Source organism: Dyadobacter alkalitolerans DSM 23607 (assembly GCF_000428845.1).
In the GTDB taxonomy this organism is placed as follows: domain Bacteria; phylum Bacteroidota; class Bacteroidia; order Cytophagales; family Spirosomataceae; genus Dyadobacter; species Dyadobacter alkalitolerans.
Genome location: NZ_AUAS01000002.1, coordinates 288,357 through 346,027, shown reverse-complemented (window position 1 = coordinate 346,027; position 57,671 = coordinate 288,357). Strand labels below are relative to the sequence as shown.

Sequence of the window (57,671 nt, the reverse complement as noted above, 5' to 3'; positions counted from 1 at the left end):
ACAGCGCCCAGATGATTTTGAGCGGCAGGCCGCCATAATCCCCAAAATGCAGTGGCTGGGAAATGAACAGTGCATTTACAAACCAAGGCATATCGCGCAGGTCCGTCAGCACTCCCTTTTTAGCATCAATCAAAGCTGGCTTAATGATGCGCTTCGTCAATGGTGTATTTCCTTTTACAAAAACTGCATAGTGGTGTTTGCTCGAAAATGGAGTTCCGGGGTAGGCGATCAGGGATGGTTCCATGCCGGGGGCTGCTTGTTTGGTCAATGTAACTGCCTGATCTACTGGGCTTAACTTTCCTGACAAAGGCGATGCATTGATGTAGGGCGCTGTCATTTCTGCAAGCTGACCCTGCTGCCAAAGCCCCAGCACAATCTCCGACGCCGTGTTAATAACGCCCGTAAAGCCTACAACAACTCCCCATACAATGGTCACCACGCCAAGTAAATTATGCAGGTCAAGCCATTTGAGCCGGGTAGAGCGCGCCGTCCGGATCATACCGAAATCAAACCGTTTCATGATCGGGCCGTATAGCATAATGCCGGAGACAATGGCTGCTATAAATAACAACCCCATTACGCCGAGGAATAATTTGCCGCCGATTCCCATAAACATATCCACGTGCAGCTGGAACATGATGTACATGAAACCTTCCTGGTAATTGGGTGTTTCCAAAACCTCAGCCGTATGGTCATCCACGATCACCGTTGTGTAATTATCCGGTGCCGCGTTAATGGAATCTGAGAGGCTGAATGCGGTTGTGTTTGGCTCATGTTCATCCCAGTAGACGTAACGGATCACCTTTTTCGGATAGGTGGCCAATGCCGTTTCTGCCAGTTTGTCCAGGCTGGCCTTGGGCGTTCCTGCGGGCACTTGTTTTGCCATGTGCGGTTTGCCTTCCAGCTCTTCGATTTCTTCATGAAAGATCAGCGGAAGGCCGGTAAGGCAAAGCATAAGCAAAAATGCCGTGCATATCAGGCTCGTCCATTTGTGTATCTGGAACCAGGTCTGGATTTTTTTGACAGAGCTCATATTGTTGAATGCTGTTTTGGTTGATTAATTATTCACTCAGTTTCGCAAAACCTTGAATGGATCCGTCATGTGCAACTTTGAACACAGAGGTTGCTTTGTTGCCGTCTACAACATAATATCCATCTTCATTCACGGTGGTTACGCTGGTGGTGCCGCTGGTTGTTACCGTGCCGTTCCTGACCCATAAGTAAACTTTACCGTCAATTTCAGTGATGGCTTGCTCATTGGCATATGCATAATCATGCAGCGGCATTCCTTCTATTTTGGTGATTTGTTTTGAAGTCATATCGTAAGTATAGTATTCAAAAATACTTGCAGTAAGGTTGGAGTAGTCCGTTTTTAGCGGCACTGTAGCCATTTCAAAATATAATTTTCCACCTTTTACCAATGCTGTTGCAATGGAGTTTCCTGCTTTCAGCGCTTTTGTAGAAAACACCCAGGTTTTGTCAAAATCAGTTTCTCCTTTTTTGATACGGATAATGGAAGGGTTTGAAAACGCAGAGTTACCTAATCCCGTGCTGTACAGATATAGCGCACCGTCATCGCCGATTGACCACATCTTATTTCCCGACGATCCCCAGCCAATGCTTTTCAAACCATCATATTTGATCGTTTTCTCATATTTGTCTCTCGCCAGGTCCACCACCGCAAATTCAACCGCATTGAAAACGTCATCGCCATAACCGGCACCCTTCTTGGTGCCATAAGTGATCCCGACGAATAGTTTCCCTTCTTTGGCAGCAATGGTATGCTGGCCTACAACCTGATATTCAACGCCGTCTTTCTTTACGACTGATAAATCCACTTCACCCGTCCGCAACATGGTCGTCGGATTGAACTTCTGTAATTTGAGCGTCCCGCGTGTGACGTCCAGATAATAGCCAGTGGTCTCATTTACAACCAGATATTGAGTAGAGCCAGCAATGAAGCCCTCATCTTTGAGACTGCCGTCAGAATTAACGGTATATTTCTGCAAACCTTCATCACCGGCAGCATTCGAGCGGTTGAAAAGCCAGTTTTTGAAAGTGCGGAAGCCAAATGCACTCGCAACCTGCAACGTTTTAGGATTGTTGTTTTGAATGCTTCCCGACGGAAGTCCTTCCAGCGGTGTGATAAAACCGGACTCAAAGCGAGATGTGGTGGTCATTAATATAAACTTGTCTTTTTCTTCCGGGTTCGGACTGTCTACGTCGTCATCGGACGAGCATCCGATAAATGTGGAGGCAGCGAAAAAGTAGAACAGATACTTCAATAAAGGGATTTTCATAACATTGGATTTGAGAATAAACTAAGATTTATTTGAGGGTATAATTAAGTTTCAAGTGCAAGCTGCGTCCGGCATTCTGAATGCGGAAGTTGTCATATATACGCGCATTCAGGAAGTTTTTGGCCTGAAAACCAATAGAAAAGCGCTCTCCGCCGGGATGGTAAGTGAAACCTGCTGAGTGTAAGCCCTGGTTAGGGATAATGTTGGGCGCATCGAACTTCGCTTTGCCCCATAACCCCAGGAAACCGTCGGGTTCGAGGTTTTTGGGGACGTAATTCAGGTAATATTCCCGCACGAATGTGAAGAAATAATACAGGTGGATTTTCCCGTTATTCCCAATGTGGTTAAGCGTGCTATTCAGGCCGAGATTAGCAAAGAAATAGGGCGTATTGCGCAGTCTGGCCTTTTCCGTCTGCCGGTTTTGTGTGTCGAAAAGGCGGAAATCCTGGTAAGTGAAATTGCCGTTCGCCCGCAGCCAGCGATTCAGGGACACCGTCATGTCAGCTTCCAGGCCAAGTCCTTTTACATTTTCAACATTTTGATTTTGGGTAAACAAAAAATCGACCGGCACTTTCAGGATCAGGTCCTTTGTAATGCGGTAAAAAGTGTTGACTTCTAAACTGAAAGCGTTCCTTTTTTCCGTTCGGAAGCCCAGATTGAAATTGGTGCTTTTTTCAGGTGTCAAGAGGAAATTAGAGCGATGGAAGTTTCCGTCCCCAAACATTTCATCCTGCTCAGGCAAGCGTGTAGCCGCCTCCGCCGAAAGCCGCAAAAAAGTATTGCCTGTCAATACAAACTTCACTGCCTCCGCAATGCCGAAGCTATTTTCCGAAGTGGACCTGTGTTCGCCAAGCGCGGTTCCGTACATGTCAACATTGATGGTTGACGTATTGTAATGAAAGAACTTCGCAATCAGGTTGTTGGTAAGCTTCCCGTTCAAGAAAACGGATTGAACTCCCGCCGCGCCGATAATTTTGTAGTATTTGGCGGGGAGGGATAAAATATCCTGGCCGGTCTGAGGCAATGTTAACCCCATAGGATCGGTTCCGGTGCGACCAATGTTCGTAGAAACAACATTCAATTCCGCAAGATGATTTTCCGCAGCCTGATAGCTCAGATGGGTCCGTGAAGTGAAATAGGAAAACTTTATGTCGGACAAACTTCCTTGCATGGAAATTTCGCCCAGGCGGGAAGGACTGGGAATAAACCCTCCATACCAGTCGTAAGTGCCTCTTGCTGTGTCGACTTGCGCAGTATGAATGTTGCTGGCTGTGAGGAACTGGTCAATCCCGAGCCGGCCAAACTTTTTGCGATAGCGAAGTGTGGGAATTACCGAATGCTGCCTGCTGACAGAGGCGCCAAATGGCTGCGACATGGTTGAGCCATATTGATTCTGCCTGTTAATGTGAAACCACGTCACACCCACGCGAAGCTCATCAACCCAGAGCAGATTGGTCAATCCTGCATAACCTTCTGTATAGTAGTTCGTGAACTGATTGTGGAATAACCGCACTGTGGCTGGCGTACGTGCTGCTGTTTCCTGGTCTGTAACAGTCACATCCACTTTATAATTGTTGTCCGAGCGGTTCAGAAATGCATCAGCGCCCACAAAGAAATGGCGGGTTGTGTCGCTGTATAATGCGTTTAATGATGCCCGGTGGGTGTTGAACGAAGCAATTTCATAAGATGCTTCCGCATAACGGTAAAGTGACTTCTTAGTAACCATATTCACCGCCCCGCCCAACGCGTCCGCGCCTAACGCAGTCGGTAGTACGCCTTTATACACTTCCACGCGTTCGAGCATATTCACCGGCACGAGCGAAATGTTATATCCCGCGCCCAGATAATCAAGCGGAATGCCGTCGCGGAAATTTTTAATGGCGCGGTCCTGAAAGCCATTCATCATAAGTCCTGAATTAGAGCCCAGCCCACCCGTCTGCCGAATGCGGATCCCTGCCGAGCGGTTCATGAGTTCAACCAATGATGAAGGTTGCTGCTGAACCGCTTTCGTATTGATCACCTCAGCCTTGATCGGTTGCAGTTTTGCTTGCTGGGTTTCGGATTGCCCCATCACCTGCACCTCCGAAAGCTGGGTTTGGTCGTCTAGCAATGTGAAAGTAAGACTGCCTTTTCTGATGTCTTTTCGGGCAATAGTGCGCGTCAGCTTTTTGAAACCAATGTGTTGTATGTCAATTGTATAAGACTCCATAGCAGGCACTGTAATCCGGAATGTGCCAAGGCTGTCGGTTAGCGTTCCTTTGACCGTGTTCATCACAGTTATAGAGGCGCCGGGTAAAGGTTCTCCCTCGCTGTCCTTCACAAATCCGGAAATAATAGTGGTTTCCTGACCAGCCGCTGACAACCGCATAAAAAGCAGCATTATAAATAAAAGTGGAAGGACGGGGAGAGATTTTGTCAACTGTGTATAAATTTGTTAATTAAGACTGGTTAAAAATAAGTGCAAAGCTACGGGTGGGTTGACTCGGGCGGTTAACGCTACATGCACTTTTAATGACGCTAAAAGCAGGAGTTTCGAATGAAAATTTTTTTAGAAAATGATATTACACACGCATCGGAAAGCGATTTTCCCTATCTGCGAATGCATTTTGAAAGGTGCGGCTCACATTCCCTGCTATTTTACCCAGGATCACACAGAAAGGCGAATCTTCTAAAACAGTCTGGTCCGGACAGCATTGAGATTGAGCTTTCGCTCGATTTCCTGAAACGCGTTCTTCATAATGATCTTGAAATCCTGCGTGATTTTGGCAAAAACATTGAAAAAAATTTGCCTGCGATCATGGGCAACCGGAGCTTTCCCATGACGAGCGCTATGAAGCAAATCCTGGCTCAAATCGACGAATGCGGCCTCTCGGGCACATTAAAAAGATTATTTATTGAAGCAAAAGTTGTTGAGCTGCTCACATTGCAGATCAGTCAGATCAATGCGTTGCCGGTGGGAAAGAAGGTCTTAAAGAAAATGGACATTGAGAAGCTGAATGACGTAAGGGCGCTGTTGCTTGCAGATATTCACAATCCTCATTCCATTGAAGAGCTTTCCAAAACCGCAGGCATTAACCGCACCAAATTGCAGGAAGGTTTTAAAGAATTATTTGGGACGACCATTTTTGGGTTTATCACAGATATCCGTCTTGAAGAAGCCCGGCAAAGGATCCAGGATAGAAGCAATGCAGCTTCCATTGCTGAAATAGCCGCATTGGCAGGATATAAAAATCCGCAACATTTTACAGCCGCATTTAAGCGAAAATTCGGTTTTTTGCCCAAAGACTTAAAAGGATAGCAGGCCGGGTGCAGAAAACGAATTCAGACTTACCTTTACAGGCCAGCTATTCAAAGAACATTAGCCTAAATCCATTTTGTAATGACATTAAAAACGCTCAAACCCATTTTCTGGCCTGCATGGATTGTCCTGCTTGCATCCAACTACATGCTCGCCCAGACCAAACCGGTTTATACAAAATACGTAAACACATTCATCGGCACCGCCCCGCTGACAGACCCGAAAATCCTGGGTTACGAGTTGCCGCAGGGCTGGCGATCCTGGGCCGGGCTTACATTTGCCGGAAGCTCGCTGCCGAACGCAATGGTGCAACTCAGCCCAATGACAGAATATGGCTCGGGAGCGGGCTATGAATATGAGGACTCGCTGATCCTCGCTTTCACGCATACAAATAAGGGACATTGGAATCTTTGCAACATTCCTGTTTTGCCATTGTCAAACCCCGGAGAGAAGTTCGGTTCGAGGTTTAGTCACCAGAAAGAAAGCGCTGCACCAGGGTTTTATCAGGTGTATCTCGATGATTATGAGGTTAATGTGAAGCTGACCTCCACATTAAGGGCAGGTTTTCATCAATATGAATTCAAAAATAATAAGGGAAGGCAAATTCTCTTTGACCTCGCCAAAGCGAATAACAAGATCTCAAATTGGAACATTGAAAAGGCTGGTAACAATGCTGTACAGGGTTACCAGCAGACGGGTGAAAAAATCTTCTTTTATGCCCGCCTGAACACGGACATTGAAAAGCTGGAAGAAAAAGAAGAAGGCGCTCAAACAGGTTATGCAATCGTTCACTTGGCCGATGGTAAGGCGCCTGTGGAAATGAAGATCGGCATTTCGTTTGTAAGCGTGGAGAATGCAAAGGAGAATCTTGAAAAAGAAATTGGCGCTAAAACCTTTGACCAGATCCGCGCCGAGGCGACCGGAAAATGGGAAACGCTGCTGTCTTCTATCCAGGTGAAAGGCGGAAACGAGAAGCAGAAACAAATGCTGTATTCCTGTTTGTACCGCTCATTCCTCTGGCCTGCATTGCGCAGTGATGTAAACGGCGAGTTTACAGACGCGAAAAATCAAGTGGCGAAAACCGGCTTCGATTATTATACAGAACCTTCATTATGGGACACTTACCGGAATAAAGATGTGCTTTTAGGGCTCATTTCACCGAAAGTGACGCTGGACGTGATCAAGTCTATGAAAGACGTTGGGGATAAAAAAGGTTTTATTCCAACATTTTTCCACGGAGACCATGGCGCATCGTCCATCGCCGGGGCATACCTGCGCGGCATCACCGATTTCGATATCAAAGGCACCTATGAAATCCTGCTGAAAAACGCCAACACCGAAGGCGGCGCGCGTCCCTACATCAAGGAATACAAGGCGCTCGGTTTCATCCCAGATCCTGACATTGCCAATCCTGAGGTGGAAACAAAAGCCGCAGCCGGTGTTTCCAAAACACTTGAATATGCTTACGACGACTATTCCGTTGCGCAAATCGCGAAAAGCCTCGGCGACACAGCCAATTACAGGACGCTCATGGCTAGGTCGAAGAATTACAAAAATATGTTCGATCCATCCACCAGGTTTATGCGCGGAAAACTCGCCAACGGTGAATGGATCAAGCCTTTCGATCCGCAATATCCTTATTATGAATACATGTACCGGGAGGCAAATGCATGGCAGGTTTCGTTCTTCGCGCCGCACGATATGCCTGGGCTGATCGCGCTATATGGTGGACCTGAGGGATTTGAGTCTAAGTTGGATTCGCTGTTTACCGTGCCCTGGAACCCGAAGCATATTGCCCGGAATATAGAAACAATGGTGGGCCAGTATTGCCATGGCAACCAGCCGGATCATGAAGCGCCGTTTTCATATCACTTTATCGGCAAACCCGAAAAGTCACAAAAGCAGCTCGATAACATTCTTAACAATTTGTATGGAATAGGGGAGAACGGACTGGCGCTTTGCGGGATGGACGATGCGGGCGAAATGTCGGCCTGGTATGTTTTTACGGCTCTGGGATTATACCCATTCTCGGCAACCGATCCTGAATATCTGGTAACCGCACCGCTTTTCGACGAGGTAAAATGGCGGACAAGCAATGGGAAGATCATTACCATTAAAAAGCCGGGCAGCGGCCGGGCAATCTCGGCTATTAAGGTTAACGGAAAGGAAAATAAAGGCTATTTTATTCCGCACGAATTATTCAACAATGGGGGAGAAGTTGAAATCCTGACTAAATAGTATGATTAATAAAGCAAAAAGACCATGCTGCTTTAAAGCAACATGGTCTCTTCTCCTGCCGGCGCACCATTCGACTGGGCTTCGATTTCATCGATCATAAAAGCCATCTGCTTCCGGTGCTGCTTCAATGGTGACGTATTAAGGTCTGAATTTTCTGCCAATTCCAGAAGAACATCGTACTCGGCTATGATTTTCTGATGCAGGGCAATGATTTCGGCCAGCGCCAGATCAAAGTTACCATGCCGGTTGTCGATCGTGATCGGTTTGCTGTCTGAATCCAGGATACAAGCATCCCGCATGTGGCATTTGAGCGCATCGTAGAAGTTGGCCATTTCCTTTTTGAACAAGGAACACACCATATAATCCTGGCTTAGCAACTTTCTTAGCGAAAACGGAATTTCCTGGCCCATGGTCACAGTCAACATTTTCTGCTGCGTTTTGTAAAGACGCCAGATTTTGATCACCTGCTTAACAATCGCTTTCACGTTTTCCATAATGAATGAATGTTTTGCAGAAGTCTACAATAATTGTTCCAAAATCTTTGATTCTGAATACATTATTGTGAGGGCAAAATAAATTCAATTCCCTTCCACATGTTTCTTGAAATTATTGAGGATCGCCTGCCAGCCGTCCCGCTGCATTTCTGCCGGATTGGTTTGTTCGGCGTCAAAAATCTCAGTAACTGTGGTGCTATCGCCATGATCTGTGAACGTTACCTGCACCGTTCTGCCATCTTCCATACCATATTCGATCACACTTTGCGGAACAACATTTGAATAAACCCCACCAAAGTCGAAGCTGAAACTGCCGTCTTTTGCAGCCATCGTCGTCTTAAATTTGCCGCCGGTGCGGACGTCATTTTCCGCCGACGGCGCATGCCAGTCGTCCGATGCAAAGCACCATTGCGTAATGTGTTCCGGTGCATTAAACTGTTCCCAAACTTTCGCAACAGGCGCATTAACAGTTGTTTCGACGGTAATTTTTTGAGCTGCGGTTTCCATAATCGTTTTCGTTTTTTGGTGAATTAGTATGTCGCAAAGTTGAAAGAAATCCCGGAAACAAGCAGGTGCCGATTATGACAAATATGCGGGTGCGTTGCGTCAATTGGCATAGTGTTTTAAAAAGTCAGGACCGGGTGCCGGAGATTTTCCTGTCAGCCTTGAAGAGCTTTTTGATCTCGGTTCGATGCTTCCCTTTTTTCAGCTCATCCGCCAGGGAAATAACAAGTTCTTCTTCAAAATTGTGATGCTGATAAAGATAAAACCGACCATTTTTTAAGTCAGCAATTTGCGAATAGATCGTTGCATTGTCAATCGCGCGTTGCGCAGTCTTAGACAAGATTTCTTTAAACAACGGAACCGAAACCAAGTTTTTCCCTAGCAACATTTCGGCCGTATTGTAACGTTGGCAGGGCTCCTGGTTGGCTGTTCCATACTGTAAACTGAAATTGGTAACGGCCTGGTAATTCCTGCGCTGGTCCGATTTGCGGATGATGTAATTAGCGTGAATCAGGGCATAATCGCCGCTTGCATCTGCCACCAAAATCTGTGCGCGCTCCTGCCAAACCAGATTAAACCGCTTCACCAGAAGGATCACTTCGTCCACTGTGGCACATTCTGCCAGTGCTTTATTGACAAAGTATCCTTCAAAATCGGGCTTAGCAACATCACGCTTGATCGGGATTTTCTGCATAAGCGCGGCTGCATCCCAAAATAATCCTTTGTCATTCATGCCGCCTTCCGGGAGCTTTTCCTTTACACCCCAGGTTACAAACCCGTTCGTTTGCTTTTTGCCAGGGTAAAACCATAAAAATGTTTTCAGGGAAGGGCTGGAATCTTCATTATTACCGACCAATGTGTTTCTGCCATCGGATGCTGTAAACACGGTGCAGGCTAATATTGGTGTACAGAGGAAAAAGGTAAGGGCTAACAGCCCGAGTAATTTGGAATTATACATATGTTATGAGTTTTTGTTTACCAAAAGTGTCATGGTACGCAGGATATAGTAGAAAGAAATCTGTGAATGCTGCTTTTTCAACCGCATATCAACAATGGATTAAAAGGATGCTTTCTTTAAAAGTCCGTGTTCACTCTTGTATAGGCCGGAATGCGGGACTATTAAGGCTGTTGGCGGATTAAGTTGGTGTGCGAAACTAAATAATGGCTTTATTTGCCCTATGCCGCTATTCAAAACCAGCCAACTTCTTCGGATACACATTCTCTTCTGGACTTTGTTCATCTTTTTTGGCGTAATTTTCAATGTTGCACTACATAATAAGATGCAGCTTAACTGGTCGCTTTTCCTGGCAGATCTAACCGATCCTTTCACGCCGGTAGGTTACGGGCGCACCATTCTGATGTGCTATTTCAGTCTCTGGGTCTTTGACCGTCTTTTCCAGCAGCGTCAATATGGCCTGGCAGTGTTGGCACTCATGTTGCTTGTTGCAATGGATGTACTGGTCCGCTACATCGTCGAGCAGCTCTTTCTCGGACCTGTTTTTGATATCTGGCAATATCCAAAAGGCATCAGGATCTGGGATTATTTTGGAGAAAATGTATTTTTCAGTGCGCTGGGGATTTTTTTGTGTTTTTTGCTTAAAACCATCAATGATTATTTCCGCCACGAAGCCATGCGGCATGAGAAACTGGTTATGGAGCTTGCTTATCTGAAATCGCAGCTTAACCCGCATTTTCTTTTCAACACGATGAACAATCTTTATGGCTTGTCGCTCTCCGAACCAGAACGGACACCGGATGTTATTTTGCGGCTAGGTGAGATGATGCGTTATATGCTATATGAATCGAATGAAACCTTTGTCCCGGTCAATCGCGAGATCGAATATCTGAATGGCTTTGTCGAACTCGAAAAATTGCGTTATCCCGGGGAAATATTCGTTCACTTTACGTTGGAAGGGAATGTAAACGGGATTGTGATAGCGCCGTTGCTCTTTATCGCCTTTGTAGAAAACGCTTTCAAGCACGGCCAGTTACGAGACCCGGCATTTCCGGTGCATATCAGCCTGTCAATATCAGGCCCAACGTTACGTTTCGAAATAAGCAATCAGATCACATTTCAGAATCGTGATACAGCTGGCGGAATCGGATTGAAAAATGTAGAAAGGAGATTGACGTTGCTTTATCCCGGCAATCATATGCTCCGCGTATGGCAGGAAGCAGATCAATTTCATACTTTGCTGGAAATCAATGTAAACGCGGTAAAGGCAGATTAAATTTAACCCGGATCAACGCTCAAAACAGTGAACGGACAGGTAATAAGAGCCATAGCGATTGATGACGAACCCATGGCATTGCGGGTGATCGAAAGCCATGCTCAGAAGATGGGGCAGCTGGATCTTATCATGACCACAACAAATGCTGTCGAAGGGCTCATTTTCGCACAGAACCATGATATTGACCTCATTTTCCTGGACATTCAAATGCCCGATTTAACCGGGATCCAGTTCTTAAAACAATTGGCGGGCCAATCAAAAGTGGTTTTAACAACGGCTTACACACAGTACGCATTGGAAGGATACGACTATGACGTGATCGATTATCTGCTGAAACCCATTTCATTTGACCGTTTCTTGCGCTCGGTTCAGAAAATGCAAAGATTATTTTTGACAAATGAAACAACCGATGCTTCCAACATTGCATTGGGGAATTCCACGAAAACTGATTTTGGAGTAATTTTCATAAAAACCGAACATAAGCTTGTCAAAGTTGATCATCAGGATCTGCTTTACTTGCAGGGTGGCAAGGATTACACGACCGTTTTTACGCGTTCCGAAAAGCTGCTCACGCTAACGACATTAGCGAAGTTTGAAGAAAGCTTACCCGATGCGTATTTTATGCGTGTGCACAAATCCTACCTCGTGGCCCTCACCAAGATTCAGTTTATTGAACGCCAGCGGATTTTTATTGATCATGCAGTCATTCCAATAGGAGATTCTTATAAAGATCATGTACTGAAAAGGATTGGAGCCTAGCGTTACCACTCAAAACCCTCACATTTTCCACCGTTCATTATCGGACACGGTTCGTTCTTTTCCGGACGGAAAAAGGATTTGAAATATAAATAAGGCCCTCTATGCGCTATAAGAAGCGTTTTCAGTTATTGGCACGTATTTGTACTCTTCCTTCGCTGGCTGCACCCGCACAACACGCTCGAAGAAGTGGAAGGAGATCTCGACGAGCTTTACGCTTACTGGGTCCGTCGCAGCGGAAAAACGCAGGCCATACTGCGCTATGTCCTGAATGTATTTTCCGTCCTGCCGCCATTTGTTCACCGGCGCCAAAGTAAAACCAACTATGAACAACCATTTTTCCTGAACCCTGCCATGTTAAAAAATTACTTTAAAATCGCCTGGCGCAACATTATCCGCCAAAAAGCTTACTCCATCCTGAACATTGCCGGACTTTCCATCGGAATGGCATGCAGCATTCTCATCCTGCTTTGGGTTCAAAATGAGCTTAGCTATGATCGTTTTCATGCACACGCCAGCCGTCTCGTCAGGCTTACCTGCGCGGCAGGAGATTTCAAAGCGGCGGTTAGTCCTGCCGGCATGGCGGGAGGGTTGCGGGCGCAAATGCCACAGATTGAAACTGCCGTAAGGGTCAGCAAGCCGGTTACCAACCTGATGGAAGCAGGTGACAAGAAGTTTCAGGAAAAGCGTGTCTTTTTCGCGGATTCAAATTTCCTGCAAGTATTTTCTTTCCCCTTGTTAAAAGGAAATGCCGCAACTGCATTGAAAGACCCGGGTGCGCTGCTGATCACGGAGGAGATGGCTAAAAAATATTACGGAAGCGGGGAGGCCTTGGGTCAGATCATCCGCATCAACAATAAGGAAAATTTTACCATTGCAGGCATTCTGGCCAATGCACCTGCCAATTCACATCTTCAATTCGACTTCATTATCCCAATGGCAACCCTGGCCAAAACCGACTGGGATTTGCAGAACGACGTCTGGGGAAACTTCAACTTTTATACCTATTTTAAGCTGACTGAAAACACCGATATTACGCCTTCCGGTTTGCAAAAATTAGGTGCACAGATCAGCAAGATCCATTTTGCACACGGTAAGGACAGCGGCCAAACATTGAAAGTTGATTTCCAGTTGCAGCCATTACAAGATATCCATCTACATTCCAATCTGCAGATTGACTTACCCGGACATGGTAATGTGCAGTATGTCAATATATTTTTCGTTGTCGCCATATTTATTCTGGCTGTTGCCTGCATCAACTTCATGAATCTGGCAACGGCACGTTCCGAACGCCGGTCGAAGGAAGTTGGATTGCGAAAGGTCGTAGGCGCAGGTCGTTATCAGCTGATTATCCAGTTTTTGGGAGAGTCTCTGATTTTCTCGTTTCTCTCTCTTTTCATCGCCATCGGCATTGTTTTCATTATTCTGCCTATTTTCCAAAATCTTACCGGAACGGAATTGGCCATTCATTTTACGGATGGGAAATTGTTGTTGAGCCTGGCGGGTATCGCGATTCTTACCGGTCTGATTGCCGGAAGTTATCCTGCGCTTTTCCTGTCGGGATTTGCTCCTGTAAAAGTACTGAAAGGGAAAATGAGGGTCGCCGGGGGGAATTTGCTGTTCAGGAACGGGCTTGTCGTGACGCAGTTCGTAGTGGCCATTGTGCTGCTGGTCGGCACGGCTGTGGTTTACAAACAATTGAATTTTATCAAAAACCGTAATCTTGGTTTTGACAAATCAAGTCTCCTTTACATGCCGATGACAGGCGACGTCTGGGCAAAGCAACAAGCATTAAAAACCACATTAGCCCAGAATCCGATGACAGAAAATTTTTCAATTATTTCGGACCTCCCGACGGCGCTTATTTCGGGCTCGACAGATGTTGTGTGGGACGGGCAGACTTCGAACAACCAGATCGTCATTCCATCCTTGAATGTTGATGAAAATTTTACATCGGTTTTTAAAACCAAAATCCTGGCAGGACGTAGTTTTTCCAGCGAATTCAAAAGTGACAGTGCCAATTATGTGATCAATGAAAAAGCCATGCAAATCATGGGCATGAACATTCAGAACGCTGTCGGGAAGAACCTTACGATGTCAGATGAGAAGGGAACGATTATAGGGGTTGTGAAAGATTTTCATTTCAAATCGCTTCAATACGCGATGGAACCGCTGATACTGCGGCTGAATAAATGGGGAGGCGTGGTTGTGGTCCGTACAAAGCCGGGCAGCGCGGAAGCTGCCATCAGCGAGCTGGGAAAGATCAGTCAGCAACTCAATCCGGCATATCCCTTCACATATGGTTTTCTGGATAAAGACCTCGACAACCTGTATCAGAGCGAGAAGCAAATGGGCAGCATTTTCAATCTTTTTGCCGGACTGGCCATTTTTATCTCTTGTCTTGGACTTTACGGCTTATCTGCATTCATGGCCGAACAGCGGAAAAAAGAGATCGGCGTACGAAAAGTGCTTGGAGCAACTGTAACCGGCGTAGTGGCATTGCTCTCACAGGATTTTCTTAAATTAATACTTATTGCCATCGTTGTGGCGTCTCCCATTGCCTGGTATGCAATGGACAGCTGGTTGCAGGATTTTGCTTATCAAACTACCATGGATTGGTGGGTGTTTGTACTAGCCGGGTTAATCGCCGCCTCCATTGCCTTACTGACCGTCAGTTTCCAGAGCATTAAGGCAGCATTGATGAACCCGGTCAAAAGTTTGCGGAGTGAATAAAATGGTGCTGTAATATTTTTTAGGGATAAAAGTTTTGGATCGATAACCGGTGCGGTTTCTACGGGTATGATAATTGTTAACCCCACCGCAGAAAACCGGTCATCAACTCAAAACTAAAAGATCATGAAGAAAGATTATCCATTTTTAAAAGCATTCAGGCTCGGGACAGTCCTTACGATGATGCTCGCATCGCTGGTTGTCAGCTGCAAAGACGGTGATAGCTTATGGGATTCGATCATCCCGGAAACAGACGAAGAACCGACGTCTACACAGATTGAAGGTTACGTATTTTATCCCGCTGTACAAGGAGCGACCGATGCGAACATTGCCCAGCTTCGCGTTCCCGCAGGGTTTAAGGTCAACAAATTCGCTGACGGCGTTGGCAAACCGAGAATATTAGTTGCTGATGCGAATGGGCACATTTATGCATCCGATCGCGAAGCGGGGATTGTGATGTTACTGACAGATGCCAACAATGACGGCGTTTCGGACGATGTAAAAACAGTGGCTACCATCAAGCAGGCACACGGACTTTCATTGCACAAAGGCAAAATGTACATTGTAGCAGTTAACGAAGTATATGTTGCGGATGTGAATGGCGACGGAACGCTGGGAGTTCCCAAAATCCTGATTGACGATCTGCCCGACGGAGGCCAGCACCCCAACCGGACGATTGCGTTTGGTCCGGATAACAAAATGTACATTTCAGTCGGCAGCACCTGTAACTCCTGTCCTGAACCGAATCCCGAAAACGCAACCATGCTAAGGGCGGAAGAAGATGGGTCGAACAGGAAAATATTTGCAAAAGGACTTCGCAATACAATCGGATATGCCTGGCATCCCGAAACCAACGCGCTTTGGGGAATGGACCATGGCATCGACTGGCTTGGAGATGATGAGCAGAAGGAAGAGGTGAACCAGATTGCGCAGGGAGCGGATTACGGCTGGCCGTACATTTACGGCGAAGGCAAATACAACCCCGGCGATCGTCCGAAGGGGGATACGACTTACAAGCAGTATCTTCAAAAAACCACGCTTCCCGCACTGACTTATCAGGCACATTCAGCGCCGATGGCCATGGCCTTTTATTCAGGTGCTATGTTCCCGGGTGAGTATAAAAATGATGCATTTGTTGCCATGCGCGGCTCCTGGAACAGAAGTGAGCCGGTGGGGTATAAGATCGTAAGGATGCATTTTGAAAATGGAAAACCGGTAAGATTTGACGACTTCGTGACAGGCTTTATCGTGAACAAGAACAAAGCGCATTTCGGTCGTTTGGTGGGAGTTACGGTTCATAAAGATGGCTCGCTACTGTTTTCAGATGATACCAATGGCGTGATATACCGGGTTTCTTATCAGTAAATAATGGCCTGTTTGGCTCGCTGGAACGGTTTTTAGATAAATCATTTATTGATCAACAACGATAAATAATATGAAACCTGAAATCAAAAGTCTTGCTGGTGGATTGGCTGGTGCCGTAGTCCTCAATATCATTCACGAAGTAGCCAAGAGAATGTCGCCAAAAGCACCCAGGATCGATAAGGTCGGGGAGGAGGCGTTAACGAAATCCCTGCATGCGGTGGGAGCACCCGCGCCGACCGGAAAGGCGCTGTTTGGTACGACATTGGCAGCAGACCTGGCGAGCAATGCCATGTATTATGCGATGATTGGGAAAGGATCCAAAGAACATTTGATGCTTCGCGGCGCTGGTTATGGCCTTTTTGCAGGCTTAGGTGCTGTTGGTCTCACGCAGAAGTTGGGGTTAAGTGATAAGCCCGTCACCAAAACGACTGAAACGAAAGTAATGACGGTTGCCTGGTATTTGTTGGGAGGCCTGGTAGCAGCATTTGTAATTCAGAAAGTTGGAGAAATGGAAGATTCAAAGGGCGACCTTCTGCCAATTTGAAATAACTCAATATCAAAAAAGAATGGCCTTGAATTTAAATATTCAAGGCCATTCTTTTTTGATTATCATTGATTGTGAACCTAGTTGAGTTTCCAACTAGGTCTTTCAAAATGGCAGGTATATCCTCCCGGATGTTTCTGCAGGTAATCCTGATGTTCTTCTTCTGCATTCCAAAAATCACCCGCAGGCACCACTTCCGTCACGATTTTTCCAGGCCAGATGCCTGACGCCTCCATTTCGGCAATCAACTTTTCAGCAACTTCCCGCTGCGTTTCGCCCAGGTAAAAAATAGCTGAACGATAAGAAGTCCCTATGTCATTGCCTTGCCGATTCTTTGTGGTCGGATCGTGGATTAGGAAGAAATATTCAAGAAGCGCGCGATAACTTAGTTTTTCAGGATCATATACAATCTCGATTCCTTCCGCATGCGTTCCATGATTCCGGTAAGTAGCATTAGGAACGTCGCCGCCCGTATATCCTACTACTGTTGAAATAACGCCTGATTGTTGTCTGAAAAGTTCTTCTACTCCCCAGAAGCAACCACCTGCCAAAATGGCTTTTTCAGTACTCATATATTCTGATTTTAATGTTGCAAATGCACAGCAACAATTCTGTGCCGTTTATTGCAGAACAGTTTTTTGACAGGATTGGATCACCCTCCGCCTACTTTTACCTGGTCGGGATCTTCGTTATAGCCGCCGGAACGGTCGGTCATGTTTTCTGCACTTTTAACATTATCCTGTGCAGTTGCATCCTGACCAGCATTACCAGACTGAGCATTAACATTCCTCGCACCGGAGTTTTGTGCATCCGAGTCCCTTTTTCCTATGCCGGAGGAAAGATACGATTCCAGATCGTCCAAGCCCTTTTCCCAGCCTTCTTCGTGGGGTTTCAGGAATTCAGGTCCGGAGAATCCTTCCTGCACTACTTTTAACTTGCTGCTTTCGCCATCGGCGGAAAAAGTGATATTCAACTTATAACCACTTTCTGATCCTTCATCACTCATATTCCAGACCCATGAATAAGCCAGCTTTTCGTTTGGAACAACTTCACTGTAAGTCCCTGTAATTTCCAAACCCGAATCGCCTACGTAGTACTCTACCGCGCCGCCTTCTTTGAGTTCATTTTTGACATCCGTAAGCGAAGCGCCCATCGGGTGCCACCATTGTTTCAAATGTTCCGCTTCAGTCCAGGCTTTGAAAAGTTCTTCCACACTTACATTAAACTGTCGTTCAATTTCAATTACATGTGTTTTTTGCTCCGAATCCATAATCTTTCTTTTTTAGTTTGTTGAAACCGGCAAAAGCGCGGCAAGTAGTCGTACTTTATAATAACTGTGCCGGTAGGGCAAGCATTTGTCATACAGGCAGGGAAATAGTGAATGTTGCGCCCGCGCCTTCTTCGCTGGTTACAGTAATGCTTCCGCCGTGATTGGCTACAACGCGTTCGCAAATGGCCAGCCCGATCCCCGTGCCTGAATACTGGCTTCTGCCGTGCAGGCGCTGGAATAATTGGAATATCCGGTCTGCATATTGTTGTTCAAAACCGATCCCATTATCCGAAACTTCTATCTGATAATACATATTTGAGGTGCGTAACACCTTTGCAGAAGCCGGCAACTGAGCATTGTTAAGGATCTTGCCGGTAATCTGGATTACCGGCGGCACATCCGGCTTCCTGAATTTCAGCGCGTTACTGATAAGATTGAGGAATAGCTGGTTCAGCTGCATCCGGTCGCCTTTGATCACAGGAAGGTCCTGCACGGAAATTTGTGCGGATGTTTCCGTGATAACCAATTCCAGATCATTCAGCACATCATTGATAACCTTGTTAAGGGATACGTTTTCGATGACCTCATTGTGTGCTGTAATGCGTGAAAAAGAGAGCAAGTCTTCGATCAGATCGGACATGCGTTTGGCAGAACTCTGCATGCGCTGCAGGTAAGTCAGGCCATCGCCCAGGCTTTCTGAATATCTTTTGGCCAGCAAATCGGAAAAGGATTGGATCTTGCGAAGCGGTTCCTGTAAATCATGTGAAGCCACGTAAGCAAATTGCTGGAGATTCACATTGGACTGCTGCAACATCAGATTCGAGTCCGAAAGCTCATCATTCGTTGCCCGGTATTCCTCATTAAGAGATGCAAGCTCTTCGTTTATCACTTCCAGCTGCTCCGTACGTTGTTGCACCTGTGCTTCGAGCGTATTTTTTATTTCCCGCTGGATCGTCACATCCTGGGCCGTGCCAATCATGGTGGCAGGCTTTCCGTTCTCGTCATAAAGCACCTTGCCTTGCGCATGAAGGATCCTGGCAAAGCCTGTTTTCTCAGCGTCCATGGTATATTCCATGTCGTAAAGCCCGTCGGAATCAGGTGCAAATGCGCGGTTTACCGCATCTACAACTGCCGGCAGATCTTCCTTGGAAATGGCAGCGTATACTTTTTCAAATGTAATGGTATCCTCCTTTTCAACACCGAACCAATATTTCAATCGGTCGGAATAGTCAAAAATGCCGGTCGCGAGGTCGATGGAGTAGGTGCCCAGCTCAGCCAGTTCAATGGCGCCACGCAAAAATGTTTCGGTTTCTTCAATCTTCTTCCGGCTTAACACCTGTTTCGTCATGTCGGTAGCAACCACAAATACGCCATTAATGTTACCGGCCTGGTCGCGCTGCGGCTGATACGCCATATCCACATAAATGGTTTGAATCTCGCCATCGATAGCAAGATCTACAGGCTGCTCTTTTGAAATGTAGGGAACACCGGTGTCTATTACACCTTGCAGCAGGGCGTCAAACCCTTGTCCTTCTATTTCAGGAATGGCTTCCATCAGCGGTTTGCCGATAATGTCTTCCGGTTTTCGGCCTACCAGCCTCCCATAGAAAGGGTTAGCCATTGTAAAAGTCAGATTTTCCTTACCTATAATAGCGATACCAACCGGCGACTGCTCAAACAATTCCAGCAGCTGCATCTGGCTTTCTTTAATGCGTTCTTCGAGGTTAACCCGGTTGGTGACGTCAATAGCGATGTCCAGAACTGCATATACATTGCCATCGCGGTCGTAAACCGGGGAGTACGTAATGTCATATTTATTATACGTCATCAAGCCTTGCTGAACTATATTGACCTGGGTCCCGTAGCTTTGAAATGTTACACCCGTCGTGTACACATCGTCCAGTATTTTAAGGAAAGCCTGGTTTTCCAATTCCGGCATTACGTCCCGCAACGGCCGTCCAACAATATCCGGTCCTTTTCCAACTATATCAATAAATGCCTGGTTGGGCATTTCCACAATCAGGTCACGCCCCACAAACAAGCCGATTGCGGCCGGGGCAGATTCAATCACAGTTCTCAGTTTCGCTTCCTCATATGCTTTCTGAGCTTCTGTCTTTGCGGTTGAATCCTCAACATTACTCGTAATGTCGATGAAACTGCCCAGCAGCCTGGTCACATTATTAGCGGTAGCATGCGATTGCGCTTTACAAAGCACCCAGCGACGGCCTTGCGAGCCGGTGGTGCGAAGTTTAACGGAAAATGAATGCGGTGCAGGCTGCTGCATCGCATTGGTAATTTCGCTATGGAATGCAACGACGTCTTCCGGATGTATTTGATCCAGAAGAAGTTGTAAGTCAATGATATCGCTGCCGGCAAGCTGAAAAAGATTCTTGGTCCGTTGGCATATACGAATATTATTACTTAGGAAATCCAATTCCCAAGTACCTATGCCAGCGGATTCAAGGGCGAGATTGAGACGTTGTATTTCTAAATTATTATCAGTATCAAATGAATTAGCCTGGCCTGCCATGAATTACGCGTTTAAGAGCAAGATAGTGAGTGCTCGTTTCCGGGGCATGCTGCCCTGGAAACGGAGTATGGATGCTGGTGCCAAAAACACTATGCCAAGATTTTGTGCCCGTGGTAATCTTAAATTTTTAATCGAAAAAAATCTGCTAACGGTTTGGAAAATATCTTCTTAAATGATTTACTTTGTAACGCAAAGTACTTTTAGCTAAACCAATCAATCCTGCCATTGTTTATGAAAGATCAAATCCTGTTAAATCTCGACAATCCTGGTCAGCTCGAAAGGTTGTACCGGGCAGACAAGCCAACATTCAAGCGCGCATTCAAAACTTTGTATCCCGAATTGCAGGAAAACGCCCTGGCTGGTTTCTGGCACGAGCGGCTCAACTTCGCCAATGAGGAAATTTCCTGGGGCAGTCGCAAGGACCTGGTTTTTATTATTATAGCATCATTATTTGCAGGCCTCATTGCGAAAATTCCCGCCATATTCGGCGTTAACGAAGAGTTCTTTTATTCAAGAAATATTGGATTTGTGGTTTTCCCGGCATTGATGGTATTTTTTGCCAGAAGAAATAAGATGCAGGCTGGAAACATTGCCGTGCTGGCGGGATCAATGGCGGCGGGATTGGTCTATATTAACCTTTTGCCAGATGTTAAAACAAGCGATACATTGATTCTTTCCTGCATTCACCTGGTGCTGTTTCAATGGTCTGTTTTGGGCTTTTCATTCGTCGGTGACCGGAGCGATGTGGGCGAAAAGCGGCTTGGATTCCTGAAATATAATGGGGATCTCGTTGTCATGACTGCATTAATCCTCATTTCAGGTGGGATCCTGACAGCCATTACGGTCAACCTGTTTGCATTGATCGGGTTTCGCATTGAAGAATTTTACTTTCAGAACATTGGTGTTTTTGGCCTGGCAGCGGCACCGATTGTCGGCACTTATCTTACGCAGACCAATCCCCAGCTGGTAGGCAAAGTCTCCCCGGTGATCGCGAAGATTTTTAGCCCGCTCGTGCTGGTCATGCTGGTTGTTTACCTCATTGCCACGGTCTATTCCGGCAAAGATCCTTATAACGACAGGGAGTTTCTATTGATTTTCAATGCATTGCTGATCGGTGTAATGGCGATTATTTTCTTTTCTGTTGCCGAAACCACCCGGATATCCAGGAGTAAGGCCGAGGTTTGGGTGCTCTTTGCGCTTTCGGTGGTGACGATTATGGTCAATGGCATTGCGTTGTCGGCCATATTATTCCGGATTTCGGAGTGGGGGATTACGCCGAACCGCGCTGCCGTGCTAGGCAGTAATGCGCTGATCCTGATAAATTTACTGCTGGTAACTGCCCAAATCTACAAAGTGATGATAGGCAAAACAGATATAAAAGAAGTAGGAAAAACAATCGGTTACTTCCTGCCCATTTATTTTATATGGACCATAATCGTAACCTTCGTTTTCCCACTGGTGTTTGGGTTTAAATAAAGAAAAACCTGGGATAGGTTATTTGATCACTTATCCCAGGTTTGCCGTTTACTTAATTACAATGTAATCCTCTGAACGATCTTTTGCCGGAGGTGCAAATATCAATTGCGTACTGGATATAAAGTTTCCCTGTTGGTTTAACTCTTTCATCTCTTTGACATAACCGCTCGCATCCAGAGCATAAGCGAATTTTGTAGGAGACGCGAGGCTTGTTGCAGTTACCTTCTTCACGAGACTTTTTCCAAAGTTTCCGAAGATGGGCAAATATGCGTCACCCATCCAGCCCAACGCAATGTTATTGAAAACATGCAGGTTGATGGTTGAACCTTTCGCCAGCTGCGTAGGACCTCCCACGTATTCTGTGTATTCGTAGTTTACAAGTTCCATGAACTTGTCGCCGTCGGGCGTATTGTCTACATATAACAACTTGAAGACATTGCCCATATTGTCGTATGTCAAAGTTACCGTCGTTTTACTGCCTGTAAAAGCAACGAGTTTTGTGAGCTGATTTTTGTTGTTGTAATGATATTCTACTGTTGAGGTGGACGCTCCATATATTCCCCCTGTTTCAAAATTCTTATAGGTGAGGCTTGTTGCGCGTCCATTTGACAATTTCCAGTCCATCGTAAGATACGCCTTGCCATTCCTGTATCTTATGGCCTTTACTGAATTGGGGGCATATTTGTATTCCGTCCGGTAAATTCTATTTTCCAGGGTTTCAATCACTTTTTTTGTACTCCCATCCGCATTATAAATGATCGTATCATTATTAAATTTTACTAACCTCGAAGCAGGGATCATCACAGGTGGTGCCTGCACAATGGCAGCATTGCCTGCTGCCGATTCAACAGCTGGAACAAACTCCTCTTTCTGACAGGAAATAAAAATTAGTCCGCAAGCAACGCCGGACAATACAGTGATTTTGTTTAATAGTTTGTTCATATGTATTCAGTTTAATGGATTTTTACCGCTGTAATACTAGAACAAATGAGTGGCTTATATACTAAGAATGAATGTTCGGCGGGAACGGAGAAACTAACGGTTTTGGCGCATCAAAAAGAGATAACTATTGTACCTGATAAGATCAAGCTAATTTACGATTTTAGAAACGATACATAGTAATAGTTCTGCCCATAAAAAAGACCATCCCAAAAATAAAATGAGATGGCCTCGAACATTAATAACTAGGGAGGATTTACTAATTATATTCAACATCCAGCTTATATCTCTGTAAAAGTCCTATGAGATTGGAGCCGGAGAATTTGGACCTTTTTAATCTGTTCAATGTTGGGTCAATGTTGAAATTATGCGCAGTTCGAAAATCAGTTTTTTCTAAAATTGAATCGATGAATCTGGCCCCGTACAGGTTGCAATTTTCGAAAACTGCTTCGGTTAAGTCTGTTTCTTCGAAATTGGTGCCTATTAATGAGCAATTTTTAAAGGTTACTTTATTCAAATTGGTCTCATGAAAATCGGCATGATCCAATACACATTCATTAAATGAAAAGGAGAAAATAAATGGATTGCAAACGGAAAAGTTGACGTCATTTATTTTGCAATTTGAAAATATAACTTCACGAAATCCTGTGCCATTTAACTTGGTTTGCGTGAAATCACAATTGGTGAAATGACACTCAATAAAGTTGTTGCCGCTCAGGTCACTGCTCTGGAAATTACAGTTGATAAACTCGCAATTAACCCAGGTGCGGTCTTCTAAATCTTCTTCGGCAATAAATACATTTTCAAATTGGGTGTTCTGGTGGGTGGACGGTTCAATGGATGGATTCATGTTGCAGGAATTGAAATATGACATGGCTTTTGATATCAAGACATTTAACTAAGGATTTACCCTATTTTTATCTTTGTTTTAATGTATATTTTGCCTGGCATATCAGGCAATTTCCTCTTCTTCCGGAAATTTTTTGGCTAGTTTTCCAACCGTAAGTCCCTGAACTATAATCGAGAACAACACCACAAAGTAGGTGATGGCCAGGAAAATATCCTTATTAAGATCCTTATCGATCGACAGCGCCAGGGCAATAGACACACCCCCGCGCAGGCCACCCCAAACTAGGATTGCAATTGATTTCTTTCCAAACTTATTTCTGAACGGAATAAATTTCACTGGAAGATAAATGGAAATAAAACGCGCAAGCAACACCACCACAATGGCGATCATTCCGGCTGTCATAAACCTTTTCAGATCAGGGATCAGCAATAATTCAAAGCCGATAATAAGGAAAAGAATGGCGTTCAGGATCTCATCAATCAATTCCCAGAACTTATCAATGTAATCGCGTTCCATGTCCGAAACCGCGCCGGGGTTTTTACCATAATTACCCACAACAAGTCCGGCTGCAACCATCGCAAGCGGGCCCGACATATGCAATGCCTGCGCCGCTAAATGTCCGCCCATGACGATGGCCAGCGTGATCAGAACATGTACATTATAGCCATCGACTTTGTAAATCATTTTAGATCCCACAAATCCGAGCGCGAGTCCAAGCGCAATCCCACCCAATGCTTCCTTTACAAAAAGCATCGTAATGCCGCCAAAAGTAGTGTTCACTTCTTCACCTCTGGCAAGAGCCAGCATCAGGATAAAGATCACGACGGCCATCCCGTCATTAAAAAGCGATTCACCCGCAATTTTGGTTTCGATGGATTTGGGCACGCCGGCCTGTTTCAAAATCCCCAAAACCGCGATCGGATCGGTAGGGGAGATCAATGCACCGAAGACGAGACATTGGATCAGCGGGACGTGCAGGCCGGTCAGTGGCAACAGATAATAAATCAGAAAACCGATGATAAAAGTTGACATCAGCACGCTGAGCGTGGAAAAGATAATGATCGGAAGCCGCTGTTCGCGCAGGTCTTCAAGGTGAATGTGGATCGCACCTGCAAAGAGCAGGAAATTCAACATGGCACCCATGAGAATTTCTGTCAGGTCCACACTGCCGATGAGGGTTGTAATGCGCAGAAATGTTCGCGGGAAAATGGTGTCCGTAGCGATCAGACCAAGCGAAACGAGCAAGGCAATGACCATAACACCGATGGAAGGCGGCAGTTTGAGAAATCGTGAATTGATGTACGAAAATATGGCTGAAAGGACAATTAGGGCCGAAAAAGAATAATATAACTCCATGCAATAATTTTTAGATCAATCTAAAATAACAAATTCCTGACCGCAAAATCAATTTGAAAAAGGGTCTCCGGCAAACTCTAATGGTATTCTAATATCGACGGCGGTGGTTTGCGTAACGACTTTTTGGCCAATGTTTATTAGGTTTACACCCCCGAAACCTGACCTCGTTCACGACCCGTATGAGACGATTTTTACCTGTTTTTATTCTGTTGTTTTTTCTCATTGCGTGCCATGCTAAAAAGGAAAATAATGCTGCTGAAGTGAAGGAGCCGCCCGTTTCCACGCAGTCGGGAAGGGAGTTGGCGGTGACGCATTGCAGCCGTTGCCATGCATTTGTGCCGCCGGAAATATTGGGAAAATCAAACTGGAAAAAAGTGCTTCCCGACATGCACGAGCGCATGGGCCCGATCCTGGCCAAAGCCGACTGGCAAAAGATCGAGCAATATTTTATCTCTCAGTCGCCGGACTCTGTTGCGCCGCCGATCCGCGCGAATAAGATCAGATTGGGTTTAGGCCATTTCAAATACAGGGAAACAACATTCTCCCACCGGCCCGCTATGACTTCCATGGTGAAGATCCTGCCAAACAACCGCGGCGTCGTATATAGTGATGCGAAAGGCAAGAGCAATGTCCTCACTTTTCTGAAACCGGACCTGAGTGAAAATTACAGCATGCGCCTCGAATCAACGCCGATTGACTTTTACGAAAAAGGAGAGGAGCTGTATCTGACGATGATCGGCAACGGGATCTTTCCAACAAACGCCCGCGACGGTGCGGTGCAAAGGCTCGTAAAGAATGGCTCTGAAAAAGGCTTCAAATCAGGCAATGTTGCCATTTCCAGTTTGCAGCGGCCGGTTTCGATGGCTTATGGTGATCTTAATAAAGACGGTTTTGAAGATGTTGTCGCGTGTGAATTTGGCAATGAGACCGGGCAGCTGGCCTGGTTTGAAAACAATGGCCGCGGCGGCTATGACAAACATGTGCTCCGGGAAAAGCCGGGTGCGGTCTCAGCGGTGATCAAAGATGCCAATCGGGACGGCTTAATGGACATTTACGTACTCATGGCGCAGGCGGATGAAGGCGTTTTTCTTTACACGAATCAGGGTTCGGGGAAGTTTGAGGAAAGGCGGTTGCTGTCCTTCATGCCGCTCAACGGCTCGCAGCACATGGAACTGGCAGATTTCAATAAAGATGGTTTTGACGACCTTATATATGTATGCGGAGACAATGCGGACAAGACGCCCATCTTGAAAAGTTACCACGGCATTTACATTTTCCTTAACGACGGAAAATCCAATTTCCGCCAGTCCTATTTTTACCAGATGAATGGCGCTTACAAAGCACTGGCGCGGGATTACGACCTCGATGGCGACCTGGACATTGCCGCCATTTCTTTCTTCCCGGATTATGCACGTTATCCGGAAGAGGGTTTTATTTATCTGAAAAATAAAGGAAACTTGAAATTTGAAGATCACTCATTTCCCGAAGCGACCAAAGGCAGATGGATGACGATGGACGCCGGAGATATGGATGCGGACGGCGATGTAGATCTCGTTCTGGGATCATTCGTCCATTTTCTGCCGCTGGGGGATCAGACAGGTTTGGGGCAGAAATGGTTGCAGGAAGGGCCTTCTGTGATTGTCCTGGAAAACAAAATCCGGTAAGCCAGGGGAGCTTACCGGATTGCTATTTAGCTATTTTTCAACTTTTCCAAGCGGTCGTGCATGTTTTCCCGCGCGTTTCTGTAAGTCATCACCCAGATCTTCCCGCGCAGTTTCAGCGATTTTTTCAAGCTCTGCCACAATTTCCGGATATTGCGAATACACGTCATAGCGCTCACCCGGGTCACGCGTAAGATCGTAAAGTGCCTGCGGAATGGCGTAGTCTTCGGGTGCGGGTCCCGGCTGGCCGTCTTTGCCGGGCAATGATCCTTCATAAGTCCGTCCCGGATGCGCAAAAACGAGCTTCCAGTTATCCTTGCGCACTGCCTCGAGGTTGTTTTTACGATAATAGTAAAGGAAATTTTCGCGCGGCTTTTTGGATTCATCGCCTTTCAGCAGATCGGCGAATTCAATGCCGTCGATCTTTTCTTTGGGCAACTTTGCACCGGTTAATTTTACCAATGTGGGCAGGATATCAATGTTCGACAAAAGCTTGTTGGAAATCCTTCCGGCAGGCACCACGCCCGGCCAGCGGATCATGGCCGCCACACGCTGACCACCTTCATAAGATGTTCCTTTTCCTTCCCGGAAACCGCCCGATGAACCCGCATGATCGCCGTAATTAAGCCACGGACCATTATCGCTCGTAAAAATCACAATCGTATCATCGTCCAGACCCTGATCCTTTAATTCCTTCATAATTTGCCCCACCGACCAGTCCAGTTCCGAAAGAACGTCGCCAAAAATCCCGCGCTCGCTTTTCCCTTTGAAATTAGCGCTCGCAGCCAGCGGAACGTGCGGCATCGGATGCGGCACATAGAGGAAAAAGGGCTTTTTCTTGTTGCGTTGGATGAATGAAACGGCTTTTTCCGTGATCGTCGGCGTAAGCGCACTTGCATCGTTCAGGTCTTTAATCTCCTTTACCGGCTTGTTTCCGTCGATCCAGTAAAGCGGCGGATATTGTGCCTGCTTTTGCCATGGATGCAGCGGCCACATATCATGCGAGTAGGGGACGCCGTAATATTCGTCAAAACCCTGCTGTTTCGGCAAGAACATTGAATCGCTTCCCAAATGCCATTTGCCGAAAATTCCGGTTGCATAACCATTCGCTTTCAGCAGTTCGGCAATGGTTTCTTCCTGCGGATGCAGGCCCAGACCTTGTTTTGGGCCAAATGCGCCGTAAACGCCAACCCGATTTGGATAGCAGCCTGTTAACAAAGCAGCGCGGGAAGCACTGCAAACAGCCTGCGCGGCCATGAAATTGGTGAACCGCGTTCCTTCTGCGGCCAGCTTGTCAATGTTAGGCGTTTTGTAGCCCAATGCACCTGTCACAGTCAGGTCGCCGTAACCCAGATCGTCGATAAAAAACAGGACAATGTTGGGTGTTTTCGGAGCAGGTTCAGGCACGAATGCAACGAGGAATACGGCAAAAATTAAGGTCACGGAGGACAGGAAAATAAGCCTGATTTTTTTACTGAAAAACATATTACCAGCCAGGGTTTTGGGTTAGTGATGGATTTAAATCTCGTTCTTTTTGCGGAATCGGCCACAAATAATGACGGCTTGCATCGAATGTTTTGTTGACAGCGACGACTTCGACCGTTTTCAAAGCGCCGCTGGCATCCTTATAAGTAATGCCATAGACAGGCCCCGGCATTACTTTCTCAGCGGTTTTCCAGCGGCGTATATCAAACAAATGTTGTCCTTCAAATGCCAGTTCAACAGTTCTCTCGCGGCGCACAATGTTTCTCATTTCGGCCTGAGAAGCTATTTTGACAGCAGGCTGTTTCACATCGCTCCTGCCGTTTCTTACCAGATTGATCGCTGCCAGAACGCTCGCATCAATTTGGCCCAGTTCGATTTTAGACTCTGCATAAGTCAGCAGAACTTCTGCATAACGGAGCAGGATAATGTTGATGCCGCTGTTCACAGGATTCGCAAAGTCATCAACCAGAACGTATTTTTTAATGTTAAATCCTGTCGTGGAAGCAATGTAAGTGCTGCCGATCGCATCCGCGGTTCCACTGTTAGGCGCAGGTTTGAAAGCAATGCCACTTGGTAAAATATCGCCTTCCAGAAAAATGGAGAATTTTAAGCGCGGATCGCGGTTCACATAAGGCGTTGCAGGATTATAGCCGCTCGCATTGTCGGTAATGAGCTTTCCGGCAGTGGTTTCATATGTGTCCACAAGCGCTTTGGTAGGCACATACGTGCTCTGGCTGTTTTTCTGACTGTAAGGTGCGAGCAGCGGGAACACATTAATCGGATAGTTGTCTTTGATAAACTGCCTGTCAAATAAAACCTCCTTATTATTCTCAGCCGCGTAAGTGAACAGTTTTTCATAAGAACTATACAACTCATAACGCCCGACTTAATGACCAGGTCCGCTTCGGCAGCCGCTTTTTCATAGCGACCCGCGTACAAACTCGCCCGCGCCGCAAGCCCCAGCGCCGCTCCTTTGGTAATCCTGCCATTATCCGAAGCCGGGTAAGTCCCTGGCAATAAGGCAGCAGCTTCGTTCAATTCTTTGTCAATAAAATCCCAGATTTCAGCAACGGGTTTGTTCTGTAACGTCCTTGATTCGTCGATACTTATGGACGTTGTTACAAGGGGAACACTGCCGTATAAGCCAGCCAGTTTAATGTATTGGTAAGCGCGTAAAACCTTCGCTTCGCCTTTCAGCTGATTGATCAATGCGGTGTTGCCGGATGGCACTTTGTCCACGTTTTCAAGGAAGTAGGAGGTGGCGCGGATGCCCCGGTAAGCGCGTTTCCACTCATTATAGATCTTCGAGCTCGAGGTTCCATTCATTCAGTTTGGAAATGGTAAACACATTGGTCGCCGAAACATACACGCGCACTTTGTTCAAATGTATTTTTTGGGACAAAACAGAAGGCACATTGTAAGCCAGCTGCACGTTTTTCAAACGCAGGTAAGAACCATTCAGCACCAGCCGGTCAGAAGTGGCCACATTGCGCAGGTCAAACTTTACCGGGCGGGGGAAACGGGCGTCGGTGCGCTCGGCCGTCCAGTAATTGTCGGTGTAAATTTCATGCGTAAAACCTTCCTGATTGCCCATTTCGGCCAGCGCACCGGCTAGTCGTGAATCCACTTTTGCGGCTCCCTGGAAGAGAATGTTCAGGTCGAAATTATTGTAAGAAAAGTCCGCATTCAATCCAAAAGTGTATTTTGGAAATGAGTTGCCGATGGCCGTCATATCATTCGCATCAATTTTCCCGTCGCCGTTCAAATCTACGTATTTGACATCTCCTGGCTTGGTATTAGCTGCATAAGTGGCTTTATACTCAGTAATTTCCTGCTGTGTCTGGAACAATCCGTCAGTTTTATATCCCCAGAGCGTGTTGATAGGAAGGCCTTTTTTAATGATATAGCGCGGGTCAATGTCCGAGCCGGTGAGATAGGGGCCGGTTCCTTTCAAATCCGTTACCAGGTTTTCATTAATGCTCAGGTTTCCTCCAACATTATAACGGAAACCACTTGCGGTCGGCGTTCCGCGGTAATTCAAACTGAACTCCCAGCCCTTGTTCTGCACCGACCCTGCATTTTGAGGCGGCGCCGTCAACCCAATGGTTGCCGGAATGTCGAGGTTAAGCAGGATGTCGTCCGTTTCCTTGTTGTAATAATCAACCGTCAGGTTTAGCCTGTTTTGGAAAAAAGCCGCGTCCAGACCAAGGTCCAGCTGCGTCGTCGATTCCCACCCCAGGTTAGTATTGGCCAATATATTCTGGCGATAACCCTGCACGGGCAACCCGCCAAAACTGTACCCATTGGCAGTCAGCGCAGCATAATAGCTGTACAAATCCACCGACTGATTGCCCGTAATCCCCCAGGATCCTCTGAATTTGAGATCATTCACTGCACTTTCCGGTCCTTGCCAGAACTTCTCCTTTGAAATCCGCCATCCCGCCGAGAAAGAAGGGAAAAAGCTGTATTGTTTGGCACCGGTAAACTTGGAGGATCCGTCGTAGCGACCATTCACTTCCAGCAAATATTTGCCTTTATAATCGTAGTTAACCCGCCCAAAGAACGACCGTAAGCCATATTGTGCGTCGCGTCCGGTGTTCGTTTTTGTCCCGTCATTCGCACCCTGGCCGATGGAACCGATGCCATTGTTATAAAAACGCTCGCGGTAAGCCGACAGGAATGTCTGCGTGTTTTTTCTGCTGCGTATAAAGCCCGCGACCGGCGATCTGTGTGGAGAAAACAAGTCCTTCCACAATTTCGAAATCACCTTTGATATAGCCCGCCAGATAATCTGTTTTCTGCCTGGACTGGCCGCCTATTTCAATGAACATCAGTGGGTTATTTCCCTGCGTGCTGAGCCCATAAGTGCCATCGGGATATTTGGGAACTGCCCAAAGTGAGCCGTGGAAAAGGTTGTTAAGGGGTGCTGTCACCTGCCCAGTAGAAGCATCCGTGTTCGTGGTCGGATTTTCTGTGCTTGTCGAGCGATAGTTAATGTCCGCACTCACCCGGATCCTTTTGGAAACATCATAATCCGTATTCAGCCTGAATTCGCCGATCTTGTTTCCAAAATTTTTGATCACACCCTGCTAATCCTGGTAACGAACGCTAACCCGCGTACGCAATGCCTCGGTTCCGCCTGCAATGGACAAAGCGTGATTATGCTGCGGCGCTGTGCGCAGCAATGTCTCAAACCACGTGTTGGGAAGCGGATATTTCATAACCGCTGGTGCTGCTACCGTTAATGTTGAATGTGGTGATCCCACGCACACGGATGGTCGCATTAGACTTTCCCGGCGAGCCGCCCAGGTCCGTCACAGCCACGCCAGGCATTAAGCCCTGAAACGATTGCTGAATGTTGGAAACCGGCCTGCGCGCCACGTCTTCGCCATTAATGGTGAAACGGAATTAGTCAGGCTGTTCCTTTTCTGCGTGCCGTAACCCACGACCACAAGTTCGTCGAGCTGCTTCGTATCGGCCGCAATGAAAAGGAAGTTGGTGGTTGTAAAATTCTATTTTTACAAGGGCAAATGTAATGGACAGAATATTTTTCTATCAGTTTAATAGACAAAAAATAAATGACTGTTTAACGTTTTAGCATAAAATCACATTATAAATTAAAATAGAACAATGGGACAAACAGAAAGCCGCGAGCGGCACGAGCAAATTCAGTACATTGAATTCCTTTCAAAAGACCTGGAAAAGGTGAAGCAGTTCTACTCCGAAAGTTTTGACTGGACATTCACTGACTATGGTCCGGAATACACGGCTTTTTCAGGAGATTATGTGGATGGCGGCTTCACCATCGGCACGCCGGTCCGGGGAAGCATCCTGGTAATTCTTTATTCAGATGATATTGAATCCACGAAAAAGAAGGTGCTGAAAGCGGGCGGTGTCCTCACGCAAGATATCTTCGAATTCCCTGGCGGAAAGCGTTTTCAGTTCACAGATCCGGACGATAACGAGCTGGCGGTTTGGTCTGAGTAACGCAATGATCCAAAAATATTTCGTCTGAACGATTGCTTTTGTGCATTTCGCGGTTACTTTTGCTGCACAAATTATAATTAGTCTAAATAGTCATATGCATATACATTTCCCATAACCTAGGCGGAGTAACCACAAAAAAAGGCCGTACGGCGCCAACCGTACGGCCAAAACATGCCAAAGCATGTTCACTTTTAAAGTCGTCAAAAATTAAAAGTAATGCAAGTTATAAAAATCTTGTTGACAGGCATATTATGCGCCTGTTCCTGCGCATCTTTTGCGCAAACGGCCATTCTTAGAGGGACGGTCCGGTCGGATGACGGCGAGCTGCTGCCCGGCGCATCCATCACCGTTTCCGGTGTAACCAAGGGAACATTTTCAGATGCGAAAGCGCGCTATGCATTGGAAAATCTACCCGCCGGGCCATGCACACTCGTGATTTCTTTCCTTGGTTTTGAGCCTGAAACCAAACAAATGAACCTGAAAGACGGAGAAACTGCGCAGGCTAACTTCCGCCTCAAAGCCATTTCCCAGGAACTTGAATCGGTTTCGGTTATCGGCCGTTCGGAAGCGAAGGAGGTCAATAGGCAGGCCTACAATGTTACAGCCATCGATGCCAAAAAACTCCAAAATTCAACGCTCGACCTGTCCCATGCACTCGACCGAGTTTCGGGCGTCCGGGTTCGGGAAAGTGGTGGGGTAGGGTCGAATATGAATTTTTCGCTCAATGGTTTCACTGGCAGGCAAGTGAAATTCTTCCTGGACGGTGTTCCTATGGACAATTTCGGCTCGTCATTCCAGCTCAACAACATCCCCATTAACCTCGCCGAAAGGGTGGAGGTTTACAAAGGCGTGGTGCCGATCTGGTTGGGCTCGGATGCACTCGGCGGCGCGGTGAACATTGTTACGGGCTCGCGCCAGAACACTTATCTAGATGCATCTTATTCCTATGGATCATTCAACACGCACCGCACGGGCATTAATGCCGGTTTTACGGGGAAATCGGGTTTTACATTTCAGCTGAATGCTTTCCAGAATTATTCGGACAACAATTACTGGATCAATGTGGATGTGGCTGATGTGAACACGGGTGAATACTTCAAGAACCAGCGTTTGCGCCGTTTTCATGATAATTACCACAACGAAACGGTGATCGCGAATGTGGGTGTGGTCGGGAAAAAGTTTGCAGACAAACTGCTGTTCGGCATAACCCTGGGCCAGAACCGTGCGGAAATTCAGACCGGCGCACGCATGGTGAGTGTCTTCGGCGCCTGGCATCGCAAGGGCAACATTGTTATGCCGAGTTTGAAATATCAAAAAAAGGATCTTTTTATTAAGGGGTTGAATGTAAGTCTTTCCGCTAATTATAACCTGGGGCAGGAACAGAATGTGGATACGGTTTACCGCCGGTATAACTGGTTTCAGCAATTCAAACAATACGAAGGACTGGGCAGCGAGCGCGAGCGTTCCCTTTACAAATTCCGCAACAACAATGGTCTGGTCACCGCAAATGCCACCTACCAGCTCAGTGACAAGCATTCCATCACGATCAACAACGTTTATAACACTTTTAACAGGAAGGGCCGCGACGAACTTTACCCGCATGCCGACCGCTACGAGCAGCCCCGCTTTAACACCAAGAATGTGCTGGGGCTAGGCTATAAATTCGATTACAGTGAGCGCTGGAATACATCGCTTTTCCTCAAACAGTTTTCACAATTCAACAAATTCTCGGTTACGTATAATCCAACCGGTGTGTATGGTGACGTAGCGTATAAAATCCAGAAAAATCGTTTTGATAAGTTTGGTTACGGCATCGCGTCGACATTCTTTTTACTGAAAAATTTGCAGTTGAAAGGTTCGTATGAAAAAAGTTATCGCCTCCCCGAAACCGATGAGCTTTACGGTGACTTGCTGAACCTGGAAGGCAACATTGATCTCGATCCCGAAAGCAGCGACAACTATAACCTGGGTTTCAGTTACCAGACGCAGTTCAGCAAAATTCACCGTGTGAATGTGGATGCAAATGTGCTTTACCGCAACGCACAAGGCTTTATCCGCCCCAAACTGAATGCCAACCAGACCAAGCAGGTGATGGACAACCTGGCCGATGTGACCAACTTTGGCGTCGATGGCGAAGTGCGTTATTCGTTCAAACAACTTTTCACGGCAGGCGTGAACCTCACTTACCAGGACCTGCGCAACAATACGCGTTTTGAAGATGGTTACACCACCGAAAGCCCGCTTTACCGCGACCGGATTCCCAATATGCCGTTCCTTTTCGGCAATGCGGATGCTTCTGTTTTTCTCAAAGATTTTGGTGCAAAAGGGAACACACTGACTTTCGGCTACAACCTGCTTTACGTGCATGCTTACTATCTCTACTGGCCGAGCCTGGGCAGTGACAAGCTTGACATTCCTCGCCAGCTGAGCCATGATGTGAACATTGTATATGCCATGGCAAACGGCAAATACAATGTTTCCCTCGAATGCAAAAACCTGCTCGATGCCAGGCTTTACGACAATTTCAGCTTGCAGAAACCGAGTCGCGGGTTCTACGCGAAGCTCCGGTATTTTATCAGTAAATAATTTTCTACTACATATATTTTATTCTAATCCAAAAAATGAAAAGCGCAATCAAAAGCATTACGCTGGGCCTTGGCCTCGGCATATTCCTGGCAGCCTGCACCAGTGACGACAACAATGTTAACCCTACACCAGGCGGTGGAGAAGGAGGCAAAACCAAATATGTGATCTCGGCACTTCCAGTGGGTTCGACGGGCATCGCAGACTATTTGCTGACAGCCGAAAGTCTGACTTCGGGCACTGTGTCCACAGTTGGAAATGGCAAAGAACAGGACGGCACTTACCGCTATTATGTCACGCACAAAAATCGGTTTTTCAGTCTGCTTTACGGACAGGGAAACCCAGGCGCAGTGACTACTTACAACCTCGACGGCAAGGGAGAACTTAACAAAGTGTCTGATTTTCAGGCTGAGACTGTTCAGGTTTTTGCACCGGTCGCAGATGACGTGCTGACCATTAAAGTGCCGCGTTCAGGCAACGAAAGCGCTTCATTTTACCGCATTGATGCAGCACAGTCCAAAATTGTAGGCGAGGCACAGGTTAACATTGTAAAGCTGGCGGGAAACGGCGAACGCGCACATTTTACGTGGGCTACGCAGGTGGGGGATAAGGTTTTTGCGCCCTATATGAGCATCAAAGGCGTTGCTCCCGACGCATTCGGAACGGCTTATCCGGACAGCGCTTGGATCGCGGTACTTTCCTATCCCGCACTGACCGTTGAAAAAGTGATCAGGGACAACCGCATTGGTTTCATCGGCCGCTATTTCAATAACGGACTCGCTGTGGATGAGCAGGGCGATGTGTATGCTTATTCGGCTTCGGTTGGGACAAACAATGGCAAGATCACTTCTACAAAACCTTCTGCGATCGTGCGTATCAAGGCGGGAACGACTGAGTTTGACAAGAGTTATTTATTCAATGTTGAGCAGGCAGCAGGTGGTTACAATATTAGCTCGCAGCTTTATGTAGGCAAAGGAAATTTCATTCTTACCATGACAAGCCCGGCTGAAAAAGGCGCGTATGCCATTGGAAAACGCTTTGCAGCGGTGAATGTTTACGACCAAACATTCAAATGGATCGAAGGCATGCCCGATGCGGCCAACATTGCCAATGTTACCACAACCAATTATACACCTAAAGACGGAAAATCCGGTTACATCGGCATCACCCAAACGGACGGCGCGAGCAATGTCTATGAAGTTGACGCTGTGGCAGCGAAAGGAACGCGCGGCCTGAAAGTAGAAGGTGGCGTGATCACGGCGATCAATGTGCTGAACTACGAATAGCCGCTCGGCAACCCACAATCCTATCACATTCAAACCAGGGCTTTTCATGTCTACCTTCAAAAAAATCAACAACTGGCTGCATCTCTGGCTCGGCCTTATTTCGGGGATTATCGTTTTCATCGTTTGCATAACCGGCTGCGTTTGGGTTTTCAACGACGAAATTACTGGCCTTTTGGAGCCGGAAACCCGGGTTGAAAAGCAAGATAAGGCTGTGTTAATGCCTTCACAGCTCATGAAGATCGGTGCAGAGAAACACCCTGGTTTGAAAATGAGTTATGCCACTTATCAGCAGGGCAGGGCGATTTACTTGGGCTTGGGCGAGCGTCGCGGACCTAATGTTACCTTGCGTGTGGATCCCTACACGGGAAAAGTGATCAGTGAACAGGTGCACAAAAAAGGGGAGGCCGATTTCTTCCGCTGGGTGCTGAATGGTCACCGTTTTTTATGGCTGCCTTTTGAGATCGGCCGGCCGGTTGTGAATTACGGCACATTGGTTTTTGTCATTTTGCTGATCACGGGTCTCATTTGGTGGTATCCCAAAAAATGGACGAAAAGCACCACTGACAAGAGTTTCAAGATCAAATGGAACGGCACCTGGAAGCGCATCAACCTGGATCTGCACAATGTGCTGGGATTTTATTCACTCCTCTTCCTGCTGGCTATCGCGCTTACCGGAATGGTTTATGGCATTGAATGGTATAGCAAAGGGCTTTACTGGGTTACGTCCGGCGGACAGGCGCTTGAAGGCCGTGACCGCACAAAATCCGATTCAACGAATGCACACAAATTCTTTACGCCAGAGCAGGCGATAGATAAAGCCTGGCAAACCACAATCGCCAGACACCCGGAATCGAACGGCTTCTATTACAGCTTTCCAGACACCGCAAAAGCGTCATCTGCGATATTTGTAACCGTTTATCCGAGCACAGGCCAGTTTTACAACGCGCTCAGCTACACATTTGACCAGCACACGGCTAAACAATTGCCCCCCAATGCGATATATGGAAAGCCATTTGAAGAGGCTGCTTTCGGAGCGAAACTGCGGCGTATGAATTACGACATTCACGTAGGGAGCATCCTTGGATTTCCGGGCAAAGTGCTTGCATTTCTGGCTTCGCTCATCGGCGCATCCTTGCCGGTGACAGGGTTTATCGTTTGGTGGAACCGCAAAGGGTTTGGCAGCAAAACAGGTAAAAAAGCCAAAGCCAAAAATCTCAAAATGGCCGAAAGCACATTGGTAGCCAAAGTGGTTTCAGAAAAAAGAGCATTCAAGCCCAGGATCCAAAAGCCCGCTGACAAGGTCTCCTGACCCATTTATTTATCTATTTCAAAACCACTCATTATGTTAAAAAAAGTCATATTCTTCGCCGCGCTCATGCTTTGCAGTGCTGCCAACTTGTTTGCGCACGCACTCTGGATCGAAAGCAGGACAACGGGTAGAGCGGGACAAAAGCAAAGTGTAAAAATCGTGTACGCCGAGCCGGACGACAAGCCCGAAAAGCTCGCTGACTGGTATTCCGATGTAAAGGAGTTCGAACTCTGGCTCACCACGCCAGACAAGCAAAAAGTAAAACTTCCGGTCACAGCCGGTGAAGATCATTTCACCTCAGAATTTACGCCAGAAAAAGACGGCGTTTACACATTATCCATCAGCAAAGCAGCCAAGGACCTGGGCGGATCGACCATTTACCAATTCAATGCCGGGGCAATTGTAAAAGTCGGAAAGTCGCTGGCAGGAAATGAAGCGGCTGCAAATGGCAACGAAATCAGCGTTTTTGCTGATGCCGGAAAAGCATTCAAAGTAAATCAGAGGGCTCAGCTAACCACTATTTTGAAAGGAAAGCCTGCTGAAAAATTGCATGTAAGCGTTTCCTCACCCAGCGGCTGGAACCGCAATGTAAACTCAGGCGCCAACGGTGTTGCAGAATTCACCCCAGTCTGGCCCGGCACTTACAAATTGGAAGCATCAACCACAGAAAAAACCGAAGGAGACCATTTCGGCAAGCCCTATAAAGCAATCTGGCGCTGCGCTACTCTGTTGGTAGGCGTGGAGAAGTAAGGGTTTAGGAGAAAAAAGGGCCATCGGCCCGGCGGATTTGTTTGCTGCGGATTTAAACCCTCAGGTAGGATATAGGTCGAGCCGCTGGCTCTTGTTGGGCAGAGAAAAGGGCCATCGGCCCGGCGGGCTTTTTGCTGCGGATTTAAATCCGCAGGTAGGATATGGGTCGAGCCTCTGGCTCTTTTAAGGCAAAGAAAGAGGGCCCTAGGCCCGGCGGGTTTTTTGCTGCGGGTTTAAACCCGCAGGTAGGATATGGGTCGAGCCTCTGGCTCTTGTTGGGCAGAGAAAAGGGCCAGAGGCCCGATAAATTTTTACCGGCGGATTTTAATCCGCCGGTAACTGATAAGCACTAAATCAATTCCAGCCTCCACCCAGCGCGCGGTAAATGTTCACCGTCGCATTGATCTGCTGCATCTTCGTTTCGATCAAATCAAATCTCGATTCCAATGCTTCTCGTTGCGTTAATAACACTTCCACATAATCTGCTCTTGCCGAAGTGAAGAGGCGGTTGGCAATGTTGGTTGACTCCGTCAAAGCCGCTACTTCCTGGGATTTGGTTGCATAGCTTTGTTCCAGGTTGCTGATGTTCGACAACTGGTTTACCACTTCGATATAAGCATTCAAAACGGTGCGCTCGTAATTGTAGATGGCCTGAATCTGACGTGCGTTGGCGCTTTTATAGGTGGCCTGGATTGCGTTTTTATTGATCAGCGGGCCGGCCAGATCTGCTACTAATGTCGACATCAGTGATTTAGGAACATTACCCAGATAAATTGGATTGAATGCCTGTAAACCTATTGCTGCATTCAGCCCTAATGAAGGATAAAAGTTCGCCCTGGCAACCAAGACATCCAGTTTTGAAGCTTCAAGATCCTGTTCTGCTTGTCTTACATCGGGACGGTTTTCCATCAGCTGGGAAGGAATTCCGGCGTGGATCACGGCTGGCAGGCTGTTCTCGAAATTTTGAGCGTTTCTTAAAACCGGCTGCGGATATCGTCCCAAAAGGAAATTGATCCGGTTTTCCGTTTCCACGATCCGCTGACGGAGGGCATACTGGCGGTTTTGCGTATTCAGCACTTGTGCTTCAAACCTGCGCACAGCCAGCTCCGTAACCCGCGTCGCTTCTTTCTGCATTTTTACGATCCGCAATGCATTCGTTTGAATTTCAATGTTTTGCGTAACAATGTTCAGCTGCGTGTCGAGCGCCAGGAGTTCGTAATAGGAGTTGGCAATTTCGGAGACAATGTTTGTCATCATGAAATTTTTACCTTCCACCGAAGACAGATAACGGTTCACGGCAGCCTTCTTAGCATTGCGCAGCTTGTGCCAGATATCCACTTCCCAGCGCGCATAGGCGGCGACAACAAAGTCCGGAAGCGGCTCGGGGGTTTCACGTCCCGGCTTGATCTCCGTCGTGGCTTCACTGGAACCGACCTGCGTGTAACGACCCGCTTTCTCGATGCCAGCGCCGCCTCTTAATCCTACAAAAGGCAGATATTCCCCTTTCCGGGCGCGGATCTCGTTGCGGGAGATCTCGATTTCCTGCAACGTAATGTTCAGTTCCTGGTTGTTGTGCAAAGCCGTGTCGATCAGGGCAGCCAGTTGCGGATCTGTGAAATAATCCTTCCATCTCATCTTTCCCACATTGTTTGTGGAATCAGCTGCCTGACCATTGTAGGCAGCTGATAATGTTTTATTCGGAGATCTCTGGACCTGAGAAGGGGCGTTGCAAGCGGTGTAGGTGAGGGCAATAAATGTAATCCCTACCCACGTCAATACTCTTTTATTGCTCATCATTTTGCGTTTCTTGTGTATGAGGGAAAATGTCGACTGCGTGAACGAATTGTTCGGTAAGCGAGCCGTCTTCCTCGTCTTTGATCATTTTTCTGCCATCGGCCAGCGTACCAAATATGTAGTACAATCCCGGGATAATGATTACTCCGAAAATGGTTCCGAAGAGCATTCCGCCCATCGCAGATGCACCGATCGTGCGGTTACCAATGGCACCTGCACCGGTGGCAATGATCAAAGGGATCAAACCGGCAACGAATGCGAATGACGTCATCAAAATCGGACGGAAACGAACCCTGGCACCTTCGATAGCAGCATTAAGAATGGTTTCGCCCTGCTGCCGTTTCTGGACGGCAAACTCGACGATCAGGACGGCGTTCTTACCCAGCAGCCCGACGAGCATGATCAAACCGATCTGTGCGTAAATGTTATTTTCCAGCCCCATTAATTTGAGCAAAAGGAAAGAACCAAACACCCCAACCGGCAGGGACAGCACAACCGCAAAAGGAATGATAAAGCTCTCATACTGCGCAGCCAACACAAAGTAAACGAAGGCCAAAACGATCGCAAATACAACCAGTGACTCATTTCCACGGATTGATTCATCATAGGAAAGACCTTCGAAAGCGATGTCATAACCCTGTGGTAATGTCTTCGCTGCGACTTCACGAATGGCACCGATGGCATCTGCCGTGGTGTAACCTTTGGCAGGAAGTCCCTGGATGGCGGCCGAGTTATAGAGGTTGAAACGCGTGATCTCGTTCGGGCCCTGGCCTTTTTTCAATGTCATAAAAGATGAGTAAGGCACCATTTCGCCTGCGTCATTTTTTACAAACAATTTCAAAAGATCGGAGGGAAGCCTTCTGAAACTTGGGTCCGACTGCACGTACACTTTAAAGAACTGGTTGAACCTTGTAAAGCCCTGTTCGTATGTACTACCGATCATAATGTTCAGGTTATCCATTGCTTTACCGATCGACACGCCTTTTTGCATGGCAAGCTGGTTATCGATCTGCAATTCATACTGCGGATAGTTCGCGGCGAAGAAGGTAAACAAGCCCGTAAGCTCAGGACGTTTCGCCAGGTCTTCCATGAATTTTTTATTGATCTTATCAAATTCCGCGTAATCCGTGTCAGAGGTTTTATCCAGAAGACGCATCGAGAAACCGCCGGATGTACCAAAACCCGGGATCGCTGGTGGTTCGAAGAATTCGACTACGGCACCAAGACCGCGCGTTTCTTTTTCCAGTTCTTCCATGATCTCTTTCACATTCTGCTTGCGGTCATGCCATGGTTTCAAGTTGATCAAACAAGTTCCTGCATTGGAACCGCGACCTTCCGTCATGATTTCGTAACCTGCCAACGAGGATACTGACTCAATTCCTTCTACTTCTTCACATATCTTTTGAAGACGACGTGACACTTCATTAGTCTTTTCAAGTGTAGACCCCGGAGGCGTTTGGATGATGGCATAAATCGTGCTCTGGTCTTCATTTGGAATAAAACCTGCGGGCAAAATTTTATTTACAAAAACAATCCCTGCGCAGAAGCCGAGCAACACAACCCAGGTCACAACCCTGCGGCTCACAATTCGTTTCAGCAAGCTTACGTATCTTCCCTTGAGTTTGTCAAATGTTCTGTTGAAAGCGTCAAGTCCTTTGGTAAGGAAGTTTTTCTTCTTCTCGTGACCATGGTGATTATGTAATAACATCGCACATAAAACCGGCGTCAATGTCAAGGCGATAAGGGCTGAGATAACAATAGAGCTGGCCATTGTGATGGAGAACTGGCGGTAGAATGTTCCCACCGGACCCGACATGAAAGAGATCGGAAGGAATACCGAAACCATTACGGCCGTGATCGCGATAATGGCACCGCTGATCTCACCAAGCACTTTTTTCACCGCATTAAATGGGGAAATCCCCGGCTCTTCCTCAAACTTCGCATGGACGGCCTCGACGACGACAATCGCATCATCGACCACAATACCAATCGCAAGTACAAGCGCAAACAACGTAATTAGGTTGATCGAAAGCCCGAAAGCCTGTATGACAAAGAAGGCCGCGATCAGCGAAACCGGCACGGCCAGGATCGGGATCAATGTAGAGCGCCAGTCTCCAAGAAATATAAAAACAACGAGCGCAACCAGGATAAATGCATCGCGTAGTGTGTCAATAACCTGCTCGATAGACGCATCCAGGAACTGCGAAACGTCATAGCTGATCTTGTAATCCACGCCCGGAGGAAAGGATTCTTTCATCACGTCGAGCTTTTTCTTGACCTCTTCAATTACATCGCTTGCATTACTTCCATAGTTCTGGCGCAATACGATCGCCGCCGAAGGATGGCCGTCAAGGTTGGAATAAATGTCGAAGAATTCAGAGCCAAGTTCCACTTTGGCAATGTCTCGAAGGTGAACGCTTTCACCCTGTGCATTGGCGCGGACGATGATATTTTCGTATTCTTCCGGCTTGTCGTAACGGCCTTTGTAAGTAAGCACATATTCCAGCGACTGGGCTGCTATACCGGAGCTTTGCCCGATACGGCCCGGACGACCCACGATACTTTGCTCGCCCACCGCCTTCATTACTTCTTCCGTCGAAATGTTGTAGGCACGCATACGCTCGGGATTCAGCCATAGACGCATGGCATATCTTCTTGATCCTAATATTTGCGCTCTTGCAATCCCCTTGGTCCGCTGAATTTCGGGGATCATTTTTACAGTTGCGTAGTTGAACAGGAATTTTTCGTCAATGCTCTTTTCCTTAGAATAGAGGTTAACGTACATCAACATACTGGGCTGAACGGGCGAGATAATTACCCCTTCACGCTGAACCAGTTCGGGTAAAAGGGGCATAACCTGATCCACCCTTGTCTTAACCCGGATCACGGCGTCGTTGGGGTCGGTGCCGGGCTCGAAGATGATCCTGAGCGTCGCCTCCCCCGCACTCGTTGCATCGGTAGCAATGTACCGCATGTCCTGAACCCCGTTAATGGCTTGTTCAAGCGTGATCAATGTCGATTTTACTAAAACATCGGCACTCGCGCCAGGGTAGGCGATGAAGATGTTGACGGTGGTAGGGGCAATGTCCGGGAACTGGGAAATGGGTAATTTCTCAATCGCCAGGATGCCTATAAATACGATCATGATCGAGATCACGATTGCAAATACAGGTCTTCTTATGAATTGATTAAACATGTCGTTTTGTGCTTTTTAAGATAGCTGACTATTCGGCGTACAGACTCAGATTGGAAATCACAGAATCAGGTTTCACGAATGTGGAGTGGATTTTTTCGTTCTCTTTCACCTGGCGCAAACCTTCCAGAAGGATCTTGTCATCCGCTTTCAGACCTGATTTCACAACGAAGATGTGCGGAAGCTCAGCTTCAATTTCAATTTCCCTCGACCGGATCTTGTTGTCCTTATCCACCACATACACATATTTCTTTTCCAAAACCTCGAAAGTGGCTTTTTGCGGGATCAACAATGCGTTTTTCATGGGCACCGTTACGAGGACATTACCCGTTTCACCATGTCTCAAAAGTCTCTTTGGATTAGGGAATGTGGCGCGGAATGCGATGTTACCCGTTTCATTATTGAAATCCGCCTCGATCGTTTTCACCGATCCTGAATGCGGGAACATTTGATTGTTTGCCATGCGGAGGCTTACATTCAGCATGCCGGCGGTCGCTTCGTTGGCTTTATAATCCAGATATTCAGCTTCGGGAACATTAAAATACACCCACATTTCGCTGTTGTCAGACAATGTTGTGAGCAAATCGCCTTCGTCCAAAAGACTTCCCAGCCTCACCTGAAAATGGTCCATGATGCCGTCGAATGGTGCACGGATTTCTGTGAAGCCCAAGTGCGTTGTGGCTAGTCCGAGTTCTGCTTTGGCTTTGTCCAGTTTGGCTTTGGCAAGTGCCAGCTCATTTTTGGAAACTACATTGCTATCGGCCAGCGACTTGGTGTTTTTGAATTCGATTTCTGCAAAATTGGCCTCTGCCTGTGCTTTTTGTTGTTCAGCCTGATAAAGCATCGGCATGATTTTGAACATTAACTGACCTTTTTTGACGGTCTGTCCCTCATCCACGTAGATGTTTTGTAAATAACCTCTTTCCAAAGCGCGGAGCTCAATGTGGCTGATCGCGCGGATCTGGCTAACATACTCCTTTGTGACCAGTGTGTCTTTTTGAAGGGGGCTTGTAACAAGGAACTTCACTTCCTCTTCCTTTTCTTCTTTTTTGGATTCACAGCTTGTATGGAGCATTGTTGCACACAAACCGAGGACCATGAGAATTCTCTTCATGATGGTTTTTTGCTATTTGATAAAATTTGGATTACTAAGCATGTTTACGTCTGATATTGAAGCGAATCGCAATCCCTGAATTGTGAATTTTCTGTGAGGCAGGATGTAAACCATCGTGATTAGGATCACATTTTTCATTGAAATGAGGGTTTCTCTTTTTCTGGAATTGGATTTAACTAATACCGATACAAAAACAGCACATTACCGTTAATAGCAAGTTAAAAGCAAGTTAAAAAGGCATTAAAATAAAAAATGCCGCAGGTTAGTGCGGCATTTTTATTGTGTAGGATTTTAAGTCTGACTCGGATCAGGAGCATCTACTCCTGGTTCGGGACCTGGTTGATCTTCCAGCGCTTCATGATGATCTTGTTGGAAAAGCGTTTCAGGTGATATTTTTCGGGTTCTCCGATCAGGAATCCGTAGGCTTTCATGGATGGAATGGCATCAAAAACCACTTTTAAAACAGCGGTGATCGGGATAGCGAGGATCAAACCGGCCAGACCGAAAAGCATACCACCTAAAAGCAATCCTACAAGCGCCATAAGCGGGTTAATGCTTACTTTGCCACCTACAATGTTGGGCGTAAGGAAGTTACCTTCCAGGAACTGCACAACCTGAAACCACGCAACCACGCCCACTGCGTACCACGCACTATCCTTGGTAGCCAGCGCAAACAAAGCCGGAAGCACCGAGCCGATCGCGATGCCAATGTAGGGAAGCAACATTAACAATGACGCCAGGATCCCAAAGAACCACGCATATGGAATGCCAAGAACAAGCAGACCGACCGTATTCAGGATCGCGACAATGCCCATGACCGTTACAAGTCCCACCAGGTAACTTTGTACAACATAATAAATCTTGTCCAGCACATCACTGACCAGTTCCTTAGATGTGGAAGCAAATGCATGGAAGAAAAACTCACGGAAGAAATCGCGGTAATACAAAAGGAAAAAGGTAAACAACGGCACAATGATCACCCCCGCCAGAATGCCGCCTACCGAGCCAAAAGCAGTGCTGAGAATGGTCCCGGCATTGCTCACAACCCTGTTGGAAAAAGCAGTAATTTGTTTGGTTACTTCACCCTCTTCAATGCCGAAACGCATGGTTACCCATTTCTGGATCGTTTCCAGGATGTGCATAAAACGCAGTTGCAGGTCGTTCCCATTAGCGCCGATCACGATCACCTGATGCACGATAAACCAGATCAGGAATGAAATGAGCACAATGGCCACCAGTACGGAAAGGATGGAAGCCGTTGCGCGGCTTAGTTTATATTTTTCAAAAAAGCGGGTGATCGGAAATAGTGAAATGGCTAGCAGAATGGAAAATAAGAGCGGGATTATAACGCTTTGCAACACATATAGCAGGGCAATAATTAAGACAAGGCTTAATAAAGATGCAGCCAGACTTACGCTTTTGAAGTGATTGGAAAATCGGATCATGATGGTGTATGAGTACTTCGGGAAATTTATTCAAAACCAAAATATATAAATACCATGCCCGACGACGTGCCGCCTAATGCGCTCAAAATGTAACCACTGAGCACTTCAAATCTAAAAAAAACGGCGCCGGATGATTGCTCACCGGCGCCGTGTAATTCTAAAATGCTTTACTATTTTTGAATATGCGATACAGTTTTCCCTGATCCGTCACGGCATATAGTGCACCGTCTTTGCCTTCCGTAATGTCACGGAAACGCTGTCCTTCGGAAGCCAGCAGCCTTTCCTCACCTACGACTTTGTTGTTTTCGATTACCAGCCTTACAATGTGCATGCTGCTCAACCCGCCGATGAAAAGGTTATTTTTCCATTCCGGAATGCTGTCGCTGCTGTAAAATGTGATGCCGCTCGGCGAAACCACGGGATCCCAGTAGTAAACCGGTTGCTCCATGCCTTCCTTCACCTGGATCGAATCACCGATTTTCTTGCCGCTGTATTCGATTCCGTAAGTAATGGTAGGCCAGCCGTAGTTTTTTCCAGCTTCAACACGGTTCAGCTCGTCACCGCCTCTTGGGCCAAACTCAACTTCCCAAAGATCGCCCGAAACAGGGTGGAACGCCAACCCCTGCACATTGCGGTGGCCGTAAGAATACAATTCCGGTTTCGCGCCGGCTTTGCCTTCAAACGGGTTGCCTTTCACCGGTTTGCCATCCTTGGTAATGCGGATCACTTTGCCCAGGCTGGAATTTAAATGCTGCGCCTGCGGTCTCGAAACAGTGTCTGAGCGCTCGCCCGTGCTGATGACAAGGTCGCCTTGTTTGTCAAATAAAATCCTTCCGCCGTAATGCAGGTTGCTTGGAAAGGCGGGTGTAGCGCGGTAAATAACCGTTGCGCCTTCAATTTTTTTCTCGTCTGCTGAAAGTTTTCCTTTCGCTACGGAAGTCAGGTTGCCGCCTGGTTGTTTTTCTGCAAAAACCCAGTAAACCATTCTGTTTTTATCAAATTCAGGGTCAACCCGGATGCCCAGCAAACCGCCTTGTCCTTCTGCATCCACAGCTGGAATGCCGGTAATCGGTGCGCTTACCTTTCCATCGGTGGTGGCGATGCGCATTGTTCCAGCTTTTTCTGTAATGATCAAACGTCCGTCCGGCAACGTGGTAACACCCCAAGGATTTTTTAGGTCGCTGGTGAGAACTTTACCTTCGTATGCCGTTGTTGATTTTACACTTCCAATTCTTGTCTGTCCTTCGAAAGAAGGTTTGTAATCTGAATTGGCTTTTTGGGTTTCAACGGGAGCGCCGGCCGTAGCCGCGGTATCTTTTTCCGCAGCATCCGAATTTTCGGACGATTTGTTTTGGCATGAAGCGATCACAAAAGCTGCTGCTGCCAGGGTTAACAGAATACTTTTAGACATTTGTTCTAAGTTAGAGGTTTATAAATGAGATTTTAGACCGACGGATTTGACACATCCATTTCAAAGCATAACGGCAAATATCGATTTTAGGATCAAAATAAAAGAATATCTTTCAAAAAAACAGGATGCCAATGGCAAATGAAGCAGCCAAGAAAAGTGGCTTTATGTTTCCAAAATTGTTATTTCTCAGCGTAAGGAGAACATTGTATATTTTTCTGACCGGGATTGCGCTTACGGCCTGCAAAGTCAGTATTTCGGAGAATCGTAACGGGAAATCGGCTTATCGTCAGGTTGTTCACATGGAAGATTCATTACTGTTAGCTAAACGATACATTCCTTTCGAGAAAACACTAAATTTCAGGGATATAGGCGGCCTCAAAACCGTAGATGGAAGGACAGTCCGCTTAGGAAAGATCTACCGCTCGGGAAATCTGGCTAACCTGGATGAAAGCGAATTTGACAAGTTGAATTCACTGCACATTGCAAGCGTATACGACCTGCGCACCGATCATGAAATTAAAGGTAAAGAGGATCAGTTGCCAGCGAATGTCAAATATTTCCATACGCCAACGGTCGAAGACAAAGAGGGGGAAATTGCGCAGTTGAAGACAAAAGTGATTAACGGCCAGATTTCGGAACAGCAGGCATTTGACAAAACAATCCAGTTTTATGAGGATGCTGTATCATTGAATGTGAATGCATTGCGGGAAATTATGCAGGGTATCCTGGATTCTGATGCGCCGGTCGTATACCATTGTTCGGCAGGAAAAGACCGTACAGGCATTATTTCCGCGTTGATATTATCTATCCTGAAAGTCGACCGGAAGGCAATAGTGAACGAATATTTACTGTCGAATTATTATCGCCAGGAGCACACAGAAAGTACATTGCGGAAAGCCAGATTGGGCAAAACCATCAAACGCAAAATGGATTTAAAAGCGGTCGAAGTATTTGTAACCGTGGATGAGCGATTTATCAATGCTACTTTCGGGACTATTGATAAAAAGTATGGCGGCATAGAGCGGTTCATAGAAAATCAGCTGGGTATCGACCAAAAACGCAGAGAACTGCTCATTGAAAAGCTTACTTATCAGGAAAAAATGTAAAAAGTGCCTTCCGGTAACAAAGACATCCAAGTTTCTCTACATAAATTTTGAAAGATTTTCTATAATTCTTATCATTACCGATAATTATATACTCTCTGGATCTTTGATGAAATACCCTCTACTCTCAACGCTCTTCATTGTTGCCCTAAATTTGTTCACGCCTAGCTTCGCACAGAAGTCAGGCTTACCCTATGACCGGTTCACCGGCGAAATTACCCAGACCAAATCGGTACAAACCGGCCAGTCACGCGACAAAGCTTTTAACGCTGCGAAGGCCTGGATACGCAGGACCTATCCCAATTATCGCGAGGTGATGCGGGTTGAGGATGCGGGTCTGGGCAGGATCGTTTTTCAGGATCAGGAACCGATCGTCTCCGAAAGTTTCAACTCATTCAGTTACCGCGTCCAGGTTGATATCAAAGACGGATATTACAACTGCACCATTAACAATGTAAAGACGCGCAATGCCGTTTCGGCTGCCTACACATCGGCAGATGCAGATTTTTCAAACATCGGCATGTACGGCAAACATATCGACGACATCGGCCGCGAAATTTCCATCACAAAAAGCAAGAAGGCAAGGGCCAAGCTGTATCAGCAGCGCCGCAACATCAAGTCCGTCCTCCAAGACTATCATAAATCCCACTACCTGATGGACCTCCAATTCACCATGATCCAAAACGGCCTCCGTGAAGCAGTGCTGGGTGCCGGCTCGCTAGCTGTGAAGTGAGGTTGAGTAAAATTCTTTCCTTTTGATAAATGCTTTTCCGAAAAATAAATAGAATTCATTTTGTCTAAAAGGTTCGCTAACCTTAGCTGCTGGCAAAGCTTGTAGCAAGCTTTGCTAATGAATTTATTTGCATAAAAAGCAGGACGGCGTTAATGAAGAACATTTTACTCATATATCTGTTTCTGGTTTTTACTACCAGTTGCGAGGCCAGTCAATATGATATCGATTGGCATTTAAGGGATATGCCATCCAGGATGCTTGGATCGTTTTTGTTCCTGATATTTATGTTTGCGACATTCAAGCCGAAGCTTTGGATTGTACGTAAAATATCCAAGTGTCCACTACATGACAGGAATTCGGACGGTTCGGAGAATACGGAACCAATGTTTTGGTTTAAGATCATAAATGTCAACAGCTGTTTCAAATGCCATGATTTGAGATTTAGCCTATTCATCTTGGAGCCACATTATAGTGGAGGCAAGAATATTATGATAGATTCTATCGAACTGAAAAGAAGCGACCTCCCATTCTTGCGATCACTATCTTCGGGGTTTGGGAATAGCGCCCACGATGAGTTTGCATGCCGGATCAGGACCTCCGAAAATTTGGAACTTCTTCTGGGCAGGACAAAGTCTCTCAGGCTGCAAGTTGTAGCAAAGCATCAGTTGTCAGGTCTCACCTCATATTTCACCAGGGACTTTGATATCGACGACATTGAAGAAGGGAGGTTTAAGAGCGGGTTATCAGGAAAGGTGCTGACTAAGGCTCGATAAGCAGAGCTTATATTATCATTTCTCTACGTTATTTTTTGACAACATTTAGCAAAATTTTATAACTTTACTTATTGGTCAATCAAACATTAATACATTGCTTTAAAGTTTTTGTTGAACTAACCACATAATACTATGACTACATCGCACAAAGACATCATCGTTGAATAATCACTAAGGTTAATTAAAACAAAAGGGGAAGCTTGCTTCCCCTTTTGTTTTATATGGTGATAAATGTGAGATCGCCGCTTTACGGGCGAGCTTTTCAAGGCACAATCGTAGTGAACAAGTACACTGCGAAAATGACCAGGAGGACTACGCCTTGCATGACGGTGGTTCTTCCGGTCCCGAAGGATAGGGCTACGGTGAAAAGAGACAGAATGAGCAGGAGCGTGGATTTCGTGTCGATACCCAAGGTGATGGTGAGGCCGGTGAATATGGATACTACTGCCACGACGGGAATGGTGAGTCCGATACTCGCCAGCGCAGAGCCCAGAGCCAGGTTCAAACTGATCTGCAGCCGGTTTTTCTTTGCAGCCCTTAACGCCGCTAAACCTTCCGGCGACAGAATGACAGCAGCAACAATGACCCCCACAAGCGACTTGGGAGCACCCATTTCCACAACAAAACTTTCGATAGTAGGTGCTAGCATTTTAGCCAGAAGCACCACCGCAACGAGGCATACCAGCAGCAAAACAGTGCTGATTAAAGTCACCTGATTCGAGGGCGGATCAGCAGGTGTTTCTTTTTTTGCATCCACGATTTCCGTGAGAAAGTAGGCGCGGTGACGGACGGTCTGCACCATTACAAATGTGCCGTAAAGGACCAGCGAAATAATTGCTACAAAAATAAGCTGGCTATCGTTATAAACTGGCCCGGTAACGCTGGTTGTGTAATTAGGCAAAATCAGTGTAAGCACAGATATCGCGGTAAGCGTCACCAGCGCAGCACTTACGCCGAATTTTCCAAATTGCTGCTCCTGATAGCGATAACCGCCTACAAGCAGGCATAACCCGATAATACCCGTAAGAATAATCATAATCGCAGCAAAAACCGTGTCCCTGGCAAGCGCAGCCGTTTCGGCGCCGCCCGCAAGCATGAGCGAAACAATTAAGGCCACTTCAATAATCGTAATAGCAATGGCCAGGACGAGTGTTCCGGCTGGTTCGCCCACGCGGTGCGCGATCACTTCGGCATGGTGCACGGCGGCCAGCACTGCGCCTATCAGTCCAAAGGCAAGGAACACGTCATATACACTACCGAATTCGAAAGATTTACCATAATAAAGAAGCCACGCCAGAATGGGGGTTATGATAGACCAGCGTGGTAGCGAGAGTTTAGACTTCATGAAAACAAATTTTAGTGAAGACAAGTCTTGGGACTTGTTGTAAAGCCGTACCAAAAGCACTAAAGACATTAGCATGTTTGCAATCAGCACAACCGAGAAACTGAAAGATAAAAAAACTAATCCGCAAGGAGGGCGTCTGGGTGTGAAAAATTATGGGGTTTTGTTAAATTTTATTAGTCATTCTGAGTGGACGGAAACGCTGGTTCAGAGGGTTACGAGGAAGAGAAACGGTTTTTCAGCCAGTTCCAGCTGTGTAATTAGCATGATTCTTTTAGATGTCCGATTCTTCCTGCTTCAAATGGGAGCAGATAGCAAACAGGAGCGTCAAAAATGAGTTTAACAAATATTACGATTATCGGTGGCGGTGCTTGCGGAATATCAGCATTCATAGAGCTTTTTCTTCAACTACGCATCGCAAAAAGCCACCGCGACGTTAGCATTACCATCATTGAAGAGAACAAAGAAGTAGGCAAGGGACTTGCTTTTGGGACCAAACAACCGGGTCATATTCTCAACACCCAGGCAGATCTAATGGGAATCCATTTTACTGAACCACAGCATTTCAGCGATTGGCTGATTGAGCATAATGCGCGGATCGGCAGCGAAGTTGTTGATAACCAAGGTGAAAATAGAGCTTTTACCACCCGCAGGTTGTATGGAGATTATCTGAAAGAACAATTCGAGCATTACTTTGCCCTGGCGAAGAACGAAGGCATGGATGTGCAGGTGATCCATGCGAGCGCAACAAGCGTTGCACGTGAAGATTCCCGTTTCACCATTCACTTGTCCAAAAACGCGCAGCATTCGTGTGATTTTCTGGTGCTTTCTCCCGGCACGCCAGTTGCCGATAATTATCCGGACTTGAATGATAAAGAAGGCTATTTCGGCTCTCCCTGGCCATCAGAGCCTATTTTGGAAAAAATTTCAAAGGATGCGGATGTAGCGATTTTAGGGTCGAGCCTTAGTGCTGTGGACGCATTGATGACGCTTACGGATAATGATTATAAGGGAAAAATCACCTGTTACTCGCCAGACGGGCTGATGCCCAGAGTGCAACCGGCGGATCAGGCTGCAATGATCGATTGCAAGTTTTTGACCCTCAGAAATCTCCACGTAATCCAGCGGAAGGAACTGAGAAACCCCACAGTGAAAGAAATATTCAGGCTTTTCAAAAAGGAAGCAGAGGCATATGCAGGCGGAAAGATAGATTGGAAAGCCACTGCTAGAACAGATAAGCCTGCTGAAAAACTGCTAGCAGAGGACATTGAAATTGCTAAAAACGGTGGTGATGCACTCAGTAACATTCCCTATTCGCTTCGGTATGAGAGTTCTGAAATGTGGAAATGGCTGGACGAATCTGAAAAGCTCAAATTTAAAAAATGGTTTGGCGCTTACTGGGCGGTAAATCGTCACTGTATGCCGCTTGTGAATGCTGAGCGGGTTAACAAGTTGTTCACATCAAATCAGTTAAAGGTTGTTCCGGGCTTGAAAGAAGTGGTTTTCGACGACAGTAAAAATAACTTTGTGCTAACCCATGGCGACGGAAATGAATCGGTTGAGAAGTTTGTGATCAACGCCACAGGGCCTGCATCTGCTGTCAAATTGATGAAATCGGATCTGATGCAAAATCTTGCTAAGGATGGTTTAATTGAGCCGGAGGATGCCGGCGGGATCAAGATCAATACGGAAACGATGCAAGTGATCACCGGCAAAAGCGCTTATCCGAATTTTTACGCGGTTGGTCACATTACAAATGGCTTACTGCTGGATGTAAACGCCGTTTGGTTTAACGTCAGAACAATCGGCAATTTATCACGTCACCTTATCAGTCAGATCATTGGAAACCCTTCTTAAACTTTACGGGGAGCTATTTCCTGTTATGGCCTTTATCCCCGCCGGATACCTGATCAGCAAGAAATTTGACTTCAATTCAGATTACATCAGCAAGCCGCTGATCAACGTGCTCTTGCCATTGCTTGTGTTTACAAACATGCTTGACGCTGAGACTTCCAAGCTGATCGTTTTGCCCATTCTGACTTTTTTGCTGGCACTAGGGATGAATTTTGCTGCGAAACTGGCTCAAAACAAGCTAGCTTCTGAGACTGATCCTTTGCTGCTGCGAAGCTCATTTTCATTTTTCAACATTGCCTTTTTCGGTATCCCCACGGTGACCGCGCTTTTTGGAGAAGACAAAGTTAGTGTGCTGATCTGCATTTATTTGGGTTCGGCTTTATATGGCGACACAATCGGTTATTACCAGGTGGCCAAGACCAAATATCCGGCCAAGAAAGCCTTCAAGGAAATGCTTAGCATTCCGTTCCTGTATGTGTTTGTTGGGGGAATAATCTGTAAAATAGCCGGGCTGGAAACGCCGGAGTTTGTTAAACCGGCCCTTGGTGTGGTCAGTTTTGCTGTTTCCGCAGCCGGTATGATGATCGTAGGATTTCAACTGGCAAGTGTTGATTTTAAGAACATTAAAATTCCTTATTTTTCAAAATTGCTTGGCTTTCGCACGCTTGCCGCGATCATTATACTTGGCGTTATTGCTTTCGCAGCCTCCTTCATAGCCAAAGACCTGGAAGAGGAGGATTACAAAATGCTCGCCCTGGTTCCGTTATTTCCTATTGCAGCGAATGTTACAGTATTTGCCGCATTTTTGAAAGCGGATGAAGAACAGTCTTCGATCCTCGTATTCCTATCGATGTTGCTGTCTGTTGTGCTGGTTTCGGCTGCGACATTTTTCATGCAATAGGAGGGTTACCTTGCCAGTCTGGATCATTAGTATTTCAAAAAAAGTGCAGGCGATCGGTAAGGCATATACGACGATGTCTTAGCAACATAAAACACATCTATGCTGAAATGAAATTCTCAAAACAAGCGCTTATGGTGCAGCATTGAGCTCTTGTTGTGACTGAAAACGAACCCTTACCAATGTACCTTTCCCTGGCGCACTTTCGATGTCCATCGTCGCCTTCATCAGTTCGCATATTTTCTTCACAATAAATAAACCAAGTCCTTCACTTTCTTTAAACGACCCATTATCACTTTCATCCGATATCACGGGAAAGCGCTCAGTGGGAGGCACATGATTGTGGATGCCGGTCGTGTGCGTGGCTGGCTTTAATTGTTCTGCGAAGACAGCCGCGGGCGAATTTTCCCGGAAACCAGGGCCGGTATCCTGTACGCTAAGCACCCACCGTCTCTCATTTTCATTGGACCAGGTTATATAGACGCCTCCTGATTCTGTATATTTTAATGCATTATAAAGGAGATTTTGTAAAACACGCTGGATCTGAACTTTGTCGCTGGATATTTTTAGTGTGTCAGGACCTTCCGCAGTGATCGTCAGTTTGCGTAATTCTGCTACCGGCCGCGCGTTTTCAACAATTTCTTTGATCAAATCAGCCACATTGAAATCTTTGATGTCCAGCGTCTCCTGACCGGCTTCGATACGTGCATAGTCGGTGAGTTGCATTAACATATCCCGCAGCGAGGTCAGATTTTTATTTAAAATGTTCATCAATTCCGATCGCTCTTCATCAGAAGATTGCGTTTGCGAAAGTTGGGATGCCATTAATATCACGCTGAAACTCGATCGCAGATCGTGCGAACTGTGTCTCAAATGCTCGTTTCTCTTTTTTCCTAATTGTAGCAGCTGATCCAGTGCCTTTTGCAGACTGGACGCTTGCTCGGCCGCAGCCGTCTGCCCTAAATCATTGTAGGATACGACACTGCCGCGGTTTGCCTCGGCATAGATCCGGCTTAACTCCCGGTAAACGTAGGATGCGTTAGCTGCATCAAGTTTAGAAAAATCCAAATTATACCGGTCAACCTCATCAATCAGGATCGCGATAAGGTGTTCCAGCTCAATCACCAGCTCCCGAAGCGCGTAACCATTTTGCCAGCGGTGAACGCCATGCTCGCTGGCAATTACAATCGGGTCGTGTGTGGGTTCTATTTGTTTCAGGCGCTGATCCAGAACATCGAGTAACAACGGGACCTGGTCATTGAATTCCTCTCTGGAAAAGCTGCTCTTACTGCTTAGCGAAGGATCATCAGCGCATCTTTCGCGCCATCTGTTTAAAATTATCTCCCTGCGTGCACGGAGGTGTGCAGCCAAATCCTTCGCCTTATCGAGTTTTCCTGATTCTTTTTTTGCCATAACGGACGTCGTTGATCGGTATTTTTCTTTCAAGAACAACTGCAAATATTATACCTTGCTGCCATGCAAAGCTGGCATGAGCCGTAATTTGGAGCTATTTGCAAATTCCCAAGACAAAAAAAGCCAGGTTGGTGACCTGGCCTATGCCTTAAAGTTGCTCTATAGAATCCGGTTGACTTCGTAAAGTGGAGCACTACCGGCTCAGGATAAATTGGATTACATATTGAATGTAATCAGACAGAATGCAATGTAAAAAGTCATCAACACAAACGCGCATAACATCGCATAGATGAGCGGATGTCGGGGCGCCTTCATAGCATTTGCCTTACGTCCAATACCTGGAACTTCTTCATGCCCGCGGGCATTTTCCATTCCACTGTCTCGCCTTTGCAAAGCCCGATCAAAGCGGCGCCCATTGGGGTTAGTACGGAGATCTTCTTTTGTTTAATATCGGCCAACGCAGGCATTACAATGGAGAATTCCATCTCTTTATTTGTTGTTAATTCCCTCACTTTCACCTCCGAGTTCAATCTGATGCTATCCGGTCGCAACTCGTCGTCTTCCACGACGATCGCGCGGTTGAGTTCATAGGACAGGGACATTTCGTTTGCATTGCTGCTACTGAAATTTTCGGCGAATTGTTTTAACATACGAAAATCATCTTCACTCAATATCACATGGTTTTTTTGCGTATTCATAATTATAGAATTAAAGTAAATGTCGTGACACCGGAAGGCGTCACGGGTTTGCCGCTATGCAAACGAGCTGGCGGCCAGCTGATGAAAAACACGCTCATCCAGCTTGTAACGGTCGTTTAGCGTCAGACTGCTGCGCGCGTTGAAAAGCGCATGGTTAACTGCGTTGTACATCAGCCAGTAAGAAGGGCTAGCGTCCAGAATGCGCTCTTCCAGTCGCAGGCGTTCTTGTGCTTGCTTCGCCAGCTGGACCGGAATCGGCAGTTTTCTAAGCAGATCCTCTTCTGCCTTCGACACTTTCCGCTGCTGCAAATGTTCGTACACCGTGGCAGTTAATGTTGGCCTCGGCTTTTTGTGGCCCACGAGCATGGCATACAGCTGTGCCTGAAAAATTTCCTGCGTAAGACGACTATGATGGATTTTACGCAATTCCTGCGTGCTTTTGACCGGTTGTTTTTTATCCTTCTTTTTTGGTTTTTCTTCCAGCCAATGCTGATAATCAGTCAGCTTGCCAAACGAGTCGGCCCAGCCCATAAGACCATTCTGGCAGACCTCGCGATACATGCTGCTTCCCGGCTTGTTACCTTCATTGGTCATGGTCGTAAAAGTCTGACCCTGAATTGTTAAAGGTGTTTTACCGTTATAACTGTTGGTCAGGATCATACTGCGTTGCAGGCTCTCACTGCCGATGGAGAACCCATCGGACAGGATAATGCTGATGCTGAATTCACCCGTGCTTGTATATTTGATCTGGACCTCGTAATTTTTTCCAAACACCTTATCAATCACTTCCCGGATCCAAATGTTTGGAATAATCGTATAATCGGCGCTTTGGATCCCAAAAATCGTTTTTCTGCCCCGCAGCGGTTCACCTACCACGAGCTGCTGACGATCCGTTGCGATAATGTCATAATCCGGTAAAAGATCCGCCAGCCAAACGGGGCTCACAGGATAACAAATGTCATCCCACTCATTCGTCAGAACTGGTTGCGCACTAATGTATGTCATCGCTCATTTTTATTTTTACAGTTGTAAATTTACAGCCATATTTCATTTAAACAAAATCTTTTTTAACTATTTTCATATTAAATGTTAATGCTTGATGGATTTCTGTTGCGACCGCCGCATGGCATGCTCCGCAGGCTTGGGAGCAGAGGAAGAAGGAGAATTTGTTTATATATAAGCCAATGTCCAAAGGATAAGATTGGTAACTAAACTTACTGGGCCGGTATGGTTATTTAGAGTAATGTATCAGCTGCATCAAACCCCGTAGCACTTCATTAACGATTTATGGAAAATTTTACAATGCTTCAATTCTTTGAATGGTACTATCCTGCGGACGGATCGCTTTGGAATCATTTCAAGAATGAAGCTGCCCGTCTCAAAAATCTGGGCATCGACTCAGTATGGTTGCCGCCAGCACAAAAAGGAATGGAAGGTGCGGAATCCTCCGGTTATGATTCTTATGATTTATACGACCTTGGAGAATTTGATCAAAAAGGGTCAATACGGACCAAATATGGCACAAAACAAGAGTTGATCGAGGCAATTGCAGCCGGTCAGGAAGCTGGTTTACAAGTCTATTGTGACATTGTCTTGAACCACATGGGCGGTGCCGATGAAAAAGAAGTGGTGCCCGTTAAGGAAGTTACGCCCGAAAATCGCAATGAATTCGTGAGCGATACTTTCGAAATAGAGGCATATACGAAATTTACATTTCCCGGCAGGGGCGGGCAATACTCGCAGTTTGTGTGGGATTACCAATGTTTTTCGGGTGTGGATTATAATGCCTCAACTGAGCAAAATGCAATTTACAGTATTCAAAATCAGTATGGTGATGGCTGGCAGGATGTGCTCGATCTGGAAAACGGAAACTATGATTACCTAATGCTTTCGGATATCGAATTCCGTAATCCGCATGTACGCCAGGAATTGAAAAACTGGGGAGAATGGTTTGTGAA

Annotated in this window: 49 protein-coding genes (2 of these 49 cut by a window edge); 21 read left to right on the top strand and 28 right to left on the bottom strand. The window is 46.5% G+C overall.

All coding sequences use genetic code 11. The features are described from left to right. The 3 genes in view from G395_RS0104615 to G395_RS28540 are tightly spaced (at most 28 nt apart) and all read right to left on the bottom strand, a layout consistent with a single transcriptional unit that may run on beyond the window. On the bottom strand, positions 1-1,033 hold the 5' portion of the coding sequence (locus G395_RS0104615; RefSeq protein ID WP_026628999.1) for a PepSY-associated TM helix domain-containing protein. The gene continues 143 nt to the left of window position 1, outside the view; 1,033 of the gene's 1,176 nt are visible here — the first part of the coding sequence; it begins with the start codon at positions 1,031-1,033; the stop codon falls past the left edge of the window. 28 nt (positions 1,034-1,061) lie between these two features. Beyond that, on the bottom strand, positions 1,062-2,300 hold the full coding sequence (locus tag G395_RS0104610) for a DUF4374 domain-containing protein (protein WP_026628998.1): 1,239 nt from the start codon (positions 2,298-2,300) through the stop codon (positions 1,062-1,064). Between the two features lie 28 nt (positions 2,301-2,328). After that, complete coding sequence (locus G395_RS28540) at positions 2,329-4,668, bottom strand: TonB-dependent receptor (protein ID WP_169719997.1); 2,340 nt, start codon at positions 4,666-4,668, stop codon at positions 2,329-2,331. Positions 4,669-4,836: 168 nt separating this feature from the next. Between G395_RS28540 and G395_RS28535 the strand changes: the two genes are divergently transcribed. Beyond that, entirely contained in the window at positions 4,837-5,598 is a 762-nt protein-coding gene (locus G395_RS28535; protein ID WP_051349981.1) for a helix-turn-helix transcriptional regulator, read from the top strand. Between the two features lie 81 nt (positions 5,599-5,679). After that, entirely contained in the window at positions 5,680-7,836 is a 2,157-nt protein-coding gene (locus G395_RS0104595) for a GH92 family glycosyl hydrolase (protein WP_026628997.1), read from the top strand. Between the two features lie 32 nt (positions 7,837-7,868). Here G395_RS0104595 and G395_RS0104590 read toward each other — a convergent pair whose 3' ends face one another. From G395_RS0104590 to G395_RS28530, 3 genes are all read right to left on the bottom strand, one after another. Further along, positions 7,869-8,330 (bottom strand): hypothetical protein, encoded by a 462-nt coding sequence (locus tag G395_RS0104590; RefSeq protein WP_026628996.1) that lies wholly within the window; start codon positions 8,328-8,330, stop codon positions 7,869-7,871. A gap of 84 nt (positions 8,331-8,414) precedes the next feature. After that, complete coding sequence (locus tag G395_RS0104585; RefSeq protein ID WP_026628995.1) at positions 8,415-8,837, bottom strand: SRPBCC family protein; 423 nt, start codon at positions 8,835-8,837, stop codon at positions 8,415-8,417. A gap of 124 nt (positions 8,838-8,961) precedes the next feature. Next, positions 8,962-9,792: a C45 family peptidase gene (locus G395_RS28530; protein ID WP_169719996.1), complete on the bottom strand. Its 831-nt coding sequence runs from the start codon at positions 9,790-9,792 to the stop codon at positions 8,962-8,964. A gap of 220 nt (positions 9,793-10,012) precedes the next feature. Between G395_RS28530 and G395_RS28525 the strand changes: the two genes are divergently transcribed. The 5 genes from G395_RS28525 (at position 10,013) to G395_RS28520 (ending at position 16,460) form a co-directional block, all read left to right on the top strand. Beyond that, on the top strand, positions 10,013-11,065 hold the full coding sequence (locus G395_RS28525) for a sensor histidine kinase (protein WP_051349979.1): 1,053 nt from the start codon (positions 10,013-10,015) through the stop codon (positions 11,063-11,065). Between the two features lie 27 nt (positions 11,066-11,092). Beyond that, on the top strand, positions 11,093-11,824 hold the full coding sequence (locus G395_RS0104570) for a LytR/AlgR family response regulator transcription factor (protein WP_026628994.1): 732 nt from the start codon (positions 11,093-11,095) through the stop codon (positions 11,822-11,824). Positions 11,825-11,932: 108 nt separating this feature from the next. After that, complete coding sequence (locus tag G395_RS0104565) at positions 11,933-14,554, top strand: ABC transporter permease (RefSeq protein ID WP_084439380.1); 2,622 nt, start codon at positions 11,933-11,935, stop codon at positions 14,552-14,554. Between the two features lie 123 nt (positions 14,555-14,677). Beyond that, a complete protein-coding gene (locus G395_RS0104560; RefSeq protein WP_026628992.1) occupies positions 14,678-15,916 on the top strand; it encodes a PQQ-dependent sugar dehydrogenase in 1,239 nt (412 codons plus the stop codon). A 70-nt stretch (positions 15,917-15,986) separates the two neighbouring features. Further along, complete coding sequence (locus G395_RS28520; protein WP_035360386.1) at positions 15,987-16,460, top strand: hypothetical protein; 474 nt, start codon at positions 15,987-15,989, stop codon at positions 16,458-16,460. 80 nt (positions 16,461-16,540) lie between these two features. Here G395_RS28520 and msrA read toward each other — a convergent pair whose 3' ends face one another. The 3 genes from msrA to G395_RS0104540 form a co-directional block, all read right to left on the bottom strand. Beyond that, positions 16,541-17,032 (bottom strand): peptide-methionine (S)-S-oxide reductase MsrA, encoded by a 492-nt coding sequence (msrA, locus tag G395_RS0104550; RefSeq protein WP_026628991.1) that lies wholly within the window; start codon positions 17,030-17,032, stop codon positions 16,541-16,543. A gap of 80 nt (positions 17,033-17,112) precedes the next feature. After that, entirely contained in the window at positions 17,113-17,730 is a 618-nt protein-coding gene (locus G395_RS0104545; RefSeq protein WP_026628990.1) for an SRPBCC family protein, read from the bottom strand. 88 nt (positions 17,731-17,818) lie between these two features. After that, a complete protein-coding gene (locus tag G395_RS0104540) occupies positions 17,819-20,260 on the bottom strand; it encodes a PAS domain-containing sensor histidine kinase (protein ID WP_026628989.1) in 2,442 nt (813 codons plus the stop codon). A 231-nt stretch (positions 20,261-20,491) separates the two neighbouring features. Between G395_RS0104540 and G395_RS0104530 the strand changes: the two genes are divergently transcribed. Continuing rightward, complete coding sequence (locus G395_RS0104530; RefSeq protein ID WP_026628988.1) at positions 20,492-21,736, top strand: hypothetical protein; 1,245 nt, start codon at positions 20,492-20,494, stop codon at positions 21,734-21,736. Between the two features lie 48 nt (positions 21,737-21,784). Here G395_RS0104530 and G395_RS0104525 read toward each other — a convergent pair whose 3' ends face one another. The 3 genes from G395_RS0104525 to G395_RS0104510 all read right to left on the bottom strand — a co-directional run bounded on the left by G395_RS0104525 (position 21,785) and on the right by G395_RS0104510 (position 24,881). Next, positions 21,785-22,678, bottom strand: a complete 894-nt coding sequence (locus G395_RS0104525) for a hypothetical protein (protein ID WP_026628987.1) — start codon at positions 22,676-22,678, stop codon at positions 21,785-21,787. Positions 22,679-22,934: 256 nt separating this feature from the next. Then, complete coding sequence (locus G395_RS0104515) at positions 22,935-23,525, bottom strand: pentapeptide repeat-containing protein (protein ID WP_026628986.1); 591 nt, start codon at positions 23,523-23,525, stop codon at positions 22,935-22,937. Positions 23,526-23,627: 102 nt separating this feature from the next. Continuing rightward, entirely contained in the window at positions 23,628-24,881 is a 1,254-nt protein-coding gene (locus tag G395_RS0104510; RefSeq protein ID WP_026628985.1) for a cation:proton antiporter, read from the bottom strand. Positions 24,882-25,060: 179 nt separating this feature from the next. On the opposite strand from G395_RS0104510, the gene G395_RS0104505 reads away from it, so the two are divergent. Then, a complete protein-coding gene (locus G395_RS0104505; RefSeq protein WP_026628984.1) occupies positions 25,061-26,545 on the top strand; it encodes an FG-GAP repeat domain-containing protein in 1,485 nt (494 codons plus the stop codon). A 30-nt stretch (positions 26,546-26,575) separates the two neighbouring features. On the opposite strand, the gene G395_RS0104500 is transcribed toward G395_RS0104505, so the two are convergent. The 7 genes from G395_RS0104500 to G395_RS32630 are packed head-to-tail and all read right to left on the bottom strand — an operon-like array spanning position 26,576 to position 31,408. Further along, complete coding sequence (locus tag G395_RS0104500; protein ID WP_035360384.1) at positions 26,576-28,027, bottom strand: sulfatase family protein; 1,452 nt, start codon at positions 28,025-28,027, stop codon at positions 26,576-26,578. Between the two features lies 1 nt (position 28,028). Beyond that, entirely contained in the window at positions 28,029-28,730 is a 702-nt protein-coding gene (locus G395_RS32645; RefSeq protein ID WP_510185845.1) for a RagB/SusD family nutrient uptake outer membrane protein, read from the bottom strand. Next, entirely contained in the window at positions 28,652-29,353 is a 702-nt protein-coding gene (locus G395_RS33240) for a RagB/SusD family nutrient uptake outer membrane protein (protein WP_229203981.1), read from the bottom strand. Before G395_RS33240 ends, G395_RS32645 begins: the two co-directional genes overlap by 79 nt. Beyond that, the gene (locus G395_RS31535; protein WP_229203978.1) at positions 29,322-30,770 is read right to left on the bottom strand and encodes a SusC/RagA family TonB-linked outer membrane protein; all 1,449 of its coding nucleotides are present in this window, start codon (positions 30,768-30,770) and stop codon (positions 29,322-29,324) included. Before G395_RS31535 ends, G395_RS33240 begins: the two co-directional genes overlap by 32 nt. Then, positions 30,676-31,110, bottom strand: coding sequence for a hypothetical protein (locus tag G395_RS32635; RefSeq protein WP_051349976.1), 435 nt, complete (start codon positions 31,108-31,110; stop codon positions 30,676-30,678). The genes G395_RS31535 and G395_RS32635 overlap by 95 nt, the downstream gene beginning before the upstream one ends. 6 nt (positions 31,111-31,116) lie before the next feature. Continuing rightward, complete coding sequence (locus G395_RS32885) at positions 31,117-31,248, bottom strand: hypothetical protein (protein WP_262485391.1); 132 nt, start codon at positions 31,246-31,248, stop codon at positions 31,117-31,119. Further along, positions 31,217-31,408 (bottom strand): TonB-dependent receptor plug domain-containing protein, encoded by a 192-nt coding sequence (locus G395_RS32630; RefSeq protein WP_051349975.1) that lies wholly within the window; start codon positions 31,406-31,408, stop codon positions 31,217-31,219. The genes G395_RS32885 and G395_RS32630 overlap by 32 nt, the downstream gene beginning before the upstream one ends. Positions 31,409-31,657: 249 nt before the next feature. Between G395_RS32630 and G395_RS0104485 the strand changes: the two genes are divergently transcribed. The 5 genes from G395_RS0104485 to G395_RS0104465 all read left to right on the top strand — a co-directional run bounded on the left by G395_RS0104485 (position 31,658) and on the right by G395_RS0104465 (position 37,942). After that, positions 31,658-32,014, top strand: coding sequence for a VOC family protein (locus G395_RS0104485; RefSeq protein WP_026628982.1), 357 nt, complete (start codon positions 31,658-31,660; stop codon positions 32,012-32,014). 216 nt (positions 32,015-32,230) lie between these two features. Next, complete coding sequence (locus G395_RS0104480) at positions 32,231-34,600, top strand: TonB-dependent receptor (protein ID WP_026628981.1); 2,370 nt, start codon at positions 32,231-32,233, stop codon at positions 34,598-34,600. Between the two features lie 35 nt (positions 34,601-34,635). Further along, positions 34,636-35,883: a DUF4374 domain-containing protein gene (locus G395_RS0104475; RefSeq protein ID WP_026628980.1), complete on the top strand. Its 1,248-nt coding sequence runs from the start codon at positions 34,636-34,638 to the stop codon at positions 35,881-35,883. 46 nt (positions 35,884-35,929) lie between these two features. Continuing rightward, entirely contained in the window at positions 35,930-37,192 is a 1,263-nt protein-coding gene (locus G395_RS0104470) for a PepSY-associated TM helix domain-containing protein (protein ID WP_035360381.1), read from the top strand. Positions 37,193-37,225: 33 nt separating this feature from the next. After that, complete coding sequence (locus G395_RS0104465; RefSeq protein ID WP_026628978.1) at positions 37,226-37,942, top strand: DUF4198 domain-containing protein; 717 nt, start codon at positions 37,226-37,228, stop codon at positions 37,940-37,942. 354 nt (positions 37,943-38,296) lie between these two features. Here G395_RS0104465 and G395_RS0104455 read toward each other — a convergent pair whose 3' ends face one another. The 5 genes from G395_RS0104455 to G395_RS0104435 all read right to left on the bottom strand — a co-directional run bounded on the left by G395_RS0104455 (position 38,297) and on the right by G395_RS0104435 (position 46,899). Continuing rightward, a complete protein-coding gene (locus G395_RS0104455; protein ID WP_026628976.1) occupies positions 38,297-39,736 on the bottom strand; it encodes a TolC family protein in 1,440 nt (479 codons plus the stop codon). Continuing rightward, positions 39,726-42,932, bottom strand: coding sequence for an efflux RND transporter permease subunit (locus tag G395_RS0104450; protein ID WP_026628975.1), 3,207 nt, complete (start codon positions 42,930-42,932; stop codon positions 39,726-39,728). Before G395_RS0104450 ends, G395_RS0104455 begins: the two co-directional genes overlap by 11 nt. Before the next feature lie 28 nt (positions 42,933-42,960). Next, a complete protein-coding gene (locus G395_RS0104445; RefSeq protein WP_026628974.1) occupies positions 42,961-44,043 on the bottom strand; it encodes an efflux RND transporter periplasmic adaptor subunit in 1,083 nt (360 codons plus the stop codon). A 317-nt stretch (positions 44,044-44,360) separates the two neighbouring features. Further along, positions 44,361-45,488: an AI-2E family transporter gene (locus tag G395_RS0104440; RefSeq protein ID WP_035360377.1), complete on the bottom strand. Its 1,128-nt coding sequence runs from the start codon at positions 45,486-45,488 to the stop codon at positions 44,361-44,363. Positions 45,489-45,645: 157 nt separating this feature from the next. Beyond that, complete coding sequence (locus G395_RS0104435; RefSeq protein WP_026628972.1) at positions 45,646-46,899, bottom strand: PQQ-dependent sugar dehydrogenase; 1,254 nt, start codon at positions 46,897-46,899, stop codon at positions 45,646-45,648. A 131-nt stretch (positions 46,900-47,030) separates the two neighbouring features. Between G395_RS0104435 and G395_RS28505 the strand changes: the two genes are divergently transcribed. From G395_RS28505 to G395_RS31970, 3 genes are all read left to right on the top strand, one after another. After that, the gene (locus G395_RS28505; protein ID WP_229203976.1) at positions 47,031-48,005 is read left to right on the top strand and encodes a tyrosine-protein phosphatase; all 975 of its coding nucleotides are present in this window, start codon (positions 47,031-47,033) and stop codon (positions 48,003-48,005) included. 106 nt (positions 48,006-48,111) lie between these two features. Beyond that, positions 48,112-48,735 (top strand): DUF4468 domain-containing protein, encoded by a 624-nt coding sequence (locus G395_RS0104420; RefSeq protein ID WP_026628971.1) that lies wholly within the window; start codon positions 48,112-48,114, stop codon positions 48,733-48,735. 488 nt (positions 48,736-49,223) lie between these two features. Then, positions 49,224-49,508, top strand: coding sequence for a hypothetical protein (locus tag G395_RS31970; protein WP_157486545.1), 285 nt, complete (start codon positions 49,224-49,226; stop codon positions 49,506-49,508). 262 nt (positions 49,509-49,770) lie between these two features. Here the strand turns inward: G395_RS31970 and G395_RS0104410 are convergent, their stop codons facing one another. Beyond that, positions 49,771-50,853 (bottom strand): calcium:cation antiporter, encoded by a 1,083-nt coding sequence (locus tag G395_RS0104410; RefSeq protein WP_026628969.1) that lies wholly within the window; start codon positions 50,851-50,853, stop codon positions 49,771-49,773. A gap of 73 nt (positions 50,854-50,926) precedes the next feature. On the opposite strand from G395_RS0104410, the gene G395_RS0104405 reads away from it, so the two are divergent. From G395_RS0104405 to G395_RS0104395, 3 genes are read left to right on the top strand one after another with little or no spacing between them, the layout of a single operon-like run. Further along, positions 50,927-51,187, top strand: coding sequence for a hypothetical protein (locus G395_RS0104405; protein WP_026628968.1), 261 nt, complete (start codon positions 50,927-50,929; stop codon positions 51,185-51,187). Then, entirely contained in the window at positions 51,184-52,707 is a 1,524-nt protein-coding gene (locus tag G395_RS0104400; protein ID WP_026628967.1) for an FAD/NAD(P)-binding protein, read from the top strand. The genes G395_RS0104405 and G395_RS0104400 overlap by 4 nt, the downstream gene beginning before the upstream one ends. Beyond that, the gene (locus G395_RS0104395) at positions 52,691-53,605 is read left to right on the top strand and encodes an AEC family transporter (protein ID WP_026628966.1); all 915 of its coding nucleotides are present in this window, start codon (positions 52,691-52,693) and stop codon (positions 53,603-53,605) included. Before G395_RS0104400 ends, G395_RS0104395 begins: the two co-directional genes overlap by 17 nt. A 129-nt stretch (positions 53,606-53,734) precedes the next feature. On the opposite strand, the gene G395_RS0104390 is transcribed toward G395_RS0104395, so the two are convergent. From G395_RS0104390 to G395_RS0104380, 3 genes are all read right to left on the bottom strand, one after another. Then, positions 53,735-55,015 (bottom strand): sensor histidine kinase, encoded by a 1,281-nt coding sequence (locus tag G395_RS0104390; RefSeq protein WP_026628965.1) that lies wholly within the window; start codon positions 55,013-55,015, stop codon positions 53,735-53,737. A gap of 311 nt (positions 55,016-55,326) precedes the next feature. Then, positions 55,327-55,713 (bottom strand): GreA/GreB family elongation factor, encoded by a 387-nt coding sequence (locus G395_RS0104385; protein ID WP_026628964.1) that lies wholly within the window; start codon positions 55,711-55,713, stop codon positions 55,327-55,329. A gap of 54 nt (positions 55,714-55,767) precedes the next feature. Beyond that, positions 55,768-56,718 (bottom strand): hypothetical protein, encoded by a 951-nt coding sequence (locus tag G395_RS0104380; protein ID WP_026628963.1) that lies wholly within the window; start codon positions 56,716-56,718, stop codon positions 55,768-55,770. 282 nt (positions 56,719-57,000) lie between these two features. Between G395_RS0104380 and G395_RS0104375 the strand changes: the two genes are divergently transcribed. Beyond that, positions 57,001-57,671 carry the 5' portion of an alpha-amylase gene (locus G395_RS0104375; protein ID WP_026628962.1) on the top strand. 817 nt of this gene lie beyond the right edge of the window, so 671 of the gene's 1,488 nt are visible here — the first part of the coding sequence; its start codon is at positions 57,001-57,003; its stop codon lies beyond the right edge, outside the window.

Excerpts from the sequence above, each read along its gene's own strand:
- G395_RS0104470 (WP_035360381.1), top strand. The coding sequence starts at position 35,930 with ATGTCTACCTTCAAAAAAATCAACAACTGGCTGCATCTCTGGCTCGGC.
- G395_RS0104485 (WP_026628982.1), top strand. The coding sequence starts at position 31,658 with ATGGGACAAACAGAAAGCCGCGAGCGGCACGAGCAAATTCAGTACATT.
- G395_RS0104610 (WP_026628998.1), bottom strand. The coding sequence starts at position 2,300 with ATGAAAATCCCTTTATTGAAGTATCTGTTCTACTTTTTCGCTGCCTCC.
- G395_RS0104445 (WP_026628974.1), bottom strand. The coding sequence starts at position 44,043 with ATGAAGAGAATTCTCATGGTCCTCGGTTTGTGTGCAACAATGCTCCAT.
- G395_RS0104505 (WP_026628984.1), top strand. The coding sequence starts at position 25,061 with ATGAGACGATTTTTACCTGTTTTTATTCTGTTGTTTTTTCTCATTGCG.
- G395_RS0104475 (WP_026628980.1), top strand. The coding sequence starts at position 34,636 with ATGAAAAGCGCAATCAAAAGCATTACGCTGGGCCTTGGCCTCGGCATA.
- G395_RS0104450 (WP_026628975.1), bottom strand. The coding sequence starts at position 42,932 with ATGTTTAATCAATTCATAAGAAGACCTGTATTTGCAATCGTGATCTCG.
- G395_RS28525 (WP_051349979.1), top strand. The coding sequence starts at position 10,013 with ATGCCGCTATTCAAAACCAGCCAACTTCTTCGGATACACATTCTCTTC.
- G395_RS0104500 (WP_035360384.1), bottom strand. The coding sequence starts at position 28,027 with ATGTTTTTCAGTAAAAAAATCAGGCTTATTTTCCTGTCCTCCGTGACC.
- G395_RS28535 (WP_051349981.1), top strand. The coding sequence starts at position 4,837 with ATGAAAATTTTTTTAGAAAATGATATTACACACGCATCGGAAAGCGAT.
- G395_RS0104440 (WP_035360377.1), bottom strand. The coding sequence starts at position 45,488 with ATGATCCGATTTTCCAATCACTTCAAAAGCGTAAGTCTGGCTGCATCT.
- G395_RS0104530 (WP_026628988.1), top strand. The coding sequence starts at position 20,492 with ATGAAAGATCAAATCCTGTTAAATCTCGACAATCCTGGTCAGCTCGAA.
- G395_RS0104465 (WP_026628978.1), top strand. The coding sequence starts at position 37,226 with ATGTTAAAAAAAGTCATATTCTTCGCCGCGCTCATGCTTTGCAGTGCT.
- G395_RS31970 (WP_157486545.1), top strand. The coding sequence starts at position 49,224 with ATGATAGATTCTATCGAACTGAAAAGAAGCGACCTCCCATTCTTGCGA.
- msrA (WP_026628991.1), bottom strand. The coding sequence starts at position 17,032 with ATGAGTACTGAAAAAGCCATTTTGGCAGGTGGTTGCTTCTGGGGAGTA.
- G395_RS0104560 (WP_026628992.1), top strand. The coding sequence starts at position 14,678 with ATGAAGAAAGATTATCCATTTTTAAAAGCATTCAGGCTCGGGACAGTC.
- G395_RS0104410 (WP_026628969.1), bottom strand. The coding sequence starts at position 50,853 with ATGAAGTCTAAACTCTCGCTACCACGCTGGTCTATCATAACCCCCATT.
- G395_RS0104585 (WP_026628995.1), bottom strand. The coding sequence starts at position 8,837 with ATGGAAACCGCAGCTCAAAAAATTACCGTCGAAACAACTGTTAATGCG.
- G395_RS0104435 (WP_026628972.1), bottom strand. The coding sequence starts at position 46,899 with ATGTCTAAAAGTATTCTGTTAACCCTGGCAGCAGCAGCTTTTGTGATC.
- G395_RS0104510 (WP_026628985.1), bottom strand. The coding sequence starts at position 24,881 with ATGGAGTTATATTATTCTTTTTCGGCCCTAATTGTCCTTTCAGCCATA.
- G395_RS32885 (WP_262485391.1), bottom strand. The coding sequence starts at position 31,248 with ATGAAATATCCGCTTCCCAACACGTGGTTTGAGACATTGCTGCGCACA.
- G395_RS0104400 (WP_026628967.1), top strand. The coding sequence starts at position 51,184 with ATGAGTTTAACAAATATTACGATTATCGGTGGCGGTGCTTGCGGAATA.
- G395_RS28530 (WP_169719996.1), bottom strand. The coding sequence starts at position 9,792 with ATGTATAATTCCAAATTACTCGGGCTGTTAGCCCTTACCTTTTTCCTC.
- G395_RS33240 (WP_229203981.1), bottom strand. The coding sequence starts at position 29,353 with ATGAATGGAACCTCGAGCTCGAAGATCTATAATGAGTGGAAACGCGCT.
- G395_RS28520 (WP_035360386.1), top strand. The coding sequence starts at position 15,987 with ATGAAACCTGAAATCAAAAGTCTTGCTGGTGGATTGGCTGGTGCCGTA.
- G395_RS0104480 (WP_026628981.1), top strand. The coding sequence starts at position 32,231 with ATGCAAGTTATAAAAATCTTGTTGACAGGCATATTATGCGCCTGTTCC.
- G395_RS28540 (WP_169719997.1), bottom strand. The coding sequence starts at position 4,668 with ATGCGGTTGTCAGCGGCTGGTCAGGAAACCACTATTATTTCCGGATTT.
- G395_RS0104405 (WP_026628968.1), top strand. The coding sequence starts at position 50,927 with ATGTTTGCAATCAGCACAACCGAGAAACTGAAAGATAAAAAAACTAAT.
- G395_RS0104455 (WP_026628976.1), bottom strand. The coding sequence starts at position 39,736 with ATGAGCAATAAAAGAGTATTGACGTGGGTAGGGATTACATTTATTGCC.
- G395_RS0104590 (WP_026628996.1), bottom strand. The coding sequence starts at position 8,330 with ATGGAAAACGTGAAAGCGATTGTTAAGCAGGTGATCAAAATCTGGCGT.
- G395_RS0104525 (WP_026628987.1), bottom strand. The coding sequence starts at position 22,678 with ATGAACAAACTATTAAACAAAATCACTGTATTGTCCGGCGTTGCTTGC.
- G395_RS0104545 (WP_026628990.1), bottom strand. The coding sequence starts at position 17,730 with ATGGATTCGGAGCAAAAAACACATGTAATTGAAATTGAACGACAGTTT.
- G395_RS0104385 (WP_026628964.1), bottom strand. The coding sequence starts at position 55,713 with ATGAATACGCAAAAAAACCATGTGATATTGAGTGAAGATGATTTTCGT.
- G395_RS0104420 (WP_026628971.1), top strand. The coding sequence starts at position 48,112 with ATGAAATACCCTCTACTCTCAACGCTCTTCATTGTTGCCCTAAATTTG.
- G395_RS0104595 (WP_026628997.1), top strand. The coding sequence starts at position 5,680 with ATGACATTAAAAACGCTCAAACCCATTTTCTGGCCTGCATGGATTGTC.
- G395_RS0104380 (WP_026628963.1), bottom strand. The coding sequence starts at position 56,718 with ATGACATACATTAGTGCGCAACCAGTTCTGACGAATGAGTGGGATGAC.
- G395_RS0104515 (WP_026628986.1), bottom strand. The coding sequence starts at position 23,525 with ATGAATCCATCCATTGAACCGTCCACCCACCAGAACACCCAATTTGAA.
- G395_RS28505 (WP_229203976.1), top strand. The coding sequence starts at position 47,031 with ATGGCAAATGAAGCAGCCAAGAAAAGTGGCTTTATGTTTCCAAAATTG.
- G395_RS0104540 (WP_026628989.1), bottom strand. The coding sequence starts at position 20,260 with ATGGCAGGCCAGGCTAATTCATTTGATACTGATAATAATTTAGAAATA.
- G395_RS0104390 (WP_026628965.1), bottom strand. The coding sequence starts at position 55,015 with ATGGCAAAAAAAGAATCAGGAAAACTCGATAAGGCGAAGGATTTGGCT.